At 66.7% G+C, this 42,556-nt stretch carries 42 protein-coding genes (1 of these 42 only partly in view); 23 read left to right on the plus strand and 19 right to left on the minus strand.

Annotated elements, in window-relative coordinates; genetic code table 11:
* The 3 genes from NM1_RS29400 to NM1_RS29410 form a co-directional block, all read left to right on the plus strand.
* Positions 1–582 carry the 3' portion of a nuclear transport factor 2 family protein gene (locus NM1_RS29400; protein WP_068027194.1) on the plus strand. It extends 24 nt beyond the left edge of the window, so 582 of the gene's 606 nt are visible here — the last part of the coding sequence; the start codon falls outside the window, past its left edge; it ends in the stop codon at positions 580–582.
* 8 nt (positions 583–590) lie between these two features.
* On the plus strand, positions 591–1,337 hold the full coding sequence (locus NM1_RS29405; protein ID WP_068027096.1) for a helix-turn-helix transcriptional regulator: 747 nt from the start codon (positions 591–593) through the stop codon (positions 1,335–1,337).
* A 136-nt stretch (positions 1,338–1,473) separates the two neighbouring features.
* A complete protein-coding gene (locus NM1_RS29410; protein ID WP_068027099.1) occupies positions 1,474–2,919 on the plus strand; it encodes an MFS transporter in 1,446 nt (481 codons plus the stop codon).
* Here the strand turns inward: NM1_RS29410 and NM1_RS29415 are convergent.
* Entirely contained in the window at positions 2,898–3,965 is a 1,068-nt protein-coding gene (locus tag NM1_RS29415) for a fatty acid desaturase family protein (protein WP_068027102.1), read from the minus strand. The genes NM1_RS29410 and NM1_RS29415 overlap by 22 nt on opposite strands.
* Before the next feature lie 153 nt (positions 3,966–4,118).
* On the opposite strand from NM1_RS29415, the gene NM1_RS29420 reads away from it, so the two are divergent.
* Together NM1_RS29420 and NM1_RS29425 are read left to right on the plus strand one after the other, a co-directional pair.
* The gene (locus NM1_RS29420; protein WP_068027105.1) at positions 4,119–4,541 is read left to right on the plus strand and encodes a MarR family winged helix-turn-helix transcriptional regulator; all 423 of its coding nucleotides are present in this window, start codon (positions 4,119–4,121) and stop codon (positions 4,539–4,541) included.
* A 57-nt stretch (positions 4,542–4,598) separates the two neighbouring features.
* Positions 4,599–5,153, plus strand: a complete 555-nt coding sequence (locus tag NM1_RS29425) for a DUF6790 family protein (RefSeq protein WP_068027108.1) — start codon at positions 4,599–4,601, stop codon at positions 5,151–5,153.
* Between the two features lie 80 nt (positions 5,154–5,233).
* Here the strand turns inward: NM1_RS29425 and NM1_RS29430 are convergent, their stop codons facing one another.
* On the minus strand, positions 5,234–6,250 hold the full coding sequence (locus NM1_RS29430; RefSeq protein ID WP_068027111.1) for a glycoside hydrolase family 183 protein: 1,017 nt from the start codon (positions 6,248–6,250) through the stop codon (positions 5,234–5,236).
* Positions 6,251–6,335: 85 nt separating this feature from the next.
* On the opposite strand from NM1_RS29430, the gene NM1_RS29435 reads away from it, so the two are divergent.
* From NM1_RS29435 to NM1_RS29445, 3 genes are all read left to right on the plus strand, one after another.
* Positions 6,336–7,013 (plus strand): response regulator transcription factor, encoded by a 678-nt coding sequence (locus NM1_RS29435; RefSeq protein WP_068027115.1) that lies wholly within the window; start codon positions 6,336–6,338, stop codon positions 7,011–7,013.
* 29 nt (positions 7,014–7,042) lie between these two features.
* On the plus strand, positions 7,043–8,125 hold the full coding sequence (locus NM1_RS29440; protein WP_068027199.1) for a sensor histidine kinase: 1,083 nt from the start codon (positions 7,043–7,045) through the stop codon (positions 8,123–8,125).
* A gap of 90 nt (positions 8,126–8,215) precedes the next feature.
* A complete protein-coding gene (locus NM1_RS29445) occupies positions 8,216–9,568 on the plus strand; it encodes a DoxX family protein (RefSeq protein WP_068027201.1) in 1,353 nt (450 codons plus the stop codon).
* Between the two features lie 24 nt (positions 9,569–9,592).
* Here the strand turns inward: NM1_RS29445 and NM1_RS29450 are convergent, their stop codons facing one another.
* Positions 9,593–10,858, minus strand: coding sequence for an FAD-dependent oxidoreductase (locus NM1_RS29450; RefSeq protein ID WP_068027204.1), 1,266 nt, complete (start codon positions 10,856–10,858; stop codon positions 9,593–9,595).
* A 105-nt stretch (positions 10,859–10,963) separates the two neighbouring features.
* On the opposite strand from NM1_RS29450, the gene NM1_RS29455 reads away from it, so the two are divergent.
* Together NM1_RS29455 and NM1_RS29460 are read left to right on the plus strand one after the other, a co-directional pair.
* Positions 10,964–11,617: a TetR/AcrR family transcriptional regulator gene (locus NM1_RS29455; protein ID WP_084520158.1), complete on the plus strand. Its 654-nt coding sequence runs from the start codon at positions 10,964–10,966 to the stop codon at positions 11,615–11,617.
* A 238-nt stretch (positions 11,618–11,855) separates the two neighbouring features.
* Positions 11,856–12,764, plus strand: coding sequence for an esterase/lipase family protein (locus tag NM1_RS29460; protein ID WP_246011697.1), 909 nt, complete (start codon positions 11,856–11,858; stop codon positions 12,762–12,764).
* 106 nt (positions 12,765–12,870) lie between these two features.
* Here the strand turns inward: NM1_RS29460 and NM1_RS29465 are convergent, their stop codons facing one another.
* Positions 12,871–13,530 (minus strand): GAP family protein, encoded by a 660-nt coding sequence (locus tag NM1_RS29465; RefSeq protein WP_068027121.1) that lies wholly within the window; start codon positions 13,528–13,530, stop codon positions 12,871–12,873.
* Between the two features lie 184 nt (positions 13,531–13,714).
* Here NM1_RS29465 and NM1_RS29470 point away from each other — a divergent pair, with 184 nt between their 5' ends.
* Positions 13,715–15,133 carry a DUF1254 domain-containing protein gene (locus NM1_RS29470; protein WP_255286236.1) on the plus strand — a complete coding sequence of 473 codons (1,419 nt, stop codon included), beginning with the start codon at positions 13,715–13,717 and terminating at the stop codon, positions 15,131–15,133.
* Positions 15,134–15,316: 183 nt separating this feature from the next.
* On the opposite strand, the gene NM1_RS29475 is transcribed toward NM1_RS29470, so the two are convergent.
* Both NM1_RS29475 and NM1_RS29480 read right to left on the minus strand, forming a co-directional pair.
* Entirely contained in the window at positions 15,317–16,267 is a 951-nt protein-coding gene (locus NM1_RS29475) for an alpha/beta hydrolase (protein WP_068027123.1), read from the minus strand.
* Positions 16,260–16,502 carry a hypothetical protein gene (locus NM1_RS29480; RefSeq protein WP_068027124.1) on the minus strand — a complete coding sequence of 81 codons (243 nt, stop codon included), beginning with the start codon at positions 16,500–16,502 and terminating at the stop codon, positions 16,260–16,262. Before NM1_RS29480 ends, NM1_RS29475 begins: the two co-directional genes overlap by 8 nt.
* Before the next feature lie 79 nt (positions 16,503–16,581).
* Here NM1_RS29480 and NM1_RS29485 point away from each other — a divergent pair, with 79 nt between their 5' ends.
* Positions 16,582–17,205, plus strand: coding sequence for a TetR/AcrR family transcriptional regulator (locus NM1_RS29485; RefSeq protein ID WP_068027211.1), 624 nt, complete (start codon positions 16,582–16,584; stop codon positions 17,203–17,205).
* On the opposite strand, the gene NM1_RS29490 is transcribed toward NM1_RS29485, so the two are convergent.
* The 5 genes from NM1_RS29490 to NM1_RS29510 all read right to left on the minus strand — a co-directional run bounded on the left by NM1_RS29490 (position 17,180) and on the right by NM1_RS29510 (position 21,954).
* Positions 17,180–17,968, minus strand: coding sequence for a CPBP family intramembrane glutamic endopeptidase (locus NM1_RS29490; RefSeq protein ID WP_068027125.1), 789 nt, complete (start codon positions 17,966–17,968; stop codon positions 17,180–17,182). The genes NM1_RS29485 and NM1_RS29490 overlap by 26 nt on opposite strands.
* A gap of 223 nt (positions 17,969–18,191) precedes the next feature.
* Positions 18,192–19,079 carry an MmyB family transcriptional regulator gene (locus tag NM1_RS29495; RefSeq protein WP_068027128.1) on the minus strand — a complete coding sequence of 296 codons (888 nt, stop codon included), beginning with the start codon at positions 19,077–19,079 and terminating at the stop codon, positions 18,192–18,194.
* A gap of 53 nt (positions 19,080–19,132) precedes the next feature.
* Entirely contained in the window at positions 19,133–19,936 is an 804-nt protein-coding gene (locus NM1_RS29500; RefSeq protein ID WP_068027130.1) for an SDR family oxidoreductase, read from the minus strand.
* A gap of 140 nt (positions 19,937–20,076) precedes the next feature.
* The gene (locus NM1_RS29505) at positions 20,077–20,772 is read right to left on the minus strand and encodes an RNA polymerase sigma factor (protein ID WP_068027134.1); all 696 of its coding nucleotides are present in this window, start codon (positions 20,770–20,772) and stop codon (positions 20,077–20,079) included.
* 135 nt (positions 20,773–20,907) lie between these two features.
* Entirely contained in the window at positions 20,908–21,954 is a 1,047-nt protein-coding gene (locus NM1_RS29510; protein WP_084520160.1) for a methyltransferase, read from the minus strand.
* 287 nt (positions 21,955–22,241) lie between these two features.
* Between NM1_RS29510 and NM1_RS29515 the strand changes: the two genes are divergently transcribed.
* The gene (locus NM1_RS29515; RefSeq protein WP_068027137.1) at positions 22,242–22,472 is read left to right on the plus strand and encodes an anti-sigma factor family protein; all 231 of its coding nucleotides are present in this window, start codon (positions 22,242–22,244) and stop codon (positions 22,470–22,472) included.
* 68 nt (positions 22,473–22,540) lie between these two features.
* Here the strand turns inward: NM1_RS29515 and NM1_RS29520 are convergent, their stop codons facing one another.
* The 4 genes from NM1_RS29520 to NM1_RS29535 all read right to left on the minus strand — a co-directional run bounded on the left by NM1_RS29520 (position 22,541) and on the right by NM1_RS29535 (position 26,583).
* Positions 22,541–24,220, minus strand: coding sequence for an alkaline phosphatase D family protein (locus tag NM1_RS29520; protein WP_068027140.1), 1,680 nt, complete (start codon positions 24,218–24,220; stop codon positions 22,541–22,543).
* Positions 24,221–24,308: 88 nt separating this feature from the next.
* Positions 24,309–25,046, minus strand: coding sequence for an MBL fold metallo-hydrolase (locus NM1_RS29525; protein ID WP_068027144.1), 738 nt, complete (start codon positions 25,044–25,046; stop codon positions 24,309–24,311).
* Positions 25,043–25,564 (minus strand): SRPBCC family protein, encoded by a 522-nt coding sequence (locus NM1_RS29530; RefSeq protein ID WP_068027147.1) that lies wholly within the window; start codon positions 25,562–25,564, stop codon positions 25,043–25,045. The genes NM1_RS29525 and NM1_RS29530 overlap by 4 nt, the downstream gene beginning before the upstream one ends.
* Complete coding sequence (locus NM1_RS29535; protein WP_169814341.1) at positions 25,561–26,583, minus strand: alpha/beta hydrolase; 1,023 nt, start codon at positions 26,581–26,583, stop codon at positions 25,561–25,563. The genes NM1_RS29530 and NM1_RS29535 overlap by 4 nt, the downstream gene beginning before the upstream one ends.
* A gap of 233 nt (positions 26,584–26,816) precedes the next feature.
* Between NM1_RS29535 and NM1_RS29540 the strand changes: the two genes are divergently transcribed.
* The 3 genes from NM1_RS29540 to NM1_RS29550 all read left to right on the plus strand — a co-directional run bounded on the left by NM1_RS29540 (position 26,817) and on the right by NM1_RS29550 (position 29,651).
* The gene (locus NM1_RS29540) at positions 26,817–27,428 is read left to right on the plus strand and encodes a TetR/AcrR family transcriptional regulator (protein WP_147289126.1); all 612 of its coding nucleotides are present in this window, start codon (positions 26,817–26,819) and stop codon (positions 27,426–27,428) included.
* Positions 27,428–28,039, plus strand: coding sequence for a TetR/AcrR family transcriptional regulator (locus tag NM1_RS29545; protein ID WP_068027153.1), 612 nt, complete (start codon positions 27,428–27,430; stop codon positions 28,037–28,039). The genes NM1_RS29540 and NM1_RS29545 overlap by 1 nt, the downstream gene beginning before the upstream one ends.
* Positions 28,040–28,130: 91 nt before the next feature.
* Positions 28,131–29,651: a flavin-containing monooxygenase gene (locus NM1_RS29550; protein ID WP_068027156.1), complete on the plus strand. Its 1,521-nt coding sequence runs from the start codon at positions 28,131–28,133 to the stop codon at positions 29,649–29,651.
* Between the two features lie 70 nt (positions 29,652–29,721).
* Here the strand turns inward: NM1_RS29550 and NM1_RS29555 are convergent, their stop codons facing one another.
* Positions 29,722–29,961 (minus strand): hypothetical protein, encoded by a 240-nt coding sequence (locus NM1_RS29555; protein WP_068027157.1) that lies wholly within the window; start codon positions 29,959–29,961, stop codon positions 29,722–29,724.
* 558 nt (positions 29,962–30,519) lie between these two features.
* Between NM1_RS29555 and NM1_RS29560 the strand changes: the two genes are divergently transcribed.
* The 3 genes from NM1_RS29560 (at position 30,520) to NM1_RS29570 (ending at position 34,396) form a co-directional block, all read left to right on the plus strand.
* On the plus strand, positions 30,520–31,188 hold the full coding sequence (locus NM1_RS29560; protein ID WP_068027160.1) for a response regulator: 669 nt from the start codon (positions 30,520–30,522) through the stop codon (positions 31,186–31,188).
* The gene (locus tag NM1_RS29565) at positions 31,188–32,273 is read left to right on the plus strand and encodes a sensor histidine kinase (protein ID WP_068027216.1); all 1,086 of its coding nucleotides are present in this window, start codon (positions 31,188–31,190) and stop codon (positions 32,271–32,273) included. Before NM1_RS29560 ends, NM1_RS29565 begins: the two co-directional genes overlap by 1 nt.
* Positions 32,274–32,641: 368 nt before the next feature.
* Positions 32,642–34,396, plus strand: coding sequence for an ABC transporter ATP-binding protein (locus tag NM1_RS29570; RefSeq protein WP_068027163.1), 1,755 nt, complete (start codon positions 32,642–32,644; stop codon positions 34,394–34,396).
* Positions 34,397–34,514: 118 nt separating this feature from the next.
* Here the strand turns inward: NM1_RS29570 and NM1_RS29575 are convergent, their stop codons facing one another.
* Positions 34,515–35,729: a DUF418 domain-containing protein gene (locus NM1_RS29575; protein ID WP_084520162.1), complete on the minus strand. Its 1,215-nt coding sequence runs from the start codon at positions 35,727–35,729 to the stop codon at positions 34,515–34,517.
* A 206-nt stretch (positions 35,730–35,935) separates the two neighbouring features.
* Entirely contained in the window at positions 35,936–36,637 is a 702-nt protein-coding gene (locus NM1_RS29580) for a DUF8020 domain-containing protein (RefSeq protein ID WP_068027166.1), read from the minus strand.
* 313 nt (positions 36,638–36,950) lie between these two features.
* Between NM1_RS29580 and NM1_RS29585 the strand changes: the two genes are divergently transcribed.
* The 4 genes from NM1_RS29585 (at position 36,951) to NM1_RS41560 (ending at position 41,801) form a co-directional block, all read left to right on the plus strand.
* Positions 36,951–38,162 carry an acyl-CoA dehydrogenase family protein gene (locus NM1_RS29585; protein ID WP_068027171.1) on the plus strand — a complete coding sequence of 404 codons (1,212 nt, stop codon included), beginning with the start codon at positions 36,951–36,953 and terminating at the stop codon, positions 38,160–38,162.
* A 35-nt stretch (positions 38,163–38,197) separates the two neighbouring features.
* Positions 38,198–38,812, plus strand: a complete 615-nt coding sequence (locus NM1_RS44830; protein WP_068027174.1) for a TetR/AcrR family transcriptional regulator — start codon at positions 38,198–38,200, stop codon at positions 38,810–38,812.
* Positions 38,813–39,064: 252 nt separating this feature from the next.
* Entirely contained in the window at positions 39,065–40,333 is a 1,269-nt protein-coding gene (locus NM1_RS42580; protein WP_114699840.1) for a phenylacetate--CoA ligase family protein, read from the plus strand.
* A gap of 214 nt (positions 40,334–40,547) precedes the next feature.
* The gene (locus NM1_RS41560; protein ID WP_084520163.1) at positions 40,548–41,801 is read left to right on the plus strand and encodes an MFS transporter; all 1,254 of its coding nucleotides are present in this window, start codon (positions 40,548–40,550) and stop codon (positions 41,799–41,801) included.
* 54 nt (positions 41,802–41,855) lie between these two features.
* On the opposite strand, the gene NM1_RS29600 is transcribed toward NM1_RS41560, so the two are convergent.
* Positions 41,856–42,556: NAD-dependent epimerase/dehydratase family protein (locus NM1_RS29600; protein WP_068027221.1), on the minus strand; the 701-nt coding region annotated here is incomplete at its 5' end.

A 42,556-nucleotide genomic window follows, 5' to 3' on the forward strand; every position in this document is an offset into this window, starting at 1 on the left:
CGCCAGGCGATCGCCGAATTGACGACCGGCTGGATCCATCGGGACAGGGAGCGGTGGGACGAGCTGGCCGAGTTGTTCCACGAGGACGCCACGCTGCGGATCCTGTGGTTCTCCGGCTCGGCCCGCGACTTCATCGACGGCTCGCGCCGCATGGGGCATGGGCGCCTGCGCAGCAAACACTTCCTCGGCGCTCCCGCCATCCGCTTCGCCGGGGACCGCGCATTCGTCGAGACCAACGCGATTCTCCTCGCGCAACTCGCCGATGTGCCGATCGGCGCGACCATCCACAACCGCTTCCTCGATCGCATGAGCCGACGCGCAGGGGTCTGGCGCATCGAGCATCGCGACTCCGTCTACGACATGGGCGGATTCACCTATCCGTTCGGCGTCGCGGGCGCCCCGGACATCGACGCGGAATCGCTGTCCGGCCGCCATCCCCGGGAGTACGCCGCACTCGCCTACCTGCTCGAAACCGCCGGGTACCCGGTGACCGGCACATTTCCGACCCGGTTCGGCGAGCAGGAGGCGGCGATCCTGGAAGCGGGCCGCGCATGGTTGGCTGAGACAGAAGCCGCTCGGTAAGGGCCGCAATGGATCTCGTCGAGATCACCGAGTCACCGATCCTGCGCATCGATCGACACGGAGCGGAAGCGCGCAGAACCATCGGCTGGCATGCGCACGACGAAGCGATGCTGCTGTGGTCGGCCACCGCGACCGTGACGATGAGTACCCCCGCGCGCGACTGGCTCGTCCCTCCCGGATACGGCCTGTGGGTGCCGCCCGGGATCGAGCACGCGGAGACGGCCCTGCGGGCGGGCGAGCTCTGCGTCGTCCGATTCGCGCCGAACCGCTGCCCCGTCTCCTGGATCGAACCCACCGGCGTATCCACCGGCCCCCTGCTGCGCGAGCTGGTTCTATACCTGCACGCGGCCGATCCGGACGATCCCGGTCGCAGGCATGCCGAACCGCTGGTCTTCGACCTCCTCACGCCGTTGCCCGTCAATGTCATCGACGTGGTCATGCCCACGGATCCGCGGGTGCGGTCGATCGCCGAGCAGATCGTCGCCGACCCGAGCGACACCCGCGACCTCGCTTTCTGGGCGCACCAGGTGCATGCGGGGGTCCGTACGCTGTCCCGCCTGTTCGTCAGTGAAACCGGTCTGACCTTCGCGCAGTGGCGCACGCACGTCCGCATGCGGGCCGCGGCCCGGTACCTGGCTGACGGCCGCTCCGTCGGTGCCACCGCGCGGGCCGTCGGCTATCGCAAACCCAGCGCCTTCATCGCCGCGTTCCGCCGGTCGACGGGCCGGACGCCGGGCACCTATCTCCAGGGCTAGCTGATCGAACGGAATCCACCTCGGCCACAAGGACATCGGTGGCCGATTCGGGGTAGTTGTCGGCAGCTGTGCGGCAGGAAGGTCACCTTACGGTGGGCATCGAACAGACGTCGCCAATTCCTTTGGAGGACAACAAATGTATGCCTTGGATGATGCCTCGGTATCGGTATCCGAGCGCAGGGTGCGCACCGGTTGGATGGTCGCGGCGCTTATGCTCGGCGTCCTGGTCTACGGCATCCTCGCGACCGTCGTCACCCCGGCGCTCACCCTGCTCCAACACGAACTGCACACCTCGGTCGGCGACGTGACGTGGCTGCTGACCGCCTACCTCTTGGCCGCGGCGGTCGGCACCGCGGTACTCGGGCGGCTGGGCGACATGTTCGGCAAGCGGCGGATGCTGCTCGTCTCCCTGGCGCTGATGGCCGCGGGAACATTGATCTCGGCCGTCGGTGGCGTCCTACCCGTCGTGGTCGCCGGGCGCGTACTGCAGGGCATGGCCGGGGGACTCCTGCCGCTCGCGTTCGCGATCATTCGCGACGAGCTCCCGCACGAACGCGTGGGTCACGCGATCGGCGCCGTATCCGCGATGATCGGGGTCGGCGCCGGCGTCGGCGTGATCCTGCCCGGTCTCGTCGCGGCGGGGCCCGGCTGGCAGTGGCTGTTCTGGATTCCCCTCGCGCTCACCGTGATTGCGATCGTCGGCACGCGGGTGTTCATCGCCGAATCGCCCGTGCGTCCCGGCGGGCGGGTGAACTGGGTGAACGCGGCCCTGCTGACGATCGGCATCGCGGCCCTCCTGATCGCCCTCAGTGAGGGCTCGTCCTGGGGCTGGACGTCCGGGCCGACACTGGGCCTGCTGCTCGGCGGCGCCGCGGTCTGCGCGCTGTGGGCGGTGGCCGAGTCGATCAGCACCCGCCCGCTGATCAACGTATCCCTGATGCGGGTCCGCGCGCTGTGGACGACCAACATCACCGCGTTCCTGCTGGGGGCGGCGATGTTCTCGTCGACCGCCGTGTACCCGATCTTCGCGCAGCTGCCGACGAGCACCGGATTCGGTTACGGCGCAACGACACTCGTCTGCGGCCTGTACATGCTTCCGTATTCGGTCGCGATCGCCGTCGCGGGGTCGCTCGCCGGGCGCATCGCCCGCGGGCTCGGCTTCCTCGCGGCGCTCGTCGCCGGATGCGTGATCTGTGCCGTCGGCAGCGGGTACATGGCCGTTCGCTACCACCATCCCCTCGACATGATGATCAGCCTGGCCGTCTTCGGATTCGGCCTCGGGATCGCCACCTCGGCGCTGGCCACGGTGGTGGTGCACGCCGCGCCCGGCGGACAGGTGGGCGAGACGACCGGGATGAACCAGGTGATCCGAATGATCGGCGGCGCGGTCGGAACCCAGGTCGTCTCGACGCTCATCGCGAGCAACCGCCACGGCGGGGTTCCCACCCTCGCCGGCTTCACCAAATCCTATGTGGCGGAAGTCGTTTTCATGATCCTGGCCGCCGCCGCAGCCCTACTCGCGACGACATCGGGCCGCCTCCGGACAACCGAGGTGGTTCCTCACGCGGGGTCCGGGCTGTGATCGGCGGTGCGGAGGGGCGCGCCGACGTGGTGCAGGTGCCGCAGCGCCTCGCGGTAGGAGGCGATCAGTCCCGTCTCGTGGTACGGAACGCCGATCTCGGCGCAGTAGTCGCGGACGATCACCTGGGCGGCACGGAGATTCGGCGTCGGCATGCTCGGGAACAGGTGGTGTTCGATCTGGTAGTTGAGTCCGCCGAGGGCGATATCGGTCAGCGCTCCGCCCCGCACGTTGCGTGAGGTCAGCACCTGTCGGCGGAGATAGTCCGGGCGATCGTCGCCGGTCAGGGTCGGCATGCCCTTGTGGTTCGGTGCGAAGATGCAGCCCATGTACAGGCCGAACAGCGCCTGGTGGACGGCGAGGAACGCAAAAGCCTTGTCGGCGGGCAGGATTGCGAACAGGGCCACGAGATAGGCGGCGAAGTGGCCGAAGAGCAGCCCGCCCTCCAGCGCGCGGTGCTTGACGGATCGCTTCGCGAGCGCGCGGACGCCCGACCCATGCAGGTTCAGGCCCTCCAGCAGCAACATGGGGAAGAACAGAAACGCCTGCGCCTTCCCGATGAGCCGAGGCAGGCCGCGGCTGGCCCGCGCCTGGCGCTGCGACCAGACCAGAATGTCGGGCGCCACATCGGGATCGAGCTCCTCGTGGTTCGGATTGGCGTGATGCCGGGTGTGCTTGTCCTGCCACCACCCGTACGCCAGGCCGATCCCGGCGTTGCCGACGACCCGGCCCACGATCTCCGTCGGCCGCCGCAGCCGGAAGACCTGCCGATGCGCGACATCGTGCATGACCAGCGCGACCTGGGCAAACGTCACGGCCATGACCGCCGCCACCAACAGCGTCCACCACGAGTCTCCGACGAGGAAGAACGCCACCCATCCGCCCACGAACGCCGATCCGACAAGCCCGAGCCGGATCGCGTAGTAGGTGGGACGCCGCTCCATCAGCCCCGCCGCGGAGATCCGGCGCAGCAGCCGGGCGTAATCACCCTCGGCGCCCCGCCGCGACGATCGTGAAACTGACTCTGGGACCAAGGCCGATGTCGTCATAGAACCCGAAGCTAACGGCCGTTTTCTCGTTGAATGTAATCCCTTGGTATGACATGGAATAGGGCCGTGGTGTGATAGAAGGTTCGCCTGGCCGCCGGGCGTAAGTGTTGCGCGGCTAATATTAACCAGTCAAGACGCTGGTAGTCTCGCGCCGTGGATGATGGACTCGGCGATTTGCTGCACCGCGTGGTGTTCCTGCTCGGAGAGGCCACGCGGCGGCGCGTGGACGACTCCGGCGAGCTGAGCTACAGCCAGATGCGGCTGCTGGGGATGTTGGAGGATATCCAGCCGGTGACTCAGCATCAGCTGGCGCAGGCGCTGTCGGTATCGGATCCGGCGATCAGCCGGGCCCTGCGCCCACTCGAAGCGGCCGGATTCGTACGGGTCGACCCCGATCCCGAGCACGGACGGCGACGGCTGGTCAGCACCACCGAAGCGGGCCGGGGCGCTTTCCGTTCCAGCGGCAAGCCGCTCTACGACGAGCTGCGCAACGCCCTGGTCGAGGCGGGATTCCCGTACGAACGCTACCTGCGCGACACCGCCCAGCTGGCCAAGCTCCTCGAGTCGCCCAGGTAGTTGCTGCACTCTCATGAGTCTTGACTGGTTAATATTAACCATGCAAGACTCATTGGTATGAACGGAATGCCCTACCTCGCCCAATCCGCCTTCCCACTGATCTGGATAGTGATCGCGGTAGTCGGCGCCCTGATCCGCACTCGGCACAGCCCCTCCCGCCGAGCCGCACTGCACACGTGGCAGCGGTGGTGGGCCGTCGCCGCGCTCGGCTGCGGCAGCCTGTGGATGACGATCGCGTTCCTCACGGCCCCGGACGTCATGGCCACCGCCATCGGCTTCACCCCGTCCCCCTTCCAGTTCGAGATCGCCTTCGCCAATCTGGGGCTCGCCGTGCTGGGTTTCCGCGCCGCCTCGGCCTCGGCCACCGCTCGCGAGCGCATCACCATCGGCCTCGGCGCCGGAATGTTCCTGTGGGGCGCGCTGATCGGCCACGTCTACCAATGGTTCGCCCACGGCGACCACGCTCCCGGTAACACCGGCGGAGTCCTGGTCTGCGACCTGCTCTTTCCGGCCGTCATGATCATCCTGGCCCGGCGTGAGCAGCGACTGTCCGCCACCGAGCAGCGCAACCCCGGTATCCACGCCTCGGTGTCGCCTGCGGCGGTCGCGTGATCGGCCGAGGTCCGGCAGTCCGGCACCCCCGCGTAGTCGAGCAGGTCGACGCCGTTGATCGCGCGCTCGATCAGCCGAACCTAGTGCAGCAGTCCGGAGACGTCGGCGCGGAACTGCATGGCGTGGTACGGCCAGTTCGTGGCGGTGTTCCACTGGCTCACGACGAGATGCAGCTCGGACAGGGTGGAGCCCGGGATGACGTAGCCGCCGTAGAGCTGGGCGACTCGGCCGGTGGCGTGGTGCTCGGCCTCCCAGGCCGTGCCCTCGAGCACGGTTGTCCGGGGTGCGCGGTACAGATCGGCATTGGGGGCGTCGAGCAGGAGTGCGTCGATTCGATAGTGACCGGCGTCGAAGAACACCAGCAGCCAGTGCCGCCGCCCGTCCGGACCGGGCACCCGGCGCAGGCACAATTCGCCGAACGCGCCCGGCAGGGTCAGTGTCGGCGGATTGCCCCAGGCCCAGCGCTCGTCGGCGAATCCCCACGGCTCCCAGGCCGCCGGATCGGTCAGCGAGCGCGCCGGGACGCGGTGCAGCAGCAGACCGGCGTCGCGCCGGAATCCGGTCGTGTACGCGTAGACGTACCCGTCGTCGGCGACCTCCCAGGTCAGCATCTGGAACAGGCCGCCGCAGGCGTCGCCCGGCCACCGGGCCCCGGTGCTCGACCAGGTCACTCCGTTGTCGGTCGAGGCGAGAATCTCGGTCCAGAGCACGTTGCCCAGCCCCTGGCAGGCCATGACGTGCAGATACATCGTGTCGCCCAGCGTGATCAGGTCGGTCGGCAGCATCGTCGAGCATCGCGCCCGGCGCAGCAGCCCCGACCTGGGGTACTCGATCAGCTGGCAGGCGTAGTCGTTCGCGTCGCCGCCGGACCCCGTCCAGCGCAGCCCGCCGGCCACGGTGTCCGGATCGGCGAACAGGGCGATCGGCGAACGCCAACCGGGCCCGCCCACCGTGGCCCGGTCGAAACTGTCGCCGAAGACGGCGACCAGCCGACCGTCCGGTGCGGCGGCGACGACACCGAGGTCGGTTCCGCCGATGCCGAACGCATCCGTGCGGCCGGGTCCGGTGAGATCGGTGATCTTGGTGGTATCGGCCATCCCTCCACTATTCCCACATCGCGCCCACTGCCGCAGTCTCGTTTCGGTATGCCGACGATATGTACGGGTTCGTAGCATCGAGAGCGTGCGCGTATTGATCGTCGAGGACGAGCTCTACCTGGCCCATGCCATCCGCGATGGGTTGCGCCTGGAGGCGATTGCGGCGGATATCGCGGGGGACGGTGAAGTCGCTCTGGAGTTGCTGAGCGTGAACAGCTATGACATCGCGGTCCTCGACCGTGATATCCCCAAGCTCTCCGGTGACGAGGTCGCCGAGCGCATCGTCGCTTCCGGCAGCGGGATGCCGATCCTGATGCTGACCGCCGCCGACCGGCTCGACGACAAGGCCACCGGGTTCGAGCTCGGCGCCGACGACTACCTCACCAAACCCTTCGCGCTGCGGGAGCTGGTGCTCCGGCTCCGGGCACTCGACCGCAGACGAGGCCACAACCGGCCGCCGGTGCGCGAGATCGCGGGCCTGCGCCTGGACCCGTTCCGCCGTGAGGTCTTCCGCAACGGCCGCTACGTCGCGCTGACCCGCAAGCAGTTCGCCGTACTCGAGGTGCTCGTCGACGCCGAAGGAGGCGTGGTCAGCGCCGAAGAGTTGCTGGAACGGGCGTGGGACGAGAACGCCGATCCGTTCACCAACGCCGTACGCATCACGGTCTCGGCCCTGCGCAAGCGCCTCGGCGAACCCTGGCTCATCGCTACGGTGGCCGGTGTCGGCTACCGCATCGATACCGGCCCGGAGCATCGGGGCTGACGATGGAGACCCCGAGCAGACCCCCGGGATTGAGCGTTCGCCTCAAGCTCACCCTCAGTTACGCCGGGTTCATCATGATCGTCGGAATGGCGCTGTTCGTCGCCGTATGCGTTTTCTACCTGCAATTCATCCCCGCCGACGCGATCAGCACGACCGGCAGCCTCTGGATCGACAAGAGCGCGCTGCTGCGCGGATTCGTTCCGTTCATGGTCATCGTGCTGATACTTCTGCTGGTGGTCGGGCTCACCGGAGGATGGTTCCTGGCCGGTTGGATGCTCGCGCCGCTGGCGAGCATCACCGCCGCCACCCGCTCGGCCGCGGAAGGCTCTCTCTCCCACCGGATCCGGCTGCCGGGGCACCGGGACGAGTTCCGCGAACTCGCCGACGCCTTCGACACCATGCTCGCCCAGCTCGAAGCGCACAGCGCCGAACAGCGGAGGTTCGCGGCCAACGCCTCGCACGAGCTGCGCACCCCCCTCGCGATCACGCAGACACTCCTCGACGTGGCCGGCAAAGACCCGAACCGGGACACGGAAAAACTCATCGCCCTCCTCTCCGCCGTCAACGCCCGGGCGATCAACCTCACCGAAGCACTGCTCCTGCTGAGCCGCGTCGACGGACGGTCCTTCGGCCGGGAACGCGTCGACCTGTCCCTGATAGCGGAGGAAGCCACCGAAACACTGCTTCCCCTCGCGGAGAAACAGGGCGTCCTCCTCGAGACCTCCGGTGAGATCGCGGCCGCCGTCGGCTCACACGCCCTCCTGCTGCAAGTGGTGACGAACCTCGTGCACAACGCGATCGTCCACAACCTGCCCGAACACGGAGCCGCATGGGTCACGACCGGCGTTCATCCCGGCACCGTGGTGCTCACCGTCGAGAACACCGGCGAGAAGCTCACTCCCGCTGTGGTTTCCACGCTTGCCGAGCCATTCCAGCGTGGCACCGAACGCGTGCACAGCGACCACGCGGGTGTCGGTCTCGGCCTGGCGATCGTCAGCAGCATCACCCACGCGCACGGCGGAACGCTCACTCTCGCCGCGCGACCCACCGGGGGGCTGCGGGTCACCGTGCAACTGCCCGTCGCTGCGAATCGGACGATCAGCGGTCACTGATCACGATGCCAAGGTACGAAATCGCATGTATCGGCGGCGTATCGAAAACCGCATACACGTCGGCAACGCCACGGTGTCTTGACTGTGGGCATGAATTCCGATCGTTCGGCACCGGTGGCCGAAACTCCTGTCGCGCAGGATAACTGGCATCCGGCGACGCGAATCGCATTCCGCTTCTGCACGGTCTACTTCGGCCTGTTCTGCCTGCTCGTCGTCTACATTCCGTTCGCGCTGCTGGGCCTGCTCGGACGCTGGGTGCGCGGGTACAGCGGGCCGTGGTTCTTCACCGTGACCGACCCCGTCACCGGGTGGGCGGGCAGAACGTTCTTCGGAATCGACGCTGTGCTGCACGAGGATTCCGGCGCCGGAGACCAGACGGCCATGTGGGTGCTGGCGTTCGTGATTCTGGTCGTGGCCGTCGTGGCCACCGCGGTGTGGACGTTGGTCGACCATCGAGCCTCCCATCCCCGGCTGCTGGCTTGGTTCACGCTGTTCCTGCGGGTGTGCCTGGGCGGGCAGATGCTGTCGTTCGGGTTCGCCAAGCTGATCCCCACCCAGATGCCGGGCCCCACGCTGGCGCAGCTGTTGCAGCCGTACGGCGATCTGAGCCCGGCCTCGGTGCTGTGGCTGCAGGTCGGCAGCTCGTATCCGTACGAAATGGCCCTCGGTGCAGTGGAAGTCGTGGCCGGGCTGCTGCTGTTCATACCGCGCACCGCGGTGCTGGGCGCCGCGGTGAGCCTGGCGGGCACCGCCGAGATCCTGCTGATGAACATGACGTTCGACATCCCGGAGAAGCTGCTCGCCGCGCACCTGCTACTGATCAGCCTGGTCCTGCTCGCCCCGTACCTGCGGCGACTGGCCGATGTGTTCGTGCGGCAGCGCGCGTGCGAGCCGCTGACACCACCCGCGCTGTTCGCCGACGATCGGAAGAACCGTGTCGCGCTCTGGCTTCAGATCGCGCTCTGCCTCTGGGTCGCGCTGGGTGACGGATACGACCGCTGGGTGGTCTGGCAGGACCAGTACGGCGCCGCCAGTCCCAAGTCCGAGCTGTACGGCATCTGGGACGTCCGGGATTTCACCCTCGACGGGCAGCCCGTACCACCGCTGACGACCGACGAGAACCGTTGGCAGAGAATAGTTTTCGATGATCCAGAGGAAGCGAACTACCAGCGCATGAACGGCGAACTCGTGCGTGCGCGTGCCGTCTTCCACCCCGGCGGACAGGTGGAACTCACCACGACGAACGCGAACGGCCGTGGAGCCGGAGGCGATCCACCGTTCGCGAAGTTGTCCACCGACCGCCCCGCCCCGGACCGCCTGTCGTTGCACGGCACCCTGCGCGACCGCGCGGTAACGATCACCCTGGAACGCGTGGACCCCGACAGCTTCCCCTTGCGCAGCCGCGGATTCCACTGGGTGCAGGACTACCCGCACTTCCGCTAGGGACCCCGCCGGGCCCCGGCCACGTCAGTTCCCTTCACTTTGATTGGCCGGGGCGAGGATTCGTGTACTGCGCACGCGTTCCGGGCGGAATCCGTAGGCGATCAGACGTCCCATGAGCTTCGCGACGAGGCTGATGCCGAGGCTCGACCCGTTGCCTGTCAGCCCCGTTCTCGGGGGTGTCGATCCGCTGGTTTCGGCGCGAAGTGCGGCACGTTGCAGCAGTTGGATGACCGCGGTCGGCGCCGTCCTGCGCCGCTGGACGGCGGCGAGCGCTCGATCGGGTACCGGTGTGCCGCCGTGCTGACTGCTCAGCAGTGGTTCGACGAGTCTGTTGGCTGTGGCCACCGCGTCCTGCACGGCGAGGTTCACGCCGACCCCGCCCACCGGCGACATGCAGTGCGCGGCATCGCCGATGACCAGCACGCCGGGCCGGTGCCAGCGCCGGAGTCGGTCGACTCGCACATCGAGGAAGTTGAGCGCGTCGATGGACTCGATCTCGCCGACTCGGTCGGCCAGGAATGGAGCAAGACGCGCGACCTTCTCCCGGAACGCGTCGATACCGGCCGCCCGCAGGGCCGGTATTCCCGCACCCTTCGGAATTTCGACGAACGCCTGCCAGTACGAGCCGCGGTCGATCAGCCCGAGGATGTCGCTACCGTCGATTCGGAGCGTGATTCCCTCCGCCGGATCGGATTCGCGCCGGGTAATGCGGAACAGCAGCACATCCATGGATGAGCCCATAGGCCGGGGGCGCAGGCCCGCCGCGGCGCGAGAAGCTGATCCGCGCCCGTCCGCGGCGACGACGAGCCGGGCGCGGATCTCGTGCTCGCCGTTGCCATTTCGATATCGGACGCCACACACCCGGCCGTTTTCGCGCACGACGTCGTGCAACGACGAGCCCATGAGGAGCCGAAAGTTCGGGTACCGGGACGCTTCCGCGGTGATGAAATCGAGAAAGTCCCACTGCGCGATCATCATGATGTACGGGAACTTGACCTTCAATTGCCGGAAATCGGCCATCCTTCGGTACTCGCCGCTGTGGATCATGCCCATCGAGCCGACCTTGCGATGCGGTAGCGCGTGCAGCTTCTCGGCGAGCCCCAACTGGTCCAGCACATCGAGTGTCGCCGGGTGGACGGTGTCGCCCCGGAAGTCGCGGAGGAAGTCGCCGTGCTTCTCGAGCAATGTCACCTCGACTCCGGCGCGGGCCAGCAGCAGCGCCAGCATGGCGCCGGCGGGGCCGCCTCCGACGACGCACGCGGTGGTGGATCGGCTGTCCGGCGCTGACATGGTGTCACCTTTCTTCAACATCTGTTGAAGAAAACGGTAGCAGCGTGGCCGCCAATACTTCAACAGACGTTGGAGAACCACGTGCGCGTACTAAGCTGGGCCGCGATGAGCAGCATGGATCAGCCCGGGCCCGAGGCCGGGCCGAATCGCCAGGGGCGGTGGCGGACAGGGCAGGAGAGCAAGCGCAAGATCCTGGAGGCCGCACGGGCGAGCTTTGCCGCCCACGGCTACCAGGGCACGACGGTCCGATCCATCGCCGCCGCGGCCGAGGTCGATCCTTCGATGATCCATTACTTCTTCGGCCGCAAAGATCAGCTCTTCGCCGCGACGATGAACCTCCCGGACGGCCCGCGTGAGCCGATGTCGAACCTACTCACCGCGGGGCTCGACGGGCTCGGCGCGCGGCTGGTCCGCCGGTTCCTGGAAGTATGGGACGCCGCCGAGCGTATGGAGCCGTTGCTCATCATGGCTCGTTCCACCGGCAACTCCGACGCCTCCGCTGACATGCTGCGGGAATACATCGACCAGGAATTCACCGCGCAGCTCGTCGCGGCCGTGGACCGGCCGGACGCTGCGCTGCGGTGTGATCTGGTGTGCGCCCAACTGCTCGGGATCGCGACGGCCAGGTATTCGATCCGGCAGGAGCCACTGGCCTCGGCCGATCACGACACGCTGGTGGCATGGCTGGGCCCGATCCTGCAGCGGTTGCTGACCGATCCCTCGCCACCGGTAGCCCCCACTTCAGGGTCGGCTCGATGACGGTCGCACCGCCGCTATTCCGCAAGGTAAGTCCGGACATATCCACTGGATATTCCGGCCGATATTGCGGATCGCAGATCCACGACAACCAACGCTCGGAATGGGATGCAGGCTCGATTTCGTGACGGGCTCGGATTGTGCGGTATCGGCGGTGCTGGGAAGCCGTGGGATTCGTGAATCGGCCCCGTGGGTATACGATCCCGGAGATTTGAGAAGACCAGCGTATGAGAAAACGCTGATGAGAGGAGAATGCGTGAGCACGAGGCGAATTCGTGCAGCGGCCACTCTTGTGGCTACCGTCACCTTGGGAGCATTGGCTGCGGCAGTGGCGCCGACAGCGAGTGCTGCTCCCGCCGCGAACGGGGGTGATCCCGTCTTTTTGGTCCACGGTTACAACGACTCCGGTGATTCGGATTGTGCATCGTTGTGGGGCAATGCGATCGACTACTTCGGGTCCAAGGGAATCGACAAGTCGTCGATTCACACCGTCGGGTATTACGCGGGTGACAGCAACTGCGAGGTCGACCTCGGCGACGCCGATACCAACACGCGGATCAAAGATGTGGCCGCGGCATTCGCCCACCAGATCCACAACACCAACACGAGCACGGGCCGGTCGGTCGACATCGTCGCGCACTCCATGGGTGGGCTCGTGACGCGAGTGGCGTTGCTGGGCTCGGCCAAGGGCTGGGAGGGCTTTCCGGCGGCGAAGCTGCAGGTCGGCGATGTCGTCACGCTCTCCACTCCCCACCAGGGGATCGTCGACAAATCCAAGTACCAGAGCGAACAGTGGGACTCGATGGTGCCGGGCTCGAAATTCCTGGAGGTGCTCCAAGCGCCCGAGAACAGGCTCGACCAGGGCTGGGCGCAGGGTGTCGACTGGAGTGTCGTCGGATCCGATGAGGACGAGACGGCGAACGGCGATTCCGGCATCGACAAGGACCGGCCGGCCCAGCACAAATACCGTTACCTGTCCGACGACAAGCACGACCTCTCCCACACCAATATGCGCAAGCTCGCCCCCGGGGACGGCGATTACAACCTGCGCTACTGGAACGCGAGCGAGGGCAAACCACACGACACGACCAATGGATGGGCACCCTTGGAGACCGCGTTCAACGCGCTGGACCGTGGGGGAAACGCCTAGGTCGGGTCGGAGAAGTCCGTCCTGACGGCGGTGATCGCGGGTCGGCGATCACCGCCGACGTCTCGACCGGTGACCAAGGGCGATAAAGCTGTGCATGGCCTGGATCTCACAGCCCGCCGATTCCCTTGCCCGCCACCACGGTCCCCATGATCAACAGCACGATTGCCATGACCATGTGGTTGTTGGTCTGTAGCCAGTTCTTCAGCGTGTCCAGTTCACCGTGCAGCCGCTCCCCGGCGATCCGGTATCCGACCACCGGAATCACGACCGTCGAAGCGGCGAGCACGGTGAACACGGCCAGAGCGATGGTTTCCTGCGAGCCGGGCAGGCCGCCCGTGCCGATGGCTGCCCCGGCCGAGACGCACAGCAGCAGGTTCTTGGGGTTCACCGCGGACAGCAGGGCGCCCAGGCCGACCGCTTTGGGGAAGGTGAAGCCGTCGAGTGCGCGCATCCAGCCGGGCTCCGCGGTGTCGGCGCGATCGTGCCACTGCTTGGCCGCCAGGGCGATCAGCGCCACGCCGACCGCGATCTTGATCCATGACACCGCCGCCGACGGTTCGCCACTGTCCGCGGTGTCCGCGGATCCCGATAGCAGCACCAATACCGTTGTGACGCAGAGGATTCCGGCTATCCATCCCACCGCGAACCCGGTGCTTGTCCCGGCGGCGTCGCGGGACAGCAGCATGAGGATGATCGCCACGATCGGGATGGGTGAGATGGCCAGGCCGATCGCCAGGGGCAGCAGCTCACCGATGACTGAACCCATACCGGGAGAGTATGGACAGCTAACCCTCGGCACACCACCCGTTGCGGGTGAGGCGGGGCCCTTGTCGAGTCGACGGTCGTGAGGTTCACCCGTCGTGGGTGAAGCCTCGAAGTCCGGGCACAAGCAGGTTGGGGAAGGGCACCGGTGCGGTGCCGGGCCCGGACTCGTCGAGGAGGCATCGGCCGTGAACGACTCCGCCATCCCACTCGCACAGGCGCTGGCCGCGATCAGCGTGGCCGATCAGGTGCGTACGCCGTTGGGCACTTTCGATTTCTTCGACGGTGTTCCCCTGCCCGCGTCGCTGTCGTCGTTGTACGACGGCCTGGACTTTCTGCGTGGGGTCGAGGTGTTCCTCAACGCCGTCCCGGGGGCGTCGCTGGTGGCGATGCGTCGCGGTCTGCGCGGTATCGGTGTCGACGGGCCGGCGACGATCGCGATCACCGATCCGCGGGCCAACTCCGGCAGTTTCTTCCTGACCCCCAATACCGAGACCACCTACGGCACCATGTTCCTGGACCTGCGCGACGGGCCGGTGGTCATCGAACCTCCCGCCGAATCGCTGTGCGTGGTCGACGACTTCTGGTTCCGCTACGTCGCGGACATGGGGATCGCCGGACCCGACCGGGGCCGCGGTGGGAAGTACCTGTTCCTGCCACCCGGATACGGCGGTCCCGAACCACAGGGTTTCCACACCTATCGCACCCCCACCTTCACCAACTGGGTCGTCTTCCGGGCACTCGGCGGCGTGGAAGCGTTGCGGAAGACCAGGGTGTACCGGCTCGCCGACGCCGCCGATCCGCCGGCGATGAACTTCGTCGATGTCGCCGACCGGGCCTTCAACACGGTGCACGCCAACGACTTCAGCTTCTTCACCGAGATCGATGAGCTGATCCAGGAGGAGCCACCGGGATCCCTCGACCCCGAACGCACCGGGCAGCTCGCCGCGATCGGAATCCGGCACGGCCATCGGTTCGCTCCCGACGACCGCCTGCGCGCCATCCTCGACTCCGCCGCCGAGGCCGCGGCCGGGATCAGCCGCGCCCTGGTTTACTTCCCGCGCGAGCGTGACGCCTTCGTCTTCGACGCCGGCTCGTGGAAGGAGGCATTCGTCGGCGGCAGCTACGAGTTCCTGCACGAGGGCGCCCGGCTGCTCGACGCCCGCACCCGGTTCCACTACTTCGCCACCGTCATCACCCCCGCGATGGCCCACGCCCAGATCGGGGCGGGCTCCGCTTACGCCTACACCGCCCAGGACGCCGAGGGCCGAATCCTCGACGGCGGCAAGCACTATCGGCTCACCCTGCCGACGAACCCGCCCGCGAAGAACTTCTGGTCGGTCGACATCTACGACACCCAGACCCGGTCACTGCTGCGAACCGACAACCCGTATCCGAGCCTGATGAGCCTGACCGGCACCGTCGCCGCCGAGCCGGACGGTTCGATCATGCTGTGGTTCGGCCCCACGCCACCGCGCGGCAAGCAGGCCAACTGGATCCAGACCGTGCCGGGCAAGAGTTGGTTCCCCATCCTGCGCCTCTACGGCCCCCTGCAAGTCTGGTTCGACAAGACCTGGCAACCCGGCGAGCTGGACGAGATCGGCTGACACACACAGCAATCGTGGGGTTGAACGTGGACACCCGCTACTCCCTGCAGAAGATGCTCGATAGGTCCGCGAGTGGTCGTCATATCAGCGGGTCGTGTGACTCGTGCTGTTGCGCATCCGGTCCCATCCTTATCGAACGGCTAGAGTCCGGGGGGCGAGGAGGGCTGCGCCGGTTGCCGCGATTCAGGGGAGTCGATCGGCGAGAGGTTTGAGAATGTCCGCGATCGCCCGGGGGTCCTGCGGGCCGAGGTGTGGTGCGGCGATCGAATGAATGTCGAAGCTGTTGCCGGGGGTTGCCGCGTCCGCTTCCGCGATCATGCGGTCCTGCAGTGCGGGCGGGAGGGTGCGGTCGCGGGTGCAGCGGATGTAGCTGCGCGGGATGCGGCCCCAGGTGGCCGGGTCGCCTCGGGAATCGTCGACGGTTACCGCCCACGCCTCGTCCGGTTCCATGGCATTGAGTGCCGTCCGGAAGGCCGCGTCGTCGTAGTCGTCGGCGAGCGCGGCCTTCGCGGCGGCGAGGAATTCGGGATCGGCTGAGCGCCAATTGGTTCGGGTCACGCCGGTCTGCTGCGGGTCGCCGAGGCTCGGGATGGCGGTCGCCAGCGCCGTGGCCGCCTCCGGTGTGGTGTAGCACTCCAGCACGCTGCGCAGCCGGACGCAGCAGAACGCGGTCAGATACACCAGTCGCGCGATGAGATCGGGGATTTCGTTTGCGACCCGTGTGATCGTCGCCCCGCCCATGCTGTGGCCGACCAGGATGACCGGGCCCTGCCCGGCGGCGCGGCGCACCACATCCACCACATGCGCGACGTTATCGGCCAGGCGCAGCCGAGCCAGGGGTGAGGGTTCGGCCGCCAGTGCCGAGAGATCTTGTGGCGCTTGATAAGACAGGGGGAAGTGCGCGGCGGCCCCGTGGCCCGGCAGATCGACCGCCAGCGCCCGGTGACCGGCAAGCGTCAGGGCGGCCACCAGTCCGGCATACGAGGCGCCGTTCCCGTTGGCGCCGTGCACGATCACGAAGGTCGGCCGATCACCCCCGCCGCTCGCCCGGTCCCCGTTCGCGCACCCGGCGACCAGGGCTCCGGCACCCAGCGCACCGGCACCCAGCAGCCCTCGACGCGACAGCTCACGCATGCGTCACCCCGCGCCGAGCCCGCTGCAGACCGACCGCGAGCGCCGCCGCCCCGAGCGCGCCGATCACGTAATCCGACCACCCGGGAAGTCCGGACGCTCGCAGAATCGCCGCCACCCCGAAGCTGCTGTCCCACAGGGCTTCCGTCACCGCCGACCCGAATCCCTGCACGAACAGTATGAACCCGAGCAGCAGCCACCCGGACTGCGTCCGGGCCGCGGCGATCCATGCCGACATGACTCTTCCTCTCGTTCCGATGCAACTGCATCGAAACGCTAGCATCTTTCCGATGCAACTGCATCGGTATGCTGAGCGGATGCCCCGATACGTGGATCACGAGAGCCGCAGGCGCCTGATCGCGGACGCGGTGTGCAGCCTGATCGGCCGGCGCGGAATCGAGGCGGCGACGCTGCGGGAGGTGGCCGCGGAGGCGGGCGTTTCGATGGGCGCCGTGCAGCGGTGCTTCCGCACCCGCCAGCAGATGCTGATCTTCGCGCAGGAGCGTGTGAATCAGCGGATCACCGAGCGCACACAGGCTCGGATCGCGGCCTCGGCCGAGCCGGAGTCGGTCGTCACGATGCTGGAGTTGACGCTGTCGGCGATGCTCGCCGTCGATGATGCGGAACTCGTCGAGGCGCGCGTCTGGATTGCGTTCAGCGCGCAGGCGGCGGTCGACCCGGTGGTCGCGGCGGCCCAGCGCGACCACTACCGCGGGCTGGCCGAACTACTCGCCCTCCTCGTGCGGCTGGGCCAGGAGGGCGGGCAGATCCGGCGCGATATCGTGCCCGACCAGGCGGCCGAGGATCTGTCCGCGCTCGCGGACGGCCTGACGCTGCAGGTCCTGATGGGCCGGCAGACCCCCGAATCCGCGCACTACACGCTCCGCAGACATACGGCCGAACTCTGGACTCCCCTCAGAGGAGATTCAGTGCGAGGGTGATGGTGCTGACCGTCGCCACGGTGGAGGTCACTCCGACGTGCATCCCGATGGACAGGCGAATGTCCTTGTGCCGCCAGGCAAGCCAGAATCCGGGGAACGTGAAGATCACCCGCGACACCAGCACCCACGGTGACCAGAAGTGGTACAGCGCGAACAGGACCGTGCTGATCACCGGCGCCCACCCGCGAAGATGGGCGATGCGGGGGAGCAGGAAACCGCGGAAGTACAGCTCCTCGATGAGCGGTAGCGAGATTCCGGTGAGCGGCAGGCAGATCAGCATGGTGGTGAGCACGACCGAGTCCGGGTATCCGTCGAGATAGGTGTTGTTGCCGCTGCCGCCGGTGTTCGCATACGGCAGCCAGGTGAAGAAGTCCTTGAAGAAGTCGTTCAGCGGTGCTGTCACGGTCCCCAGCACGAACATCCACACGATCAGCGGGATCACCATCGCCACCAGCTGCCCCCGGCCGACCGGCTTGTCGATGTAGTGCAATATGCCGCGCAGCGAGTAGCGGCCGTTGCGCCGGCGGCCCAGCCACAGCAGCCCGCACAGGACCGGGAAGAGGATCAGGCACAGCGCGATCGCCCAGCCCAAGAACGCCGGATAGCCGATGGCATCGGCGATCGGTTCGCCGATGAGCAGGTAGGCGGCGACGATCAGGAGGCCGGGGACGAGATGTAGCCCGACGGACAGCGGCAGCGAGTGGTGGTCGGCGAGCAGCCGGTCGACCACCCCGTCGGGTCGAGTGTCTTCAACGGCACCCATGACAGTTCCCCGACCTAGACGGCGGTCGCGTGACGGATGGCGATGCTGTCGGCGCCCGGCTGTACTCCCTTGGTCGGAAACAACCTGCCGCCACGCCTTCTGGGGGAGTAGGAACCATTCGAGTACACCACGGGAATCCCTGAAGCAGTCATACGAGGGAGCGTGCACGTTGACCTCGGGTCAAGGTCAAGTGCGAATCGTCGGGACTCGCTGTCGGGGTGAGCTATTCGTTGTGTGCTTCGAGTTCGGTTGCCGACGGCTGTCGGGTGGCCGCCCACGACGCCAGGAGCGCCAGGTTGTCGGCGGTCGGCGTGCCTGCGGCTGCGGTGTAGACGGTGAGGTGCAGGCCGGGTTCGGCGGGCAGCGTCAGGGACTCGACGTCCAGGTCGAGCCGGCCCACGATCGGATGGTGCAGCCGCTTGCGTCCGGACCGGTGCAGCCGCACGTCCCGGGATGCCCACCGCTGCCGGAACAGCTCACTGCGCGTCGACAGTTCGCCGACCAGGGCGATCAGCTCCTCGTCGTGTGGATTGCGGCCGGCTTCCATGCGTAGCTTCGCGGCCGTGTCATCGGCGATTCGGTCGTAGTCGACAAAGAAATCTCTGGCCGCCTCGGGGGTCAGATAGACGAATCGCGCTGTGTTCGCGGGCCGTCGCGGGTCGGTCAGCACCGGTGAAAACAGCGCGCGGGCAAGGTGATTCACGGCGAGTACGTCATAGCGTCCGTTACAGATCCAGGCCGGTGCATCGGAGATGGCATCGAGCACCTGCTGCAATGTCGAGCGCACCGGCACGGCGGGCCGGCGTGCACCGCTGGGCGCTCCGGATCGACGCGCGAGATGGAACAGGTGGTCGCGCTCGGCCTCGTCGAGCTGTAGGGCGGCGGCCAACGCGTCGAGCACGCCCTCGGAGGCACCGGCGAGGCTGCCGCGCTCCATGCGCACGTAGTAGTCGACCGATATCCCCGCCAGCAGCGCTACCTCCTCGCGACGCAGACCTTTGACCCGACGATTGCCGCCGTAAGCGGGCAGGCCCGCCTGCTCGGGTGCGATGCGGGCGCGACGCGAGCTGAGAAACTCCCGGATATCGGTGCGTAGATCCATCGAGGCCATCACCTCACCGTAGGTCCGTTCCGCAGTCCGAGGGAGGCAATGCGGGTACCCGGCTAGGTACCCGATGCGGTCGTCGCGATGCCGCCGTCCACCGGGATGATGGAGCCCGTGAGGTAGGACCCGGCCCGGCTGGCGAGAAACACGGCGATACCCGCCATGTCGTCGTCGCGGCCGAGTCGGCGCAGCGGGGCCTTCGCCGCGATCGTGTCGCCGACGGCATCGAGCGTGGACGCCATCATCTGCGACGGGAACGGTCCCGGTGCCACCGCGTTCACCGTGACGTGCTGTGGGCCCAGCTCTCTGGCAAGCACTCTGGTGAGTTGATGGAGTGCCGCTTTGCTGGCGGCGTACGAGTAGTTGGGCGACTCGGCGACGTGGATGGCGGCGATACTGCCGATGTTGATGATCCGCGCGGGATCATCAGCGGTGCCCGCCCTGCGAAGTGCGGGGAGCAGCGCCTGCACCAGCCAGAACGGCGCCTCGAGGTTGAGGCCGAGCACTGTGTCCCAGGCCTCGTCCGGGAACGTCTCCAGCGGCTCACGCCACATCGCTCCCGCGTTGTTGACGAGGATGTCCAGGCGTTCCGAGTCGACGTTGACAAGATCGGCGAGGCGCCGACACTCGTCGTGCCTGGACAGGTCGGCGGGGATTGCTCGAACGTCGCCGAATTCGGACAGCAGTTGCTGTGCCTGCGCGCACGCGTCCGCCGTGCGTGAGCTGATGACGACGCGGGCGCCCGCCTGGAGAAGGCCACGCGCAATCATCATCCCAATGCCCCTGGTGCCCCCAGTGACAAGGGCGTACCTCCCACTCAGGTCGAAAAGTTCTGTGTGAGTGGTGAATTGGTCGTCCGCCATTGGCTCAGTCCCTTCTCCGGCCCATTGCTTTCCCCGCGTTCAGCCGGGAACCGACCACAGGTTAAGCAGGCCTTGCGGCCAGCAGGGAGACCCCGGCGATACCGGTACGGAGCGAACCACCCTTCCGTGGTCCCGGCGGATCACCTACGGATGGGAGCCTTCGCGGTGTGGGTTGCCCATTCGGCGTCCCTCGACCGGCCCGGCGAACAGTAGTTCTCCAGCCGGGCCCGGACGGCGGAGCGAGCGCGATGCAGGATGACGCGCTGATTTCCCGCGGTGATGCCGAGCAGGGCGCAGACCTCGGCAGAGGTATAGCCCTCCGCGTCGCGCAACGTCAGCACGATCTGGCTGCGGTCGGAGAGTTCGGCCATCGCCGCCACGATCACCTCGCGCATCTCGACACGCTCGGCCTCGTCCTCGGGGCCGGACCGGCGTTGCGGCTCTTCGCCGACGCGCCAGTGCCCGGGGTGAGGGTAGCCGTCGGGCTGGAAACGTGTGCGATCGACCAGCGGGCCACTGTCCTCGGACAGCAGGCTGCCGAATGGCACGGTCCGATTCTCCTTCATCCCACGCCTTTTCGCGGTGTTCACCAGGATGCGGAACACCCAGGTCTTGAGCGCGGAACGACCTTCGAAGCCGGCTAAGCCGCGAATTACAGCGATCCAGGTGTCCTGGACGACCTCCTCGGCGGAAGCGGGTGTCGAGACGAACGATTGCGCGAGCCGCATCATGGACCCCGACCAGGCATCCAAGATCAGAGCGAACGCGGCCTCGTCACCGCCGCGTAACCGGTCGACCAGCACGTCGTCGGCCGGGAACGCGGCGTCGGTACTCACGAACTCTCCTCGCCCTCATCTCGGCTGGGTGCCCGCTGTGACGGCAGGTGCGTTATCGACCGTAGGGCCGATTCGGCGGAGAAGGTGTGCTGGAACCGGTGACGAAACCGTGACGACGCGCGAGCGGCGCGGTCGTCACGGCAGATGTGCCTCGAGGAACGAGTACTGATCCGGTGTCGGGACAATCCGATCCAGAGTGAACCCGGCGGACGTGAGCAGCTCCGCGAATTCGGTGGCGCTGCGCTCCTTGCCCCCGTTGACGGCCAGCATTATCAAATCGATCAGTTTGGTGGCGTGCGGTTCGTCGCCGGCGGGCACGACACCCTCGATCACCACGAGCCGGGCACCGGCCGTCGCGGCATTCCTGATGGAGCGCAGGATACGTACGCAGGCTTCGTCGTCCCAGTCGTGCAGCACGGCGGCCAGCACGTACACATCGGCACGCGGCACGGATTCGAAGAAATCCCCGGAGACGACAGCGATCCGGTCGGTCAGCCCGGCCTCCGCCATCTTCTGCCGTGCACCCGGGACCACTTCGGGCAGATCGAACAGGATGCCCCGTCGGGTGGGTTCGGATTCCAGCAGGCGAGCCAGGATGGTGCCGTCGGCCCCACCGATATCGGCAACGACGTCTCCAGCGGGAAGGCGGTAGCCGTCGAACATCCGATCGCGCAGCCCGCTGGTGATCGCGGCCATCGCACGATTCTGCAGTTCGGCCATCCCGGGGGTGGCGACGATCCAGTCGAAGAAGTGCTGACCCAGATATCGCTGGGCGGCCGTTTCTCCGGTCCGGACGGTGTGCAGCAGCTCGCCGAACGGGAGGTAGTGCGTCTCCATCCAGTACAGGGCGATATCGCGGACCGAGTCCGGGCGTTCGGCGGACAAGGTGGCGCCGAGCGGCGTCGTCTCCACCGTATCCTCGCCCAGATCATGGAAGACCCCGAGCGGCGCCAGGCTCCGCACGAGCCGGCGCACCAGTTCGGGCTGTGCACCGCAGGCGGCGGCGAGTTCGTCGATGGTGCGGGGCCCGTCGTCGAGTCGAGTGGCGATATCGAGCGCGGCCACCACATACAGTGCCTGGGAGATCTGGAAACCACCGAGCAGCTGTATCATCGCCGCTCCCACCGGCGGTTGTTCCAGTGCGGCACGGCCGCCCGCCTCGTTCTCGGACATGCTCTCCATCGGTTTCCTTCCAGTGGTATCGGTTTCGACTCAGCTCTGTGGTCGATCACCGATTCACCGTTACATCGGCCGTGTATGGCGCGGACCCCCGATGCCGCGGGGGCCGCGTCCCGCGCCCGCATCGACACACCGGCGTCATTCGCCGTGCGATTCACTGGAAGCCGTTGGGGCCCTTCACCGCGACCACGCCGATGTCATCCGGCCCCGACTCGGTCGCGACCGGCCGGAGTTGCGGGGCGACGTGCAAAACTGGAGGAGTATTTCGGTGCGACCGAGGAGGTGAAGCGATGAACTGTGATGAATTGGTCGAACTGGTCACGGCATTTCTCGACGGTTCGCTGGATCCGGCCACCGAGCAACGTTTCGTCGCTCACCTCGCCGAATGTGACGGGTGCGAAACCTATATCGAGCAGTTCCGCCGAACCATCGCACTGGTGGGCGAGCTACCCCCGCCGGGGAATCTGCCCGCGAACGTACGGTCGAATCTGCTGACGGCGTTCCGAAACTGGCCACACTGATCGCAGGAAGATCACCGACCCCGGCGAGCAGACCGCCATCGCGCGCGGCTGGGCCAGGACCGGCCGCATCACTCCGAAAGTCGGCTGCGGGCGGGTTCCAGACCGGCCTCTCCCGAACGCACCGCGAACGACGCCGCGTGGTGGGCGTCGGCATTCGGGTCGGTGACGTCGGTGACGTAGAACCAGTCCATCTGGGCGTGGTCGGCGTCCAGGTGCAGGACCCCGTAGCCGTGGGAATCGAGTTCGACGTAACGCAGGTGCGGATTGGCGGATCTCATCGCGGATTCCAGGGGCAGCGACGCGGTGCGGGGCGGAGCGGGGAATGCGTCGCCGACGCCCTTGGCGGTGACCGAGGGAACGACGAATTCGACCCCCGCGCGCGGGCCGTGCGGATAAGTGGCGAGTTCGGCGGGAAGCTCTGCGGCCCAGGAACTGTGAATGTCGCCGGTGAGGAAGAGGACGTCGGTGATCGACCTGCCGATGATGGTGTCGAAGAGCCGGCGCCGGTCGGCCGCGTAGCCGTCCCACTGATCGACCAGCGCGGGGACCCCGGACTGCGGCATGCCCAGGCTTTCGTGCAGGGCCGCGGCCGCCTCGGGCGACAGCGGCGGCAGTACCAGCGGCGCGATCATCACCGGATTGCCCACGAGCTTCCACCGTGTCGGTGCGGAGGCGATGCCGGCGGTCAGCCACCGCATTTGTTCGTGGCCGGTGATCGTCCGGGCGGGGTCTTCGACCGCCCGCCACCCGACAACCGGTGTCGCCTGTTCGCTGCGGTAGCTGCGCAGGTCGAGCATCGACAACTCGGCCAGGGTGCCGAACCGCAGCCGCCGGTAGAGTTTGGCCTGCGGGCCGATACCGTTGGCGCGCACCGGCATCCACTCCAGATAGGCGCGCAGGGCGGCCGCGCGCCGCGCCGCCCAGTCGCCGGGAAGAAACGGAATCCGGGTGCCCGGGCCGCCCGACCAGGAGTTGTCGGCGGTCTCGTGATCGTCCCAGATGCAGATGAACGGGTACCGGATGTGCAGGGCCGCGAGGTCCGGGTCGGTCTTGTATTGGCCGTGCCTGGTGCGATAGTCGGCCAGCGAGACGATTTCGTGCGCGGGTTCGTGCCCGCGCACGGAACCGGCACGGCCGCCGTAGAAGCCGCGCGGGTACTCGTAGAGGTAGTCCCCGAGGTGCACGACCGCGTCGAGATCGCCACGCACGGCGAGATGCCGGTACGCGCCGAAGAATCCGGCTTCCCAATTCGCGCACGACACGACCCCCAGCCGCAGCCGATCCGTCTCGGAGTCGGCGGCGGGAGCGGTGCGGGTTCGCCCGACCGGTGACGTCCGCCCCAGTGCGGCGAAGCGGTAGAAGTAGTCGCGGCGCGGTCGCAGGCCGTCGGCGTCGATCTTGACGGTGTGATCGGAATCTGTTGTCGTGGTGACGGTTCCGGAGGAATGCACGTCGGTGAAGTTCTCGTCGGGACTGATCTCCCAGTCGACGGTGACCGGTTCGCCGATGCCGGACCCCGGTGTGGCTCGCGGGTCGGGAGTGATCCGTGTCCAGATGATCACCGCGGACGGGAGCGGATCTCCGGAGGCCACGCCGTGCCGGAAGACCTCGCTACCGGCGCGGGCCGGGCGGGCGATGAGTGCGGTGGACGCGACACCCGCGGCGATTCCGCCCCGGAGCACGGCTCGCCGCCCCAGCGTCGCCTGTGGTCCGCGGTCGTCTACGGAGTGTTCGGATTCGGAGGACATGCAGGCACTTTCGTCGGCTGTACGCGACATCGTCGCTCGGAGCGGGTGATTCGGCGGGCGCCAGGTGGCGCACCTGCGGCGGTGCGAACTACAACGCCCAGACCGATTCCGCGTGAATCGGCACGCCGTGTCCCGGAAGGAGATGTCGCACCGGCAGTTTCGACAGCCGGTGCCGGGTTCGGTTCGCCGCGGTGCGGTCGACGGTATCCGGCGCGAACCGGGGACGTCCTGCTATCGACACGACTGCGTCGCCGGACAGCAGCGCGCCGGTGCGCTCGTTCCAGAACACGATGCTGTCGTCGGTGTGTCCCGGGGCGTGCAGCACGGTCCATTCCGGCGCGCCGGGCAGCGACATCCCCTCCTCGAGTCCCTTTCCCGGATCGGGTCCGGACCACAGCATGCCGCGCGGACCCCCGAATCCCGCCGACATGGTGGCCCGCACCGCGCCGATCGCGCCCTTGCGATCGAACGGCTGCCCGACCGGCAGCCGCCAGGCCCGCGCCATCTGTGCCGGCGAGGGCGTGCGCGGCCGGGTACCGCCGAGATAGGTCAGCGTCACCGCGGGCAGGTGAATTCGCGCGCTGTACCGGCGTGCCAGCGCGGCCGCACCACCCACGTGATCGCCGTGCCCGTGCGTAGCGGCCGCGATCCGCACGCTGCCGGGCATGCCCGCCGTCACCGATTCCAGATCATCGGCGATATTCGGCAGCCCCGGATCCACCGCGATGATCGTGTGGTCGTCGCCGGTGACGAGATAGCAGTTGAAGAACCATCGCGACACCCGGGTAACCGACAGCTCCGGCATCCGCTCGACGACCAGGCTCACGACGGTGAGTCCGCGGGCGCGACGACACGGGCGAGTCCGCGCACGGCGCCGGCGGTGAACGACCGCTGCAGCGGCCTGGCGATCCAGCGCGGGGCCGGGACTCGCGGCACCGCGCCGACACGCACGGTCAGCAGCGTGGAGCCTTGTGAAATCGGCTGCAGCTCATAGGATTCGACCGATGATTGGAACACCGGTACCGACATTCCGGTGAAGGTGTAGTCGAGCCGCTCGTCCTCCACGTAGGCGGTGAACTCCTCGCGCACGGTCAGCAGCGGGTTCAGCAACACCCGGGTCGCGCCGATCCCACGATGCGCGGTGTCGTACCGGAATCCGGCGACCCCCGGTAGCCAGGAGAAGCACGATTCGTCGACGAGCGCGGCGAAGACGACCGCGGGCGGGGCCGGCAGTTCCGCGTGCACGGTGACGCTGATGGGTGCGGTGGCCAGATAGTCGCCGGTCCACTCGGCCGGGATCGGCTCGAGTGCGAACCGCAACGGTTTCCCAACCTCGGTTTTCATGAATTCTCCTGTAGTTCATCGGTTTTCGGCGCCGCTCGACCGGCGGGCAGTTCTCGGACGAAGCGGGCCATTTCGGCGAGGGCGGGAGCCGACTCCGGCAGGACGCCGTAGACGGGAAAACTGTGTGGCTGCCGATCCCACAGTTGCAGGCGGCAGACGGCTCCGGCGTCGGCCAGCCGCCGTGCCATCAGTTCGGCGTCGCAGCGCAGCAATTCGCTGGTGCTCGCCTGGATGAGGACCGGCGGAAATCCACGCAGCTCGCCGTCGACCGGGGAAGCGGCGCGCAGGCCGCGGCCGGCGTCGACGATGAAGCGCCGCACCAGCCGCCGCATGGCGGTGGCCGACAGGAACACCTCGCTGCGCCGATTCGGCGATTCGAATTTCGCCGCGCAGTCGAAGTCGGCCCACGGCGACACCGCGATGACCCCGCCGGGCAGCGGCAGGTCCGCCACCCGCGCCGCCAGCAGTACCGCGAACGCCAGACCGCCCCCGCTGGAGTCACCCGCGCACACGATGCGGTCCGGCGAGAATCCACGTGACAGCAGATACCGGTAGGCCCGCACGCCGTCGTCGACGATAGCCGGCAGCGGCGTGGGCAGCATGCGGAAGCCGACCATGCACACCGGCGTATCGACCGCACCCGACAGTCGCGCCGCCATCCCGCGGAATGTTCGCAGCCCACCGGCGGCGAACGCGCCGCCATGGAAATACAGCACCGCCCGATCCGCTGTCTCCGGATTCGCCTCCGACCGCCACACCCATTCCAGATCGAGATCGGGCAGATGCACCGGGCGAACCGTGATGTCGGGAGGCAGGCGCAATAGGGCGCCCGGCAGGTCCGTCACCGCGGCCAGTCGCATATTCCAGGGCCTCGCGACAACCGACGAGACCTCGATGATCGAGCGGGCGACGGGCCGGAGCAGGGCGTTGATCAGCCGCGTCCGGCGGCTCGCGGGCCCGAACCATTCGACGACCAGGCCATCCGTCACCGTGCGGCCAGAGAGGACAACCGAATTCACGAGAATTACAATATGACAATGCCGTAAGAACAACAACCATGAGTGCCGCCTCGTCGCGCGACGGCACGGTGACACCCGGGTGCTAGGCTCGATCCGCCTGCGAAGAGGCTTCGCTACCTCGTCGCAGCTGTTCAGGTAGCCGTTGTCCATGTGGGGCCCGTGGACTCGACTCGGAAGAGGTGGCCGTGACGGCGGGGCGGAACACTCGCGCCAAGCGGCGATATGCACCCCGGTTGCCACTTCCGGAACGCCGCGAGCAACTGATGGACGTCGCGATGCGAATGATCGCGGAGTCCGGTTTCCAATCGGTCAGCGTCATGGCCGTCACTCGGCGGGCCGAGGTCACCCGACCGGTCTTCTACGACGCTTTCCCGAGCGTGGACGACCTGCTGCTCGCGTTGCTCGAGCGCGAGGGGCGGCGCGTCGCCGAGCAGATCGACTCGGTGTTCCCGCCCGAGATCGCCGAGCACGCAGAGGATTTCGACCTCGACTCCATCGTCGGTAACTTCCTGGCCCTGGTCGTGCGCCACCCCGACACCTGGCGGCTTGTCTTCTCCGCGGCCGAGGGCCTGCCGCGCGACGTGCGGGAGTGGATCGCCGCCAACCGCGAGGCCGTCCGCACCCGGCTCGCGGCGCTGCAGTCCAGACTCGCCGGCACCGGTCAGGCGCCCGCCGACCTGGATATCGAGGTGGCCTCGCAGCTGGTGATCGGATTCGCCGAGATGGCCAGCCGCCTGGTGCTCGAGGATCCGGGCCGCTATCCGCCCGAACGCATCGTGGACTTCTACACCACCACCATCCGCGCGGCCGGCCGGACGCTGGCGGACGACCCCGGCGGACCGTGATGGCGCGAAGGGTACGCCCGAGCGCCAGGCAGCGCCGCGACGAAATCCTCGACACCGCACTGGATCTGGTGATCGCGCAGGGATATCCGGGTTGCACGATGCAGTCCATCGCCCGCACGTTGGGCGTGACCCGCCCGGCGCTCTACGAGTACTACCGCGATCACGAACAGCTGCTCGCCGACCTGGTCGCCCGCGAACACCAGAAGGCCGTCGAGCTGGTGGTCCGATGCACCTCCGCCGCGGCCGAGGTCGAGGATCCGCGGCAGCTGTCGGAGGCCCTGCTGCGCGAATACTTCGACGCGGTGACGCAGGCGCCGCGCACCTGGCGGCTCATCCTCATCTCACCGGTGGGCGCACCGCAGCAGGTCCGCGACGATATCGACGCGGTCCGCCGCATGGTTCTCGAACAGCTACGTTTCGCCATCCGGTCGCTGCCCGCACCGTTCGGTGGCCCGGGCGCCGACTCCGAGCTGCTCGCGCTGTCGTTCATCGCCGGCGCCGAGGCCGCCGCCCGACTCGTCCTCGACGACCCCGGCCGCTTCCCGCCGGAACGCCTCACCGCGGTGCTTTCCGCGCTGGCCGGCCGTGTCACCCGGACCTGGCCGCACTGACCGATCCCGCGCACCGGCGCGCTGACCCCTGTTGACCGGAACTGCCGCTCGATCTACCGTCAATATGACACTGCCGTAAGTAGGAGCGTTCATGACAGCAGAAGCTTCGCCCGAGCACGAGGTGGCCGTCCTGGGTGGGGGATTCGCGGGACTCGGCGCGGGCGCGATGCTCACCCGGGCCGGCATCGAGGACTTTCTGATCATCGAGGGCACCGACTCCATCGGCGGCACCTGGCGCGACAACGTGTATCCCAATGTGGCCGTGGATGTCCCGTCGATGGCGTACCAGTTCTCGTTCGAGATGTACTCGGGGTGGTCACGGGTTTACGCGCCGGGCGAGGAGATCCGCCGCTACGCCGATCACGTCGCCGACAAATACCGGCTGCGCCGGCGCATCCGGTTCGGCACCGTGGTGGAACGGCTGGAATTCGACGAGGACCGGCAGTGGTGGCGGGTGCACACCTCGCACGGTGTGCGCACCGCCCGGTACGTGATCTCGGCGCTGGGCGGGCTCATCGAGCCGAAGATGCCCGACATCCCCGGGCTCTCCTCGTTCCAGGGCCCGGTCGTGCATTCCGCGCGCTGGCGCGACGATCTGGAGGTGGCCGGGCGCCGGATCGCCCTCATCGGCACCGGGGCCAGCGGCATCCAGATCGCACCGTGGCTGGCCGACAACGCCGGGAAAACCTATGTGTACCAGCGCACGCCGATCTGGGTGATGCCCAAGGCCGACGTGCCGATCCCGCGCCCGCTGCGCCTTGCGCTGGAACGGATTCCGCCGCTGCATACCGCGCTGTATCTGCTGGTGTCCGCCGCCGCCGAGGTGCTGATGACGCTGGGCGCGGTGTACAACCGGCAGTTGAAGCTGCTGACGAACATCGTGGAGGCGCTCGGACGGCTCTATATCCGCACCCAGGTGCCCGATCCGCGACTGCGTGAGCAGCTGACGCCGCGCTACGGCTTCGGCTGCAAACGGCCCTCGATGTCCAACGAATACCTGCGCGCGTTCGGGGAAGGCCGGGCCGACCTGGTGACCTCTCCCATCGAACAGGTCACCGCCACGGGTATCCGCACCGCCGACGGGGTGCACCGCGAGCTCGACGCCATCGTCTGCGCGACCGGATTCCTGGTGACCGAGGCGGAGAACATGCCGCGGGTGCCGACCGTCGGCCGCGGCGGTCGGGACCTGGGCAAGTTCTGGGAGGAGCAGCGGCTGCAGGCCTACGAGGGCAACACCGTGCCGGGCTTCCCCAACCTGTTCCACACCTTCGCCCCGTACTCGGTGATCGGCACGTCGTGGCTGTTCATGATCGAATATCAAGTCACGCATGCCATTCGGGTCATCACCGAGACGCGCCGCCGGGGTGCGGCCAGCGCCGAGATCCGGCGCGAGCACCACGACGAGTACTTCCGGCAGATTCTGCGCCGCATGCGCAACACCGTGTTCTTCTCCAACAACTGTGCCACCTCCAACAGCTACTACTTCGACAGGCACGGTGACGCCCCTCTGCTGCGCCCCTCGACCATGGCCGAAGCATGGTGGCGCGCAAGGAATTTCGACCTCGATCACTACCGGTACCGCACGGGGATCCCCGAGCAGGTGGGTTCGTGACTCGACTCGACACGCCGTCTCCGGCAGGTGATCTCGCACCGGATGCGCCACCGGCCTGTTCACCCCGGGTTCAGCTGAGGGTTGACGAGCCGGCGGAGCCGGTCGGGACACCCCAGGGGCCGTCCCCCTCGTCGTCCCAGTCCTCGTCCCAGTCGTCTTCCCAGGACACGCCGCCGGTCTGGTTCTGAGGTGTTACCGGGACGGGTTGTGCGGTGGCCGAGGGCGCGAACGACATTGCGGCCACGGTGGTGCCGAGTACGAGGATTCCCCCGGCGACGACTTTCTTCGTTCTGCTCGTTATGGTTTTCATGCACTGTCGCTCTCTGTCGATTCCATATTGAGGGTTTCGTTGTTCCGCCCCTCATGTCGATACTCGCCGGATTTCCCTGTCGACGTCGATCCGCCGAATAGGGGGAACCACCGACCGAACGGCTGGTTTCGACGAATCGACCGGTCCGGTACGGGGCTGCACGGCGGGCCGTGTTTCGGTCTGTTGGGGGATGTCGTGTTCCCGGTGTTTTCCTAGGCTCGGTGCGGTGGGTCGACCATGGTGTTCGGACCGGGTAGCCGGACGGTTGATGCTCGATCCACACCGCCTCGGGTGACCATCGCCCGAAAGCGGATCCCGGCGGTCTGCCGTCGCCGGAACCGGTGCGTGATCGCGACGTTCCTCCTCGGTTCACGATCACGCACCGGCCCATACGGGTAGCAATCCGCCGAGTGGCTGGAACTATCCGTCTGTCGGCTGGATTCGATCGCCACTCGGCGCGTTGCCGAGACCGCCGTCTTTGATGAACCTGGGGTTGTACCGTCGTGCGTGGTCAGCACATGACGGGCAAATTCGATACGACAGCGAAGCAGGTCATTCATGATTCGGGTGGTGATCGTCGATGACGAGGCGTTGGTGCGTTCCGGATTCGAGCTGATCTTGGGTTCGGCGCCCGATATCGAGGTGGCGGGGACGAGTGCGGGTGGCGGGGCGGTCGAGCTGATCGGTGCGCAGCGTCCGGATGTGGTGCTGCTGGATATCCGGATGCCGGAGGTGGACGGGCTGGCCGTGCTGCGCGAGGTGCGGGCGATGAGCGCACCGCCGGTGGTGGCCATGCTGACGACCTTCGACACCGACGAATACATCGTCACCGCACTGCGTTCCGGTGCGGCGGGCTTTTTGTTGAAGGACACCGAGCCGGACCAGCTGCCGCAGTTGGTGCGCACGCTGGCGGCCGGGGGAGTGGTCATGTCGCCGAAGGCGGCCGCGACATTGCTGCACGCGGACAACGCGCTGGGCCGGATGGCCGCCACCGACGCCGAGGTCGCGCGGGTCGATGCTCTCACCGGCCGGGAACGCGAGGTGCTCGTGCTGCTGGCCGAGGGGTTGTCCAACGCGGAGATCGGCCAGCGGATTTTTCTGAGCGTGGGAACGGTCAAGGATCATGTCAGTGCGATCCTGACCAAGTTGAGGGTCGGTAGCCGCGTGCAGGCGGCGCTGGTGGCGCAGCGCGCCGGACTGCTCACCGGGTCACCCGAGGGGCGATGATGCCGCGGCGGCCACCACAGTGGCTGATCGACGCCGCACTGGTGGCGATCGCGGTGGTCGACGCCTGGCTGGGCAGTGCTCATCTCGAGCCCGAAGATCTTGTAATGGCCGTGATCGCCTGTGCCGCACTGGTTTTCCGACGGCGGTGGCCGTTGCTCGCGTTCGTGTTGACGCTGCCGGCGGCGGCGCTGACCGAAATCGTCGTCGCGCCCGCCATCGCCCTCTACACCGTGGCCAAGCAGTCCGCCGATCGGATGGTGCCGCTGGGTTGCGCGGCCATGGTCGCCGTCGCCATAGCGGTGCCGAGCCCGTTCATGGAGCCCTTCCGCACCGACGCCATCGCCTATACCGCGTACGCGGTGGGGACGGCCGTCGCACCGGTCTTCTTCGGCCAATTGGTGCGCGCACGAGACGAACTCGCCCAGCGGCTGGTGGAGATCGAGCAGGCGCGTGATCACGAACGCCGGTTGCACGCGCAGGCCGTGCTGGCCCGCGAACGGGCGCAGATCGGCCGGGAGATGCACGATGTCGTCTCCCATCAGGTCAGCCTGATCGCCGTGCGGGCCGGGGCGCTGATGGTCGCCGCACCCGATTCCGGCACTCGGGATGCGGCACGCACGATCCGGGAACTGAGTGTCACCACCCTCGAGGAACTGCGGCATCTGGTGACGCTGCTGCGGGCATCGGGCGGCAGCAGCACCGAGCTCACACCCCAGCCGACGCTGGCCGACCTGCACACACTCATCGAATCCAGCGGTCTGCCCGTGGAATTGACCGGCACCCTGCCCGCCGACATCACCGGCGCGGCACAGCGCGCGATCTACCGCACGGTCCAGGAAGCGCTGACCAATGTCCGCAAGCACGCCTCCGGCGCCACCGCCGAAGTCCGCCTGTTCGCCGAGGCGGACCGGCTCGGTGTGGTCATCGCCAACACGCCGCCCACTCGGACCGCGATCCCGCTGCCCGGATCGGGCCACGGTCTCATCGGGCTGGCCGAGCGTGCGGAACTGCTGGATGGACAGCTGGACTGCGGTCGCACCGACGACGGTGGGTTCCGCGTCGAACTGCGGCTGCCGCGCGGCTGAATCATCAGCAGTGTCGGCACCCGTGCGTTGCTTACCCCTCCATCGGCAGGGGTTGATACCACCACCCGGCGGGTTCCTCCGCGGATATCGAGTCTGCAGAATCGGAGGTGCGCTGTGAGTCAGGCACAGCGCGCGCCACCGCTACCGGACGGCGGTGGCAGGCCGCGCCCGACGCGGAGACGACGGGTATCCGTGGCCCTACCCCTCACCGCGGATACCCGTCGGCACCGGCGATCACCGCGGCAGCGGCGACCGGGATCGCCGGATGGCGGACAGGTCCCGCCGGGTGGCTGGATCTCCCCGGTCGAATGGCTGGAAGTTCGCTAGTGCCGTGTGAGTGCGGCTGCGGGGAACTTACGGTCGAGGATATGGATAGTTCGCCGCATTTCGGGCGGCTTCGTGTGCTGTGGTCGTTCGTCGCTCCGCATCGTGGCGCGCTCGCCGTCGGGTGCGTGCTCGCGGTGCTGAGCGCTGCCGCGGGTCTGGCGACGCCCATGATCACGAAGTGGGTGCTCGACGCGGTGGGGTCGGGCGCCTCGCTGGTGACCCCTGTGGCGACGCTGCTGGCGCTGTCGGTGTTCAGCGCGTCGGTGCTGTGCTTCGAGTGGATTCTGCTGGGCACGGTCGGGGAACGCGTGGTGCTCGACGCACGGAAATCTCTGGTGCACAGGTACTTTCGGGCGACGATACCGTCGCTGACTCGTCGGCCGGTGGGTGAGCTGGTTACCCGGGTCACCTCCGACACGGTGCTGTTACACGAGGCGACGTCGTCGAGTCTGATCGGTTTGGTCAACGGCACGGTGATGCTGGTCGGCACGCTGGTGATGATGGCTGTGCTGGACCTGACGCTGTTCGCGGCCACGCTCGTGGCCGTGGCCGCAGTGGGTGTGCTGTTCCTGGCGTTGATGCCGGGTGTGGCGACCGAGCGCCAGCGGGCGCAGCAGCGTTTGGGCCTGGTCGGTGGCGCCTTGGAAGGGGCGTTGCACGCGATTCGCACGGTGAAGGCCGGCCGTGCCGAGCAGCGCCAGTCCGAGCGCATCATCGCCGACGCCCGGACGTCGACCGAGCATGCCCTGCGGGCGGTGCGCCGGGAGGCGATCGCGTCGGGGATCACGTGGACGGGTGTGGAGGTCGCGATCGTCGTGATCCTCGCCTTCGGCGCGTGGCGGGTCGGGCACGGCGCGCTCGCGTTGTCCAGCCTGGTCGCGTTCCTGCTGTACGCGTTCGCGCTGATCGAGCCGGTCACCGGGCTCGGGCAACAGGTGATGGAGCTGCAACGCGGTATCGCGGCGGCGGGCCGCATCCGCGAGATGGAACAGCTGGAGATCGAAACCGACTCCGCCGCAACCGGAACCGAGTGGCCAACCACCTCCGGTACGGACCCGGTGCTCGAATTACGCGGTGTCACAGCCGGTTACGAAGGCCGAGAAGCTCCCGCCCTGCGAAATATCGATCTGGTCGTGCCGGGGCGCGGGCATATCGCGGTCGTGGGCCCGTCCGGGTCGGGTAAGACCACGCTGCTGTCGCTGATCATGCGTTTCCTGGAACCGCGGCAGGGCACGCTGACGTTGCACGGGCGGCCGTACGCCGACTACGGGCATGCCGGGGTGCGGGCGCGACTGGCCTACGTCGAACAGGACACCCCGGTGGTCCCGGGAACCATCCGGGAGAACCTGCTCTACTCCTGCCCCGAGGCCTCCGAGGAGGACCTCGCCACGGTCGTGCGGGCGACCCGGCTGCAGGAGGTGATCGCCGCACAGGAATACGGTCTGGACACGCCGCTGAGTTCGTCGTCGGTCTCCAGCGGCCAACGCCAGCGCATCGCCGTCGCGCGGGCGCTGCTCGGCGCACCCGACGTACTGCTGCTCGACGAGGCGACCGCCCACGCCGACGGCATCACCGAAGCCGCGATTCACGAGTGCATCCGTCAGCGGGCGCGGGTGGGCGCCGTAATCACTGTGGCGCACCGACTTTCGACGGTCGTCGACGCCGACCACATCGTGGTGCTGCAGGACGGCCGTATCCGCGCCCAGGGCTCGCATGCCGAGCTGGTGGAAACCGATGAGCTGTACCGCGAGCTGGTGAGCGCGTTGCGGATCGAGGAACGCGCCGCGGTCCGCTGAGGTAGGCGGGTCGGCCCTGCGGGACGAACTCGATCGTGTTCGGGCTGTTGGCATTCAACATCCTGAACGACGAGCAGGCCGGGTGACGCGTGCGGCGTGTCACCCGGTCAGGGGAAGGTCAGCGGATGTATTTCGCGGGCTTGGTGGCGATGTTGAGCAGGTACTCCAGAGGTCCGCGGCGGAAGTAACGGGACCAGATCGTAGCGAACACGGTGACTACGAGGATCAGCACGAGCAGTGGCGCCCAGGAGGTCTGACTGTCGCCGTCGGGACCGGCGGGCATGGACAGCGCGGACATGGCGACGAAGTGGCCGACGTAGGCGGTCAGGGACATGGCGCCCACGGCGATGAGCGGCGCCGCCAGGCGGCGCAGCCACGGCAGCCGGTCCATTGCCGCCGTCGCGCCCACGATCACGAGGATCGCGACGCCCACGCTGCCGATGATGTCGAAGGTCGTGCCGCTGTGCGGTCCGGCCAGCAACAGCGACGACGCCCCCTGGGAGGGGAACGCGCTGCCCGCCCCGGGCGCGCTACCTGTGGAGGGTGGCATGGACTCCGCCATACTCTTCAGCGCCTCCGGGCCGCCCAGCAGCCGGGACATGCCGTAAGCGAGCAAGGTGAGGGTGGCGCCGAGTGCGGCCACGCGCACCCGCACCGCGGTGGCGGCCACGTCGAGTCGGGCCAGCGCCATGCCGGCGATGACGAACGGCATCCAGGTGATGGTCGGGTACATGCCGGTGAGCAGCAGATCGAGAACGCCTACATTGCTGAGCTTTTCGAGCGGGTCGTAGGCGTTGATGCTCTGCTGGATCGAATCGGTCAGGGCCCATTTCAGCAGGAACGCCAGCTGCGGGGTGATGAGCGCGAGCGCGGCCGCGATGATCGCGAGTGTCTTGGCACTCAGCCGGACCAGCGGCAGGGCCAGTAGGAAGAAGACCCCGTAGAAGGCCAGGATCACCACGTCCCCGTAGACCATCGTCATCGCGGTGCCCACCGTGATGAGGACCAGGGCGCGGATCGCGATCCGGGCTTTCGCCTGCCGGCCCGCCAGACCGGTCTTCGGGTTCCGCCTCCCGGCGATCAGCAGGAGTGAAAACCCGGCGAGGGTGGCGAACAGCACCGAGGAGTGGCCGTCGGCCAGGTACCGAATCCAGCTGCCGACTCCGTCGGTGGCCGACAGCGGGGGACCGACGTGCACGGTGTACATGCCGAACACCGCCAGCGCCCGGGCCAGGTCCACCCCGACCAGCCGCGCTGTCGAGGGACCCGGCGTGGTGTCTGCGGGCGTCGGTGCGGGCTGCGGAGGTGTCTCCTGCGGCTTCGTCGAGGTCATACGGACAATGTCGCCGTCGCGGCGGGCGGTGGACCATCCGGCAGGTTTCGGTTTCCGCCCCGCCGATCGGCGGAATCTGGTCTGTCAACGCGGGCGACAACTTTCGGAACAGTCCGAGGGGTGACACCGCGGTGCCACCCCTCGGAAAAGAACTCAGCCGCTACCGGGATGAGCCGCTGGGCGGCATTGCGGGCCCGCCCTGTTTGTCACTTGCCCGGTGCCGGGACGAACGGCTGGTTGATCGTGGTGAAGTATTGCGCTGCGGCCAGGATGGCCACGGGGGCGGTGACCAGGATCTGTCCGGCCAGGGTGCCCAGGGCGCCGATGGCGACGATGCCGCCGAGGCAGCCGACCACCGCGGCGGGGACGAACGGGCCGAACATGCCGACGATGGTGGCGGCGGCGACGGTCGCGCCCGCGATACCACCGAGCACGCAGCCCACGGCGCCGCCGGCGATCCCGCCGACCAGCGTTCCGATCGTGGCGCCCGCGCTGATGGTGCTGGTCATGCGAGACCAGGCGGCCAGTTCGCGATCGTAGGGGGTTTTGAACGGGGCCTGATCCTCGTACGGCAGGGCCACCGGCTGGTAGGTGGCGTGGGCGAGATCGAACCGGGGAGTCAAAGTGGCGGTCCGGTCGTGAATCTCGGTGGCGATCGGGAACACGAAGTCGTCCACGCGGAACGACAGTTCCGTACCGGCCAGCACCGCTCCGTTCGATGCCTTGATCTTGAAAACGCCGTCCTCGACGGCCATTGCTCCCGCGTCGGTCGAAATGATCGTCGACTCTCGGTTTGTCGTCGTCGTGTAATGCACAGCCTCGGCATCGGTGGGCGCGGCGCCCGCGATTCCGGCCGTGGCGGCCAGGCAGCTGGCGAACAGTGCCCCGGCGGTAGTGGTTTTCCTCATCAATTTCCCTCATTCAACGTGCTCTCGGGCAGGCCGGTGACGTTATTTCTGGTTCGGGACGACCTGTTCGAGAGGACCTACGGCGTCCGGCAAGTATTCGGGCGCGAATGATCGCTCCGCTATCCGCCGACTAGCGGTCCGCTATCCCCCAACTGTCGGAAAATCGATCGATCGCCCATTTGCGAGCGAATTCGGCCCTGGGGCGGCAGCTGGGCACCTTCGCCGTCGAAAGCGCGCTACTTGCCAGTGGCAGGTAGTGCCGTCTAGGCTCGGCTCTCAGTCGAAACTGCCACTGGCAGGGAAGGGTCTGGAAATGACGTTCTCGATGCAGCTCTCCGATGATCAGCGCGATCTGATCGATTGGTCGCGCCGATTCGCCACCGAGGTCATGCGGCCCGCCGCGGAAGATGCGGACGAGCGCGAGGAAGTGCCGTGGGGCGTGGTGGAGGAGGCTGCGAAGATCGGCTTGTACAGCTGGGATGCGATGGCTCAGATGTCGGGTGATCCTTCCGGATTGTCGTTGTCGCTGCTGGCCGAGGAGTTGTTCTGGGGCGATGCCGGTACTGCGATGGTCATGTTCGGCACCAACCTCGCTGTGGGTGGTCTGTTGTCGGCGGGCACCGGTGATCAGATCGCGGAGTGGGCGCCGCAGATGTATGGCGATGCCGCCGAGCCGCAGGTCGCGGCCTTTTGTGTCTCCGAGCCGGAGGCGGGGTCGGATGTGTCGAATCTGCGGACCCGTGCCCGGTACGACGAACGCACCGACGAGTGGGTCATCAATGGACAGAAGGCGTGGATCACCAATGGCGGCATCGCGTCGACGCATGTCGTTGTCGCGGCGGTGGAGCCGGAGCTGAAGGCGCGCGGGCAGGCCACATTCATCATTCCCGAAGGCATATCGGGCATTCAGAGCACTCGGAAGATCAAGAAGCTGGGGCTGAAGGCATCTCATACGGCCGATGTGTTCTTCGACGAGGTCCGAGTGCCGGGCCGATGCCTGCTCGGAGGGCGAGACAAACTCCGAGAGCGCCTGGCGCGGGCACGCGAAGGCACTCGAACCAGCACGCAGAACGCGATGCAGACGTTCGAATTGACTCGCCCGATCGTCGGCGCCCAGGCATTGGGCATTGCTCGCGCGTCCTACGATTACGCGCTGGATTACGCCAAGAACAGGGTGGCGTTCGGGCGCCCGATCATCGAAAACCAAGCGATTGCCTTCACTCTTGCCGATATGCGTACCGAGATCGACGCGGCCCGGCTGCTCGTCCATCGAGCCGCGTGGATGGGACGAAACGGGCAACCGTTCGCCGGTGGGGAGGGATCGATGTCCAAGCTGAAGGCGAGCGAGGTGGCGGTGTGGGCGGCCGAGCGCGCGGTCCAGATCCTGGGTGGCGCCGGTTACAGCCGCGATCACCCTGTCGAGCGGTTCTACCGCGACGCGAAGATATACACGATCTTCGAGGGCACGTCCGAGATCCAGCGGCTCGTCATTTCGCGCGCACTGTCCGGCGTCCACATCCGATGACCACCCGATGAGCGGGCGTGGTCCATACTTCCCTCATGCCCGATGACGTTGCTCACCGCGCGGATACCGCTACTCGATCGGGCGCGCGGGAGCGAGTGCTGCGCGCCGCCATCGACGAACTGACCGAGGTGGGATCGGAGCGAGCGAGCCTGCGATCAATCGCACGCCGGGTCGGAATCACGCACCAAGGAATTGCGCACTACTTTCCCGATCGGACATCGTTGTTCACCGAAATTGCGGTCAACGGGTTCGAAGAACTCGTCCGGCGTTCTCGGCGGGCCCTGGAACCGGCCGAGGTGCCCATGCCGATCGGCACGCCGGTGGCTGCACTCGGTCAGGTGTACGTCGAGTTCGCCAGAGACCGACCGGCTCAGTTCGGTCTCATGTTCGGATCCGGCCTGGTCGATCGACACGCCGAAGCGCTGACCGACGCCCGGCAGCGCATGTGGAAGCTGCTGCTCGCGGTTGTGTCGGCCGAATGCGAAAAAGGCTGGGGCGCCGGTGTCGAACCACGCATCCTCGCCGTGGCGTGCTGGGGATCCGCCCACGGACTGGCAACGCTGGAACGCGTCGAGGGCGACGCCCTGCCGAGATCGACAGGCTCCGAAGATGTCCTCCAACTGATCACCCACGCAGTGGGACATCGCTGACACCGCGACTCCTTCGCGATTCGAGCGTCGTGTCCGACCTGCGCGAACGATGTTCCCTCCAGTGCCCCCGGCAGGACACGCAAAACATGGGCAAGCGATTACGGATCTCGCGCTCCAGTCCGTCAGAGAAGTCGCACGGAGACCAACCCGTACAACTCCATCCAGGCGTTCGCCCTGCGTGCATCCGAGTTCGATCAGGCCGTTTGGTTCGCACGTATACACGAAAGGTACGAACACTATCGATCGACGGAGATGACAGCGGAATGGCTGGCAAACTATCGTGCTCGCAGATGTCTCCGTCTGCTCAAGCATATTGTAAAGGCTGTACCCGCTTATCGTGGCATCGAGTACGATCAGAGGGCGGATATCGATGAGATGTTACTGTCGTTCCGACCTGTGTGCAAGACAGATATCCGGGACGACTTTCTCGATCACTGCAATGATGATGTCACCTTGTCGGAATGTCGACTGATTACAACGTCGGGTACCTCCGGCCAACCGTTCAAATTCATACGCACCAGAGAGCAGATGGTCGACGGCCATGCACTTGGCTGGATCAGGGACATCAGGTGGGGCATCCCGTTCGGTGGTCGCGTTATCCGACCGAGTCAAGATTGGCTGACCGATTGGTTCGAGCATACCGTACCAGCAGAACGGCTGACGCGGGTTGTTCAGTTCGGTGAAGTAGCTGATGCACAGCGGAGGGCTGAACTCGCACGGCGGTCGCGGGACTTCGCTCCCCAAGTGGTGGCTGGCCATCCTTCCTATTTGCGAAGGTTCGTGAGACTGCTCGCCGAGAACGGTGAGTCTATCGACGACGTCGAGGCGATCCTGACTTTCGGTGAGACGCTGGAGCCGGGGGTCCGTCAAGATCTGGAATCCGCGCTCAATGCACCTTTGTATGACAGTTATGGACTGAAAGAGTTTGGCACGGTCGCCGCCCAGCATCCTGCTTGTGGCATGTACCACATGACGGACGAGAGTCTGTACGTCGAGATACTCGACACCTCGGGCTCAAGAGTACCGGACGGGGAGATCGGTGAAATCACGATCACAGATTTCACAAATACTGCCATGCCGTTCGTTCGCTATCGAACCGGCGATACCGGCGCTCTGCGTCGTACGCCATGCACGTGTGGCGACCCTCACATGGTATTGGACTTGATTGAGGGTCGGGCAACCGATGAATTCGTTCTTCCTGACGGCGTAAGAGTCGCCGTCGGACCGCTGACGCGACTCACCCGGAACTATCCGGTGCGAAGCTTCCAGTTCGTAGCTGATGAAGGCGGGCAGCTGGCATTGAACATCGAGCCATTGCCCGCATTCGTTGCGGAGCAGGCGACGGATCTGGCCGCGTGTCTATCCAACCTACTGCCAGGAGCGGTGTCGCTGAAACTGTCTCTCGTCGACCGATCGGAATTTGCGGTTTCACCGAGCGGAAAAATGGTGGATTTCCTGGACCGAACCAGTATTGACTCGGTTGCCGGTAGAACTTTGCCGTCGGAAAAGGGAAGGAGGTGAATGTAATGTCGAAGGAGCAGATCATCGCATCGCTGAAGCGCGGTGTCGGCGCTGACACGGGCGCGGGAGCTTTCTAAGCTCGCCCATCCACGCGGGGCTGCCGCCGAAAGATGGCAGCCCCGCCTCGTGCGTGGTTGAACAGGTAAAGTTTGTCGTTCGCGTGTGTAGTGCGAGTCGGTTCTCATTCTGATTTGCTAAAGATCATTGGAATAACATGACAATCACTGTGCAGCAGATTATCAGGCGATCGAAGAGCGCAATTCATGGCCTGCATCCGCCTGCAGAGTTGCCTCGAATTCTTGTCGTTCAGACACTAACGTACGCTATCGGCTCCGGCTTCTACACTGCGGGTAGCGCGGTGTTCTTCATCATCTACGCGGGCTTGTCCCCGAGCCAATTGGCGACAGGAGCGTCGGTAGTCGGCGCGGTTTGCCTCCTTGCACAGGTACCGATCGGTATCGCGGTCGATCGGATCGGTGGAAGAACAGCATGGTTATTGGGCGCAATCGGGCAGGCAGTGAGCTTCGCGTGCTATCTCTTCGTCAGCGGTTTCGCGAGCTTTCTCGTGGTGGCGACCTGCACCGGTTTGTCTGCTCAGATGGGAAACCTCGGTCGCGGACGATTCCTCGGAGAGCTTCTGTCGGCTGAGGCACGCGTAACAGTGAGTGCATATTTGAGGTCGCTGCTTAATCTTGGCCTCGGACTCGCCACTGGAGCGTCCGCTCTTCTTTTGTCGCTTCAATCGCGGCAGGCAATGGCCGTCGTCGTCATTGTGAATTCCATGAGCTTCATCGTCGATGCTGCCCTGCTGAGCGCACGCTTCATTCCTGACACGTCGTCGGTGGTTGCCGACCGAGGATCATCGAGACGAGTACGGACGGCCATCAGGGACCGTCCATTCGTTGCAGTCTCGCTCTTGAATGGCATGCTGCGCACCGGCGAGATCCTCCTGACACTGATTCTTCCGGTCTGGCTGCTGCGTATGACCGACGGTCCGCGTGTCGTGATTCCCGTCGCGCTATTGATCAACATGATCATGGTGGTGATGTTTCAGGTGCACGTGAGCCGAGGCTGCGACAACGTGCGTACCGCTGCGCGTCGGCAGTATCTGTCTGGTCTTGCGACTTCGGTCGGATGTGCGTTGTTTCTACTCGACTGGTACGCAGACGGTGCGGTTGTATGGATTCTGATACCGGCCGCGACCGTGTTCGTCACGCTTGGCGAGCTTTTGGTGATGGCGGCGGCCTGGGGGTTGTCGTACGGTCTAAGCCCGGCAGAACACCGTGGCGAGTATCTTGCGGTGTTTGGATTGGGTTTCCAGTTATCGAACGTCATCGCCCCCGTAGTATTCACGGCCGCTCTATTCACTGCACCGCCTTCGGGCTGGTTGATATTGGGGGGATTTTTCGTCATGGTTTCTGCTATCAGCGTCCGAGCAACGTCCTTGCATCGGGGAGCCGCCACCTGATCCGTTTCGTTTGATCAGGTGGTTGCAGCGCGTGCCGGATCTCGAGCCTCGATATCAGGACAATCCATAGCGGTGCCTGTGAAACTCCCATGCGTCGTTGACGATGTCGAAAAGGTCTGGGCGTTGGGGCTTCCATCCCAAGACGCGGTGCGCCTTTTCGCTGGATGCGATGCACAGTGCAGGGTCGCCGGGCCGACGACCGGCGACTTCGACAGGAAAGTCCACTCCGGTCACCTTCTTCACGGTGTCTATGACTTCTCGGTTGGTATAACCGGTGCCATTGCCCAAATTGTAGACCTCGAACCTGCCGGTCTGCACCGATTCGAGGGCGAGGAGATGGGCGGAGGCGAGATCGGTGACGTGGATGTAGTCGCGTACGCAGGTTCCGTCTCGCGTCTCGGAGTAGTCGGTGCCGAACAAAGTGAATGATTCTCGTTGTCCCCCTGCGGTTTGCAGGAGGATCGGGATCAGATGCGATTCCGGTTCGTGACGCTCGCCCAGGTACCTTCCATCGGTGGTTCGGACAGCGCCCGACGCATTGAAGTAGCGCAGGGACGCTGCTCCCAGCGTTTGCGAGGAACCGCACTCACCGGCGATCATGTTGTCGACAGTGGCTTTGGTCGCGGCGTAAGGGTTCTTCGGGCGCACTTCGGCATCCTCGTCGAACGCGGTTCGGCCATCGCCGGTGTACATCGAGCCGGTGCCGGAGAAGATCATCCGTGGTACCCGCGCGGCCCGGATAGCGCGCAACAGCG

The sequence above is a fragment of the Nocardia mexicana NBRC 108244 genome, from assembly GCF_001613165.1.
Taxonomy (GTDB): domain Bacteria; phylum Actinomycetota; class Actinomycetes; order Mycobacteriales; family Mycobacteriaceae; genus Nocardia; species Nocardia mexicana.

Excerpts from the sequence above, each read along its gene's own strand:
- NM1_RS29580 (WP_068027166.1), bottom strand. The coding sequence starts at position 36,637 with ATGAGGAAAACCACTACCGCCGGGGCACTGTTCGCCAGCTGCCTGGCC.
- NM1_RS29430 (WP_068027111.1), bottom strand. The coding sequence starts at position 6,250 with ATGGCCGATACCACCAAGATCACCGATCTCACCGGACCCGGCCGCACG.
- NM1_RS29490 (WP_068027125.1), bottom strand. The coding sequence starts at position 17,968 with ATGGGTGCCGTTGAAGACACTCGACCCGACGGGGTGGTCGACCGGCTG.
- NM1_RS29530 (WP_068027147.1), bottom strand. The coding sequence starts at position 25,564 with ATGAAAACCGAGGTTGGGAAACCGTTGCGGTTCGCACTCGAGCCGATC.
- NM1_RS44830 (WP_068027174.1), top strand. The coding sequence starts at position 38,198 with ATGCCCGATGACGTTGCTCACCGCGCGGATACCGCTACTCGATCGGGC.
- NM1_RS29510 (WP_084520160.1), bottom strand. The coding sequence starts at position 21,954 with ATGGAGAGCATGTCCGAGAACGAGGCGGGCGGCCGTGCCGCACTGGAA.
- NM1_RS29500 (WP_068027130.1), bottom strand. The coding sequence starts at position 19,936 with ATGGCGGACGACCAATTCACCACTCACACAGAACTTTTCGACCTGAGT.
- NM1_RS29560 (WP_068027160.1), top strand. The coding sequence starts at position 30,520 with ATGATTCGGGTGGTGATCGTCGATGACGAGGCGTTGGTGCGTTCCGGA.
- NM1_RS29450 (WP_068027204.1), bottom strand. The coding sequence starts at position 10,858 with ATGTCAGCGCCGGACAGCCGATCCACCACCGCGTGCGTCGTCGGAGGC.
- NM1_RS29520 (WP_068027140.1), bottom strand. The coding sequence starts at position 24,220 with ATGTCCTCCGAATCCGAACACTCCGTAGACGACCGCGGACCACAGGCG.
- NM1_RS29405 (WP_068027096.1), top strand. The coding sequence starts at position 591 with ATGGATCTCGTCGAGATCACCGAGTCACCGATCCTGCGCATCGATCGA.
- NM1_RS42580 (WP_114699840.1), top strand. The coding sequence starts at position 39,065 with ATGACAGCGGAATGGCTGGCAAACTATCGTGCTCGCAGATGTCTCCGT.
- NM1_RS29480 (WP_068027124.1), bottom strand. The coding sequence starts at position 16,502 with ATGTCGGCATGGATCGCCGCGGCCCGGACGCAGTCCGGGTGGCTGCTG.
- NM1_RS29445 (WP_068027201.1), top strand. The coding sequence starts at position 8,216 with ATGAATTCCGATCGTTCGGCACCGGTGGCCGAAACTCCTGTCGCGCAG.
- NM1_RS29415 (WP_068027102.1), bottom strand. The coding sequence starts at position 3,965 with ATGACGACATCGGCCTTGGTCCCAGAGTCAGTTTCACGATCGTCGCGG.
- NM1_RS29570 (WP_068027163.1), top strand. The coding sequence starts at position 32,642 with ATGGATAGTTCGCCGCATTTCGGGCGGCTTCGTGTGCTGTGGTCGTTC.
- NM1_RS29565 (WP_068027216.1), top strand. The coding sequence starts at position 31,188 with ATGCCGCGGCGGCCACCACAGTGGCTGATCGACGCCGCACTGGTGGCG.
- NM1_RS29475 (WP_068027123.1), bottom strand. The coding sequence starts at position 16,267 with ATGCGTGAGCTGTCGCGTCGAGGGCTGCTGGGTGCCGGTGCGCTGGGT.
- NM1_RS41560 (WP_084520163.1), top strand. The coding sequence starts at position 40,548 with ATGACAATCACTGTGCAGCAGATTATCAGGCGATCGAAGAGCGCAATT.
- NM1_RS29410 (WP_068027099.1), top strand. The coding sequence starts at position 1,474 with ATGTATGCCTTGGATGATGCCTCGGTATCGGTATCCGAGCGCAGGGTG.
- NM1_RS29495 (WP_068027128.1), bottom strand. The coding sequence starts at position 19,079 with ATGGCCTCGATGGATCTACGCACCGATATCCGGGAGTTTCTCAGCTCG.
- NM1_RS29575 (WP_084520162.1), bottom strand. The coding sequence starts at position 35,729 with ATGACCTCGACGAAGCCGCAGGAGACACCTCCGCAGCCCGCACCGACG.
- NM1_RS29515 (WP_068027137.1), top strand. The coding sequence starts at position 22,242 with ATGAACTGTGATGAATTGGTCGAACTGGTCACGGCATTTCTCGACGGT.
- NM1_RS29455 (WP_084520158.1), top strand. The coding sequence starts at position 10,964 with ATGAGCAGCATGGATCAGCCCGGGCCCGAGGCCGGGCCGAATCGCCAG.
- NM1_RS29485 (WP_068027211.1), top strand. The coding sequence starts at position 16,582 with ATGCCCCGATACGTGGATCACGAGAGCCGCAGGCGCCTGATCGCGGAC.
- NM1_RS29550 (WP_068027156.1), top strand. The coding sequence starts at position 28,131 with ATGACAGCAGAAGCTTCGCCCGAGCACGAGGTGGCCGTCCTGGGTGGG.
- NM1_RS29585 (WP_068027171.1), top strand. The coding sequence starts at position 36,951 with ATGACGTTCTCGATGCAGCTCTCCGATGATCAGCGCGATCTGATCGAT.
- NM1_RS29465 (WP_068027121.1), bottom strand. The coding sequence starts at position 13,530 with ATGGGTTCAGTCATCGGTGAGCTGCTGCCCCTGGCGATCGGCCTGGCC.
- NM1_RS29555 (WP_068027157.1), bottom strand. The coding sequence starts at position 29,961 with ATGAAAACCATAACGAGCAGAACGAAGAAAGTCGTCGCCGGGGGAATC.
- NM1_RS29545 (WP_068027153.1), top strand. The coding sequence starts at position 27,428 with ATGGCGCGAAGGGTACGCCCGAGCGCCAGGCAGCGCCGCGACGAAATC.
- NM1_RS29460 (WP_246011697.1), top strand. The coding sequence starts at position 11,856 with ATGAGAGGAGAATGCGTGAGCACGAGGCGAATTCGTGCAGCGGCCACT.
- NM1_RS29425 (WP_068027108.1), top strand. The coding sequence starts at position 4,599 with ATGAACGGAATGCCCTACCTCGCCCAATCCGCCTTCCCACTGATCTGG.